Source organism: Paraburkholderia sp. SECH2 (assembly GCF_030464795.1).
In the GTDB taxonomy this organism is placed as follows: Bacteria; Pseudomonadota; Gammaproteobacteria; order Burkholderiales; family Burkholderiaceae; genus Paraburkholderia; species Paraburkholderia aspalathi.
The window spans coordinates 1-57,671 of the sequence record NZ_JALPRH010000031.1; the positions used below are offsets into that span (position 1 = coordinate 1).

General features: G+C 62.7%; 51 protein-coding genes (1 of these 51 running past the window's edge). 23 read left to right on the forward strand and 28 right to left on the reverse strand.

Translation table 11 applies throughout. The features are described from left to right. Positions 1–116: 116 nt before the first annotated feature. The 3 genes from M0D66_RS33020 to M0D66_RS33030 form a co-directional block, all read right to left on the reverse strand. Positions 117–1,517, reverse strand: coding sequence for a sigma-54 dependent transcriptional regulator (locus M0D66_RS33020; RefSeq protein WP_093643829.1), 1,401 nt, complete (start codon positions 1,515–1,517; stop codon positions 117–119). 312 nt (positions 1,518–1,829) lie between these two features. Continuing rightward, positions 1,830–2,111: a hypothetical protein gene (locus M0D66_RS33025; RefSeq protein ID WP_093643831.1), complete on the reverse strand. Its 282-nt coding sequence runs from the start codon at positions 2,109–2,111 to the stop codon at positions 1,830–1,832. Positions 2,112–2,159: 48 nt separating this feature from the next. Next, a complete protein-coding gene (locus tag M0D66_RS33030; RefSeq protein WP_093643834.1) occupies positions 2,160–2,477 on the reverse strand; it encodes a YqjD family protein in 318 nt (105 codons plus the stop codon). 364 nt (positions 2,478–2,841) lie between these two features. Between M0D66_RS33030 and M0D66_RS33035 the strand changes: the two genes are divergently transcribed. The 3 genes from M0D66_RS33035 to M0D66_RS33045 all read left to right on the forward strand — a co-directional run bounded on the left by M0D66_RS33035 (position 2,842) and on the right by M0D66_RS33045 (position 5,512). Beyond that, complete coding sequence (locus M0D66_RS33035) at positions 2,842–3,903, forward strand: sigma-54-dependent Fis family transcriptional regulator (protein WP_093643835.1); 1,062 nt, start codon at positions 2,842–2,844, stop codon at positions 3,901–3,903. Positions 3,904–4,292: 389 nt separating this feature from the next. Then, positions 4,293–4,889 (forward strand): hypothetical protein, encoded by a 597-nt coding sequence (locus M0D66_RS33040; RefSeq protein ID WP_200620195.1) that lies wholly within the window; start codon positions 4,293–4,295, stop codon positions 4,887–4,889. 134 nt (positions 4,890–5,023) lie between these two features. After that, the gene (locus tag M0D66_RS33045) at positions 5,024–5,512 is read left to right on the forward strand and encodes a hypothetical protein (protein ID WP_093643983.1); all 489 of its coding nucleotides are present in this window, start codon (positions 5,024–5,026) and stop codon (positions 5,510–5,512) included. Between the two features lie 62 nt (positions 5,513–5,574). Here the strand turns inward: M0D66_RS33045 and M0D66_RS33050 are convergent, their stop codons facing one another. Together M0D66_RS33050 and M0D66_RS33055 are read right to left on the reverse strand one after the other, a co-directional pair. Further along, positions 5,575–6,921 carry an AAA-associated domain-containing protein gene (locus M0D66_RS33050; RefSeq protein ID WP_093643836.1) on the reverse strand — a complete coding sequence of 449 codons (1,347 nt, stop codon included), beginning with the start codon at positions 6,919–6,921 and terminating at the stop codon, positions 5,575–5,577. Positions 6,922–6,940: 19 nt separating this feature from the next. Continuing rightward, a complete protein-coding gene (locus tag M0D66_RS33055; RefSeq protein WP_093643837.1) occupies positions 6,941–8,692 on the reverse strand; it encodes an ABC transporter permease subunit in 1,752 nt (583 codons plus the stop codon). Between the two features lie 720 nt (positions 8,693–9,412). Here M0D66_RS33055 and M0D66_RS33060 point away from each other — a divergent pair. Then, positions 9,413–11,104 (forward strand): sensor domain-containing diguanylate cyclase, encoded by a 1,692-nt coding sequence (locus M0D66_RS33060; protein ID WP_200650755.1) that lies wholly within the window; start codon positions 9,413–9,415, stop codon positions 11,102–11,104. Between the two features lie 168 nt (positions 11,105–11,272). Continuing rightward, entirely contained in the window at positions 11,273–11,539 is a 267-nt protein-coding gene (locus M0D66_RS33065; protein ID WP_054035057.1) for a hypothetical protein, read from the forward strand. A 96-nt stretch (positions 11,540–11,635) separates the two neighbouring features. Here the strand turns inward: M0D66_RS33065 and M0D66_RS33070 are convergent, their stop codons facing one another. Beyond that, positions 11,636–12,955, reverse strand: coding sequence for an ATP-binding protein (locus M0D66_RS33070; RefSeq protein WP_093643841.1), 1,320 nt, complete (start codon positions 12,953–12,955; stop codon positions 11,636–11,638). Next, the gene (locus tag M0D66_RS33075; protein WP_054035058.1) at positions 12,939–13,664 is read right to left on the reverse strand and encodes a response regulator; all 726 of its coding nucleotides are present in this window, start codon (positions 13,662–13,664) and stop codon (positions 12,939–12,941) included. Before M0D66_RS33075 ends, M0D66_RS33070 begins: the two co-directional genes overlap by 17 nt. Before the next feature lie 219 nt (positions 13,665–13,883). On the opposite strand from M0D66_RS33075, the gene M0D66_RS33080 reads away from it, so the two are divergent. Further along, positions 13,884–14,414: a periplasmic heavy metal sensor gene (locus M0D66_RS33080; RefSeq protein WP_054035059.1), complete on the forward strand. Its 531-nt coding sequence runs from the start codon at positions 13,884–13,886 to the stop codon at positions 14,412–14,414. 200 nt (positions 14,415–14,614) lie between these two features. Here the strand turns inward: M0D66_RS33080 and M0D66_RS33085 are convergent, their stop codons facing one another. Then, positions 14,615–15,325, reverse strand: a complete 711-nt coding sequence (locus tag M0D66_RS33085; RefSeq protein WP_266212578.1) for a pirin family protein — start codon at positions 15,323–15,325, stop codon at positions 14,615–14,617. A gap of 368 nt (positions 15,326–15,693) precedes the next feature. On the opposite strand from M0D66_RS33085, the gene M0D66_RS33090 reads away from it, so the two are divergent. From M0D66_RS33090 to M0D66_RS33110, 5 genes are all read left to right on the forward strand, one after another. Then, positions 15,694–16,470: an ABC transporter substrate-binding protein gene (locus M0D66_RS33090; protein WP_266212579.1), complete on the forward strand. Its 777-nt coding sequence runs from the start codon at positions 15,694–15,696 to the stop codon at positions 16,468–16,470. A 280-nt stretch (positions 16,471–16,750) separates the two neighbouring features. Then, entirely contained in the window at positions 16,751–17,440 is a 690-nt protein-coding gene (locus M0D66_RS33095; RefSeq protein WP_093643848.1) for an ABC transporter permease, read from the forward strand. After that, complete coding sequence (locus M0D66_RS33100; RefSeq protein WP_054035061.1) at positions 17,437–18,150, forward strand: ABC transporter permease; 714 nt, start codon at positions 17,437–17,439, stop codon at positions 18,148–18,150. The genes M0D66_RS33095 and M0D66_RS33100 overlap by 4 nt, the downstream gene beginning before the upstream one ends. A gap of 48 nt (positions 18,151–18,198) precedes the next feature. After that, positions 18,199–18,978 carry an ABC transporter ATP-binding protein gene (locus M0D66_RS33105; RefSeq protein WP_093643850.1) on the forward strand — a complete coding sequence of 260 codons (780 nt, stop codon included), beginning with the start codon at positions 18,199–18,201 and terminating at the stop codon, positions 18,976–18,978. A 592-nt stretch (positions 18,979–19,570) separates the two neighbouring features. Beyond that, positions 19,571–20,692, forward strand: coding sequence for a porin (locus M0D66_RS33110; RefSeq protein ID WP_266212580.1), 1,122 nt, complete (start codon positions 19,571–19,573; stop codon positions 20,690–20,692). 239 nt (positions 20,693–20,931) lie between these two features. On the opposite strand, the gene glnK is transcribed toward M0D66_RS33110, so the two are convergent. After that, positions 20,932–21,270 (reverse strand): P-II family nitrogen regulator, encoded by a 339-nt coding sequence (glnK, locus tag M0D66_RS33115; RefSeq protein ID WP_006048444.1) that lies wholly within the window; start codon positions 21,268–21,270, stop codon positions 20,932–20,934. A 146-nt stretch (positions 21,271–21,416) separates the two neighbouring features. Next, positions 21,417–23,105, reverse strand: a complete 1,689-nt coding sequence (locus M0D66_RS33120; protein WP_266212582.1) for an NAD+ synthase — start codon at positions 23,103–23,105, stop codon at positions 21,417–21,419. Between the two features lie 133 nt (positions 23,106–23,238). Between M0D66_RS33120 and M0D66_RS33125 the strand changes: the two genes are divergently transcribed. Together M0D66_RS33125 and M0D66_RS33130 are read left to right on the forward strand one after the other, a co-directional pair. Further along, positions 23,239–24,408 carry a GNAT family N-acetyltransferase gene (locus M0D66_RS33125; RefSeq protein WP_093643985.1) on the forward strand — a complete coding sequence of 390 codons (1,170 nt, stop codon included), beginning with the start codon at positions 23,239–23,241 and terminating at the stop codon, positions 24,406–24,408. Positions 24,409–24,417: 9 nt separating this feature from the next. Continuing rightward, positions 24,418–24,738 (forward strand): GIY-YIG nuclease family protein, encoded by a 321-nt coding sequence (locus M0D66_RS33130; RefSeq protein ID WP_266212583.1) that lies wholly within the window; start codon positions 24,418–24,420, stop codon positions 24,736–24,738. Here the strand turns inward: M0D66_RS33130 and M0D66_RS33135 are convergent. Further along, complete coding sequence (locus M0D66_RS33135) at positions 24,735–26,840, reverse strand: FUSC family protein (RefSeq protein WP_266212584.1); 2,106 nt, start codon at positions 26,838–26,840, stop codon at positions 24,735–24,737. The two genes, M0D66_RS33130 and M0D66_RS33135, sit on opposite strands and share 4 nt — an antisense overlap. Positions 26,841–27,139: 299 nt before the next feature. After that, positions 27,140–27,667, reverse strand: a complete 528-nt coding sequence (gene ppa, locus M0D66_RS33140; protein WP_093643862.1) for an inorganic diphosphatase — start codon at positions 27,665–27,667, stop codon at positions 27,140–27,142. Between the two features lie 265 nt (positions 27,668–27,932). Here ppa and M0D66_RS33145 point away from each other — a divergent pair, with 265 nt between their 5' ends. From M0D66_RS33145 to M0D66_RS33155, 3 genes are all read left to right on the forward strand, one after another. Continuing rightward, entirely contained in the window at positions 27,933–29,372 is a 1,440-nt protein-coding gene (locus M0D66_RS33145) for an aldehyde dehydrogenase family protein (protein ID WP_200620201.1), read from the forward strand. Between the two features lie 79 nt (positions 29,373–29,451). Further along, complete coding sequence (locus M0D66_RS33150) at positions 29,452–30,210, forward strand: SDR family oxidoreductase (protein WP_266212585.1); 759 nt, start codon at positions 29,452–29,454, stop codon at positions 30,208–30,210. 84 nt (positions 30,211–30,294) lie between these two features. Continuing rightward, the gene (locus M0D66_RS33155; RefSeq protein ID WP_200620202.1) at positions 30,295–31,614 is read left to right on the forward strand and encodes an MFS transporter; all 1,320 of its coding nucleotides are present in this window, start codon (positions 30,295–30,297) and stop codon (positions 31,612–31,614) included. 177 nt (positions 31,615–31,791) lie between these two features. On the opposite strand, the gene M0D66_RS33160 is transcribed toward M0D66_RS33155, so the two are convergent. Genes M0D66_RS33160 through hemC form a run of 3 tightly spaced genes read right to left on the reverse strand, consistent with a single transcriptional unit; the run spans position 31,792 to position 36,010 of the window. After that, entirely contained in the window at positions 31,792–32,982 is a 1,191-nt protein-coding gene (locus tag M0D66_RS33160) for a heme biosynthesis protein HemY (RefSeq protein ID WP_266212586.1), read from the reverse strand. A 2-nt stretch (positions 32,983–32,984) separates the two neighbouring features. After that, positions 32,985–35,006: a fused uroporphyrinogen-III synthase HemD/membrane protein HemX gene (hemDX, locus tag M0D66_RS33165; RefSeq protein ID WP_266212588.1), complete on the reverse strand. Its 2,022-nt coding sequence runs from the start codon at positions 35,004–35,006 to the stop codon at positions 32,985–32,987. Further along, complete coding sequence (hemC, locus tag M0D66_RS33170) at positions 35,006–36,010, reverse strand: hydroxymethylbilane synthase (RefSeq protein WP_266212589.1); 1,005 nt, start codon at positions 36,008–36,010, stop codon at positions 35,006–35,008. Before hemC ends, hemDX begins: the two co-directional genes overlap by 1 nt. Positions 36,011–36,418: 408 nt before the next feature. Between hemC and ppc the strand changes: the two genes are divergently transcribed. Continuing rightward, positions 36,419–39,613 (forward strand): phosphoenolpyruvate carboxylase, encoded by a 3,195-nt coding sequence (ppc, locus tag M0D66_RS33175; protein ID WP_266212590.1) that lies wholly within the window; start codon positions 36,419–36,421, stop codon positions 39,611–39,613. A gap of 71 nt (positions 39,614–39,684) precedes the next feature. On the opposite strand, the gene M0D66_RS33180 is transcribed toward ppc, so the two are convergent. Next, positions 39,685–40,020, reverse strand: a complete 336-nt coding sequence (locus M0D66_RS33180; protein WP_200620207.1) for a hypothetical protein — start codon at positions 40,018–40,020, stop codon at positions 39,685–39,687. A 96-nt stretch (positions 40,021–40,116) separates the two neighbouring features. Then, positions 40,117–40,869, reverse strand: coding sequence for a class I SAM-dependent methyltransferase (locus M0D66_RS33185; protein ID WP_266212591.1), 753 nt, complete (start codon positions 40,867–40,869; stop codon positions 40,117–40,119). A gap of 169 nt (positions 40,870–41,038) precedes the next feature. Between M0D66_RS33185 and M0D66_RS33190 the strand changes: the two genes are divergently transcribed. From M0D66_RS33190 to M0D66_RS33210, 5 genes are all read left to right on the forward strand, one after another. Then, the gene (locus M0D66_RS33190; RefSeq protein WP_093643881.1) at positions 41,039–41,851 is read left to right on the forward strand and encodes a helix-turn-helix transcriptional regulator; all 813 of its coding nucleotides are present in this window, start codon (positions 41,039–41,041) and stop codon (positions 41,849–41,851) included. Positions 41,852–41,973: 122 nt separating this feature from the next. Beyond that, on the forward strand, positions 41,974–43,380 hold the full coding sequence (gene argH / locus M0D66_RS33195) for an argininosuccinate lyase (RefSeq protein ID WP_175052721.1): 1,407 nt from the start codon (positions 41,974–41,976) through the stop codon (positions 43,378–43,380). 382 nt (positions 43,381–43,762) lie between these two features. Continuing rightward, positions 43,763–44,314, forward strand: coding sequence for an energy transducer TonB (locus tag M0D66_RS33200; RefSeq protein WP_266212592.1), 552 nt, complete (start codon positions 43,763–43,765; stop codon positions 44,312–44,314). Positions 44,315–44,559: 245 nt separating this feature from the next. Continuing rightward, positions 44,560–45,867 (forward strand): MFS transporter, encoded by a 1,308-nt coding sequence (locus M0D66_RS33205; protein WP_266212593.1) that lies wholly within the window; start codon positions 44,560–44,562, stop codon positions 45,865–45,867. 98 nt (positions 45,868–45,965) lie between these two features. Next, complete coding sequence (locus M0D66_RS33210; RefSeq protein ID WP_093643889.1) at positions 45,966–46,145, forward strand: hypothetical protein; 180 nt, start codon at positions 45,966–45,968, stop codon at positions 46,143–46,145. 155 nt (positions 46,146–46,300) lie between these two features. Here M0D66_RS33210 and M0D66_RS33215 read toward each other — a convergent pair whose 3' ends face one another. Continuing rightward, the gene (locus M0D66_RS33215; protein ID WP_172737638.1) at positions 46,301–46,438 is read right to left on the reverse strand and encodes a hypothetical protein; all 138 of its coding nucleotides are present in this window, start codon (positions 46,436–46,438) and stop codon (positions 46,301–46,303) included. A gap of 720 nt (positions 46,439–47,158) precedes the next feature. Beyond that, complete coding sequence (waaC, locus tag M0D66_RS33220; protein WP_266212594.1) at positions 47,159–48,175, reverse strand: lipopolysaccharide heptosyltransferase I; 1,017 nt, start codon at positions 48,173–48,175, stop codon at positions 47,159–47,161. 212 nt (positions 48,176–48,387) lie between these two features. Between waaC and M0D66_RS33225 the strand changes: the two genes are divergently transcribed. Continuing rightward, the gene (locus M0D66_RS33225) at positions 48,388–49,803 is read left to right on the forward strand and encodes a chloride channel protein (RefSeq protein ID WP_266212595.1); all 1,416 of its coding nucleotides are present in this window, start codon (positions 48,388–48,390) and stop codon (positions 49,801–49,803) included. 233 nt (positions 49,804–50,036) lie between these two features. Here the strand turns inward: M0D66_RS33225 and M0D66_RS33230 are convergent, their stop codons facing one another. The 9 genes from M0D66_RS33230 to M0D66_RS33270 form a co-directional block, all read right to left on the reverse strand. Beyond that, positions 50,037–50,348, reverse strand: a complete 312-nt coding sequence (locus M0D66_RS33230; RefSeq protein WP_093643897.1) for a YXWGXW repeat-containing protein — start codon at positions 50,346–50,348, stop codon at positions 50,037–50,039. 290 nt (positions 50,349–50,638) lie between these two features. Beyond that, positions 50,639–50,902: a cell division topological specificity factor MinE gene (gene minE, locus M0D66_RS33235; protein ID WP_054035076.1), complete on the reverse strand. Its 264-nt coding sequence runs from the start codon at positions 50,900–50,902 to the stop codon at positions 50,639–50,641. A gap of 14 nt (positions 50,903–50,916) precedes the next feature. Continuing rightward, positions 50,917–51,732 (reverse strand): septum site-determining protein MinD, encoded by an 816-nt coding sequence (minD, locus tag M0D66_RS33240; RefSeq protein ID WP_054035077.1) that lies wholly within the window; start codon positions 51,730–51,732, stop codon positions 50,917–50,919. Between the two features lie 104 nt (positions 51,733–51,836). Continuing rightward, a complete protein-coding gene (minC, locus tag M0D66_RS33245; protein WP_211705785.1) occupies positions 51,837–52,670 on the reverse strand; it encodes a septum site-determining protein MinC in 834 nt (277 codons plus the stop codon). A 208-nt stretch (positions 52,671–52,878) separates the two neighbouring features. After that, positions 52,879–53,412: a GNAT family N-acetyltransferase gene (locus M0D66_RS33250; protein WP_093643901.1), complete on the reverse strand. Its 534-nt coding sequence runs from the start codon at positions 53,410–53,412 to the stop codon at positions 52,879–52,881. A gap of 185 nt (positions 53,413–53,597) precedes the next feature. Next, positions 53,598–54,383, reverse strand: a complete 786-nt coding sequence (map, locus tag M0D66_RS33255) for a type I methionyl aminopeptidase (RefSeq protein ID WP_093643903.1) — start codon at positions 54,381–54,383, stop codon at positions 53,598–53,600. Between the two features lie 111 nt (positions 54,384–54,494). Continuing rightward, positions 54,495–55,706 carry a cyclopropane-fatty-acyl-phospholipid synthase family protein gene (locus M0D66_RS33260; protein WP_266212596.1) on the reverse strand — a complete coding sequence of 404 codons (1,212 nt, stop codon included), beginning with the start codon at positions 55,704–55,706 and terminating at the stop codon, positions 54,495–54,497. 12 nt (positions 55,707–55,718) lie between these two features. Then, positions 55,719–56,570: a DUF1365 domain-containing protein gene (locus M0D66_RS33265; RefSeq protein ID WP_266212597.1), complete on the reverse strand. Its 852-nt coding sequence runs from the start codon at positions 56,568–56,570 to the stop codon at positions 55,719–55,721. Next, positions 56,567–57,671, reverse strand: the 3' portion of a protein-coding gene (locus M0D66_RS33270; RefSeq protein ID WP_266212598.1) for an NAD(P)/FAD-dependent oxidoreductase. Its footprint extends 200 nt past the window's final position; only the last 1,105 of its 1,305 coding nucleotides appear in the window; its start codon lies off the right edge, out of view; its stop codon occupies positions 56,567–56,569. The genes M0D66_RS33265 and M0D66_RS33270 overlap by 4 nt, the downstream gene beginning before the upstream one ends.

Genomic DNA, 57,671 nt, shown 5'->3' on the forward strand with positions numbered 1-57,671 from the left:
GCACAGGGGCAACGCTAATAGACCACTAACAAAACAAGGAAAGGCACCAAAGCCAAAACAAGGAAAGGCCAAAGCCCTAAGAGCACGGACAAAAAAGCGCCGAACAGGCAAAAACCTTAAGCGCCAGCGCCCCCAACAACTCGAGACTCATCGGCAACATCCCCCTCATCCCGAGCATCATTCCCATACTCAACAAGCCGGTTATAAAGCGTCTTCAAGCTAATCCCAAGAATCTCAGCGGCACGCGTCTTAACACCACCGCATTGCTCAAGCGTAGCCAAAATCAACTGCCGATCAGCCTCAGCAAGCGAAGTCCCAAACGGAATCGTAATCGCCGTACCAGCCGCAGGCTTGGACAAAGTAATCTGCAACGGCACGGTAGCCGTACTATCCGAATCGGACCCCGACATAATGTGCGCCCGCTGCACATAGTTCTTCAACTCGCGCACATTGCCCGGCCACGGGTAAGACATCAACATATCCTTCACAGCAGCCGGAAAATGCTTCTTCGTGCTGTGCCGCTCATTGAGCTCATCGAGGAATGCCTGCGCAAGCAAATCAACATCCTTACCGCGATCGCGCAACGGCGGCAGACTGATCGGAAACACGTTCAGACGATGGTACAAATCGAGCCTCAACTTACCTTCCAGCACAGCCTGCTCAGGATCGCGATTAGTAGCCGCAATCAGCCGCACATCCGTTTCGATTTCCTTAGTCGTCCCAACCCGCATGAACATGCCGGTTTCCAGCACGCGCAGCAACTTCACCTGCAACTCGATCGGCATTTCGGTGATTTCATCGAGGAACAGCGTGCCGCCGTTCGCACGTTCGAAATAGCCTTTGTGCTGACGGTCCGCACCGGTGAAAGAGCCGCGCTCGTGACCGAACATTTCCGATTCGATCAGGTTCGGCGAGATCGCACCGCAGTTCACCGCGAGGAACGCATGCTTACGGCGCAAGCTGAGCTGATGCAGCGTCTGGGCGGCGACTTCCTTACCGGTGCCAGACTCTCCCACCAGCATGACCGAGGCCGCCGTCGGCGCAACGCGGCCGATCTGGTCGTAAACCTCCTGCATAGCCGGCGAATTGCCGAGCATCAAACCAAAGCGGCCCATGCGGCGCAACTCGCCGCGCAACGTGCCGATTTCCGCCTTCAGGTCGCCCGCGCGCGGCAAGCGCGACAGGATCGCCTTCACGCGCTGCATGTTGATCGGCTTCACCAGGTAGTCGGTGGCGCCCATCTTCAGCGCGTTGACCGCCGACTCCACCGTGGCGTGACCGGTAATCACGATCACCTCCACACCGGAGCGCGGATCGAGATCTTCAAACAGATCGACTCCGCTGCCGTCGGGCAGCTTCAGGTCGGTAAAGACGACGTCCGGCATCTGCCGGACCAGTTGAATGCGCGCTTCGCGCAAATCGCCCGCAGTGGCGGTAGTCAAACCGTCTTCCCCGATGATGGCGGAAAGCGCCTCGCGGGTACCGGCATCGTCATCGACAATCAGTACGTGTGGCATCGCGTCTCGAAAGCCCGAAAGCGTGAATGGGGGACATGCAAAACCGCATGATAGGAAGCCGGCCGGCAGCTTGCCGCCGCGCCGCGAGTGTGTCCGAATGTGAGCACACGCTAACGTTTCGCAGCAGCGCCTGACCTCTGACTTGGCTCAATATCGCAACAATCAATAGGAAAAACACCTAAGAAAGTGCAGTATTGTTGTCTGTAAACCTATTATACGGCTTTATCGGGACAAGTTTGTAATGTACGCCGGGTGCCGCTTGCGGAAGCTGCACGCTGACGCGCCGCGTCCGCAAGGCCCTGGTTTTGACCGTCAACTGCGCGGAAACGGCCATGCGCCGTCTTTGCCATTCGGATGCGCCGAGCCGTTTGCGCCATGCGCGGTATCTGGCGTGGACGGGCCGGCAATCGCCGCCGTCACGCTGCCGGACGGCGCAACCGAGGGCGTGGCGACTGTGCCGCCCTCGCCTTCCCAGCGGCTCAGTTCACGCGCCGCAGGAACCTGCGCGGCGCGGTTTCGCTGCACGTAGCGCACAGCCAGAAATCCGCCGAGAGCCATCAGCGCGCCGAAAATACCAATTTTGGGTCGTCCCATCGTGAACTCCTTGTTGTCGTCAAGCGGATCGGCGTCGGGCGCTGCGCGTTAGCGCGTGCTGAGGACGCCAAGCAGGAAGCCGGCGCCCGCGGCAATGCCGATCGAGCGCCACGGGTTGCGCCGCACGTAGCGTTCCGCATTGACGGTCGCGACCCGGTAGCGCCGTTGGGCGCTCTCCTGCGCATCGCCGAGCGCCGATTGCAGCGTTTCGACATGCGCGCCTAGCCGCTCGCGCAGTGCATCGACGCCTTCGCCCGGCACGGTGGCAGCGAGCCGCAGCATCTCTTCCGAGTCCGTCAGCAGCACTCTCAGATCATCGACAATCTTCTGCTTGCCGAGTGCAAGCTGTTGCGTGGTGTCAGTCATCATTCACTCCTATGTCTGAATTCGACGTTTACATCTTGTTTCCGGCACGTCGCAGACAATCGGAGAGCCGCATCCGCCGCCGGCGCGCGTCGAACAGAATCGCTCAAAAGCACACGCATATCGGATTCACGGCGCAAACGCCGTGCCCGGTAAATTTGCCGCTGTCATTCGGTACAGACCTGGGCTCAGGCACTTTCGACCGGGCCTGCGCCGGCCTATTTCGCGAACCGTCACACGGATTGCCGGAAGCGGCATCAAAGTGGTTAAATCGAATTTCTGTGAGATAGTGGCCGCACGGGTCCGTCTTGCTACAAGGCCTGCGCGCCGCAACACCGAACCTCAATTTGCACAGGACTTTCCGTTTATGGCGTCAATCGAGCTGGACTCGCCCACTGTCTCCGCCGGCGGCAACGCTTCGGCCCAGGCGAAGCAGCGCGTCGCGGACGGCATCGCGGGACTGAAATCGTACGGGCTGCTATATGGCTCGTCGCCGGTGATGCTCGATCTGTACGAACAGATCGAACGCGTCGCCAGCACCGACGCGACCGCGCTGATCATCGGCGAATCCGGCACGGGCAAGGAACTGATCGCCCGCACGATTCACGATCAAAGCAGCCGCAAGAACGCACCGTTCGTCGCCGTGAACTGCGGCGCGATTCCGGACGAACTCATCGAAGCCGAATTGTTCGGCCACGAAAAAGGCAGCTTCACCGGCGCGGTCCAGGCCCGCGTCGGCTACTTCGAACATGCGAACGGCGGCACGCTGTTTCTCGACGAAATCACTGAAATGGCACCGGTGCGCCAGGTCAAACTCCTGCGCGCGCTCGAGACCGGCACGTTTTTTCGGGTCGGTGGCAACGAACTGATTAGTGGCGACGTACGCGTGATCGCAGCGACGAATCGCGACCCCGCGGTAGCGGTGAAGGAAAACGGCCTGCGTGAAGACCTGATGTACCGGCTCGCGGTTTTCCCGTTGCGCGCGCCGCCCTTGCGCGAGCGTGAAAACGATCGCGAACTGCTCGCGCAACACTTCCTTGCCTTACTCAATCAGCAGGAAAGCGCGAGCAAGAGCTTCAGCAAACGGTCGATCGAAACACTGCGGACCTGGTCGTGGCCGGGCAACGTGCGCGAGTTGAAGAACGCGGTGTATCGTGCGTTCATTCTCGCGGAGAAGACAGTCGAGCTGCCGCATCCGCATCTCGCCTCGCGCGTGAAAAAGCCCGTGACGCAGGGCGATGCGATGAGCGTGTGGATCGGCACACCGCTCGCCGATGCGCAAAAGCAGATCATTCTCGGCACGCTCAAGTATTGCGGTGGCGACAAACGGCGCGCGGCCAAAGCGCTTGGCGTGAGTCTGAAAACGCTCTACAACCGCCTGAGCGCATACGGCGGTGAAGAAGGCTCGGACGAAGAAACCGAGCAATAAGCCGTCCCAGGCGCTCACGCGGTTCGTTCGCGTGAGCCGGTGTTTTCTGCGTGCTTGCTGTCTTCTTTTGCACGCTCCTTGTGTGCTTGCTTTGCATCCCCTCTCTACTGAAACGGTCCTTTTTGCGGGCCTTTCATCTCATAATTAATCCCTTCGCACCGCCAGGTAAATCGGCCTTTTCTCACCAGAAACCGATCTGACTCGCACCATCTTTTGCAATTGCTTGCACTTTCCCACTGCCAATTACAAATGGCATCCTGCAAAATGCGGCAGCGTACGGCGCAACGATAAGGAAGACGTGCCTTTCGCTCACGCACCGTCAACACACGCGAAACACATGTGTGAACAGTGCTTGAGCCAAAGGCACTTGCAGGAGCAGAGACAGGGAAATGCAAAAAAGTATGGTGTGGGTCGAATGGGCGAAACGAACCGCCAGCGCGTCCAACGCAGCTAAGCGCGGACGTCCGAATACAACGGCGCTCGTCGCACTAGCCGTGGCGATCACGTCGGCGTTGAGCGGCTGTAGTTCGGTCTACTCGGAAGGCGCCACCGCCGGCGCCGGTATTGCGGGCGCAGCACTCGCGGCCAAGGTCACCAGCAATGCGGCAGTCGCCACCGGCATCGGTCTCGGCGCAGTGGCCGCGGCCCGAGCCGGCGTGCAGTACTCGGAACGCGTGGTCCACAAGAATACGCAGGACGGCATCGCGAAAATCGCCGGGCCGCTCGACGTCGGCGCAATCGCACCGTGGAGCGTGACCCACTCGGTGCCGATCGAAGACGACGAACACGGCCGCGTCACCGTCAGCCGCACGATCAGCGCCGGCGCGCTCGACTGCAAGGAAATCGTCTTCTCGGTCGATCAGACCGCCACCAAGAATGTACCGGCGAGCAGCGCGTTCTACGTCGCGTCGATCTGCCGCGACGGCGACAACTGGAAATGGGCGTCGGCCGAACCCGCTACTGAACGCTGGGGCGCGCTGCAATGAAGGCGCTGACGCTTCCACGTCCACGGAAAGAACACGCGCTGACTGAGCAGCGGCTCATCAACGGCACGAGCACGAGTACTGCCTTGGTTCCAAGCACGCCTGCGGCGGCGCTCTCCGGCAACCGGCTGCGGCTCATGCTGGCTGGTGCGCTCTGCGTCGGCGCCAGCCTGCTGACGAGCGGCTGCTCGTCGGTCGGCGCGGCGAGCGGCGCCGCTGCCGGCGTCGCGTCAGGCCTCGTCACATCCAACCCGGCAATCGGTATCGGCGTCGGCATCGCCGTACAGGCCGCGACCGATGAAGCCGTCGGCCATTACATGCGCGTCATGCACACCGATCAGCAGAACTTGATCGCCGCGCTGGCGGGCGCCATGCCGGTCGGCGAGACGCGGCCCTGGGCGGTCAAACACACGCTGCCGATCGAGAACGGCCACGGCCAGGTGCGCGTGACCCGCGCGTTCAGCTCGGCGCTCGCGCTGTGCAAGGATTTCGTGTTCTCGGTTCAGGACGGCGACGGCCCGAACGCGCACGAAGACTGGTACACGGCGAGCGCATGCCGGCAGGACAAGGGCTGGAAGTGGGCGTCGGCGGAACCGGCAGTCGAGCGCTGGGGCGCTCTGCAATAGAAAAAGCGGCAGGGGCTCCCTGCCGCTTTTTGCCTGAAGCGTCTTAATCGACTCAACCGGGTTTATGACTCCACGTCTTCCAGACTGAAAATTTCCGTCTGGTCGTTGTACGAGAAGATCTCGCCATAACGACCCCAGTTGATCACTGCGTCAAGCGTCTCTTCCGCGGCGCTGTCCGACAGAAAATCCTCCAGCTCCTGCTCGAAACGCACGCGCGGCGCACGATGCCCCGGCCGTTCGTTCAACACCTTCTTGATCCGCGCGGCGAGCGGCACGTGGCGCAGCAGATGTTCCGCGAACATCATCTTGCGCTCCTGGGTGCCGAACTCAGAGAACACGCGCGCCGGCGGCGTTAGGAAAATATCCCCTTCGCGGATGTCGGCAAAGCCCAGGTGCTGCAGCACTTCGGCGACCGGGAACAGATCGTCCACCTCCAGATGCAGCGAACGGGCGATTTCCGGCATGTCGGCGCGGCCGTGGTACGGCGCGGCGGCCAGCGTTTCGATCAGACCGGCCATCAGGTTGGTCGACACATGCGGCAGCCAGCTGTGCAGCTCGAGGCCCTTCTTGGTCTTTTCATCCGTCTGGCGCGCGGTCATCTTCGCGTAAATGTCGTCGACCAGCCGGCGGAATGCAGGGTCCAGACGGTTACGCGGATGCTTGAACGGCACCTTGATCTCAGCGATCACACGGCCCGGATTCGACGACAGCACCAGAATCCGGTCGCACATGAACACCGCTTCCTCGATGTTGTGCGTGACGATCAGCACAGCCTTGATCGGCATGCGGCCTTGCGTCCACAGGTCGAGCAGGTCGGTACGCAGCGTTTCGGCGGTCAGCACGTCGAGTGCGGAGAACGGCTCGTCCATCAGCAGCAACGTGGGGTCGACCACCAGCGCGCGCGCAAAGCCGACACGCTGGCGCATGCCGCCCGACAACTCGCGCGGATACGCGTTCTCAAACCCGTCGAGACCGATCAGGTCGATCGCCGCCAGCGCGCGCGTACGGCGATCACTCGCGCCGACGCCTTGTGCTTCGAGTCCCGCTTCCACGTTTTGCAGCACGGTCAGCCACGGGAACAGCGCGAAGGTCTGGAACACCATCGCCACGCCCTTGGCCGGACCGTCGAGCGGCTTGCCCATATACGTGACTTCGCCGTCGGTCGGCTCGATCAGACCTGCGATGATGCGCAACAGCGTCGACTTGCCCGAGCCCGAGCGGCCCAGCAACCCGACGATCTCCCCTTCGCGCAACGACAGATTCGCGTCGTCGAGGACGAGCAGCTCGCCCTGCGACTTGTTGAACCCGCGGCACACGTCCTTGACGCGCAAGATCTCCTCACCGAGGCGCGGCGGCATCGGCGGGGTCTGGATCGGCGCGGCGGTCATAGCAGCTTTAGGATTTTGCATCGCGTTTAGCCTTTAATTCTCAATCTAGCCGGAGCTTCGCTTCGGCGTAGGCGAACATCGGACGCCACAGCAGGCGGTTGAACAGGGTCACGAACAGGGACATCACGGCGATGCCCACAATGATCTTCGGATAGTCGCCTGCTGCGGTGGTCTGCGCGATGTAAGCGCCCAAGCCATGCGCGGCAACCTTGGTGTCGCCCCACTGAACGAATTCCGCGACGATACTGGCGTTCCACGCACCGCCCGACGCGGTGATCGCGCCAGTCACGTAATAAGGGAAAATGCCCGGCAGCATCGCCTGACGCCACCATTGCCAGCCGCGAATATGGAAGTTCTTGGCCGCTTCCCGGTAGTCGTTCGGATACGAACTCGCACCGGCAATCACGTTGAACAGGATATACCACTGTGTGCCGAGCACGATCAGCGGCGACAGCCAGATGTCCGGGTTCAGATGAAAGCGCACGATGGCGATAACGAACACCGGGAACAGCAGATTCGCTGGGAACGCGGCGAGGAACTGCGCAATCGGCTGCACCTTCTCGGCCAGCGCCGGCCGCAGGCCGATCAGCACCCCGATCGGCACCCAGATCACCGAAGCAATCGCGATCAGCACCACCACCCGCAGCAACGTGATGAGCCCGAGTACGAGCACGTGCCAGACTTCATCGAGCGACACGCCGGTCCGCACGTAGGCAACGACGCGGTACACGACATAGACCGTGGCAAGCAGCACCAGAGCTGCCCAGACAATGTCGCCGATGCGCGAAGTCTTCTCGCGCTGCGGAATATGGAACCGCGGGCCGCCAAACGCAGGCAATGTGAAGTTGACGCGCGCGGCCTTGGCGAACATCCAGCCGAGCGGCACCAGCAGACGGTGAATCAGATGGGTACGGCGGATCAGGTCGAGCAGCCACGATTCCGGCGCATTGCCTGAGCTGGTGGTTTCCATGCGGAATTTATCGGCCCATGCGACGAGCGGGCGGAACATGAACTGGTCGTACGCAAGAATCACGACCGTCATGGCAAGAATCACCCAGCCGATTGCGTGCAGATTCTTGTCGGAAATCGCCTGCGCGAGATAAGCGCCGATCCCCGGCAACGTGATCGTGTTGTTGCCGACCGTGATGGCTTCGGAAGCAACCACGAAAAACCAGCCGCCCGACATCGACATCATCATGTTCCAGATGAGGCCCGGCATCGAGAACGGCACTTCCAGTTTCCAGAAGCGCTGCCATGAAGTCAGATGAAAGCCGCGCGACACCTCGTCCAGATCGCGCGGCACCGTGCGCAGCGACTGATAGAAGCTGAACGTCATGTTCCACGCCTGGCTCGTGAAGATCGCGAAGATCGCCGCCAGCTCAGCGCCGAGCACGCGGCCCGGGAACAGAGCGAGGAAGAACGTGACCGTAAACGAAATGTAGCCAAGCACCGGCACCGACTGCAGGATGTCGAGAATCGGCACCAGCACCATGCCGGCGCGGCGGCTCTTGGCAGCCAGCGTGCCGTACACCAGCGTGAAGGTTAGCGAGGCGACCATTGCCGCCAGCATGCGCAGTGTGGTGCGCATGGCGTACTCGGGCAGATTCGTCGGGTCGAGCGAGATCGCCTGAGTCTTGAGCGTCGACATCGGCGCCAGGGTCTCGTGAAAGCCGATCGCCGCCATCGCAATGATGCAGATGATCAGCGGAAAGGCGACGAAGTCCCACCGATTAGGCAACACCCGCCATGCAGAAGCATTGGCAGTGCGCTTCAGATTGAAGCTGAAATCCATCAGACGCTCTCCCTATTCATACAGGTATTCAAACGCTCGCAGGGGGCCGCGGCTTCGGCGCGGCAGTCTGTAGATCGGTCCAGACAGAGGAAATCAGGCATGGCAAAACGCATGTGCGCGGTAAATCGTTAGCGTTGGAGACACGCGGGCCGGCCGCGGACGGGTCCGTGGGCACGCCGCCCGGGACCGCAACCGTCAAGCCAGGCCCCTGTCGCCGCAGGCGCCGCCCGAAGGCTGGCGGGCTTTCCTTGTTTTGGACGGCACGACACTACACCATCCTATGTTTCAGGCACAACCTTTCACGGCAAATAGCAATAAATAGCGTCGAACACCCCGGCAACCGCCTCCGGCCGGCGCCGCTAAAGCATGTAGAGCGAAGCATCTACTATCGGCCAACCACTTTCCCGGCAATCGCGATCACTGCGCGGATCGGGTTTCAAACACCTGTAAAACCCGTGCAGCCATTCAGAAAGCTGATGCGCTGCCGTTAAGAACCTGATGGGCAAAGCGGATGTACTTCGCATTCCCGCAATAAGGGTGGCGTCTGGCCCCATGACGGTTAAAATCAAGAGACGGCATGCCTTTTTGCGGTTTTGCCGTCCCACAACGCGGCCCACACCGAGGGCGTATCGCCAGCCGTTTCCACAGGGGCGGCACAGCGCCGGGGCGCTGCCACGAATGAGCTAGTTGCATGTCACAGCCAGACGAATCAGAGGGTCGATGAACAGGACAACCTTGCGCCAGGCAACCGGACCGATCAGCTTCGCGCTGATCGTGCTCGTTTGCTGGTTCGTGGCCGGCATGGTCGCGGACCGGATGGTACAGCAAGAGCTGGACGCGGCTTTGCGCACGCAACGCCAGATGTCCACGTCGATCGTCGACAACATGGCGGAGGTGATCGCCAGCGACCTCGCCATGTCTCGAGCCATCCCCGCAACCATGGCCGAAATGGACGTGGTCCAGCACGCGCTGGTGCAATCGCAGAATTATGCCGCGAACGGCGAAGCGGCGGAACCCGCCCTGCGCGACGCGTTGTTAAAAGACCCGCAGATGCGCACCATCAGCAATTTCCTGCACGACGCGCAAGGCTTCTCCGGGCTCGACCAGGTCTGGCTCGTCAATGCCAACGGCATCTGCGTCGCTTCGAGCAACTCCGTCAATCGACCGCTTGCAGCGGAGCACACCTTCGTCGGCGCGGATATGCGCATGCGCGGCTACCTGACGAATGCCTTGCTCGGTGCATTTTCGGAAGCTTATGGCGTCGGCCGCCAGAGCGGCGAGCCGGGCATCTTCATCGCGGCGCCGGTGTACGCCGACGGTCTGCTGGTGGGGGTTGTCGTAGCCAAGGTGGGGATCGCGCGGCTACGCCACTGGGTCGCGCATGCCGGTACCTTTGTCGCCGATGAAAACGGCGTCATCATCATGGCGCACAACAGCGCACTCGAAGGCCACGCGCTGCCGAACTCGCACGTCACGAAGATGAGCGCCGCCGAGCGCCTGACCATCTATCGCCGCGAAATCCTCCCCGACATCCAGATTCAGGTCGACACGCGGGTGCGCGAACAGGCGCCCTGGGTGCCAGCCGGTGTCGCCGAACAGTTGTTCGGCATGAGCGAGCAGCCGGCGCCATCGCTGTACCAGGCACGCAACGGTCTGAACTCGGGGCTCTCGGCGCATCTGGTCGATCCGCTCGCGGCCTGGCCGGAACTGCTGCGCAATCACAAGCGCGACCATCTGCTGGTGTTTCTGACGCTGGCCGGCACCGTCGCGCTCGCATGGGTCATCACCGTGTCGTACGTGCGCGAGCGGCGCCACCATCGCGCCACGCGCGACCTTGCAGAACAATTGCAATCGGCCAATACGCTGCTCTCGGCTGAGGCGCGCCACGATGCGCTGACCGGCGCGCTGTCGCGGCGCTACTTCCTCGACCTGCTGCGCCACGAGATCGAGCGCGCGCATGCGGGCAATGAGCCGCTGTGCATGGCGATCGCCGACCTCGACCACTTCAAGCAGATCAACGACCGCTTCGGGCACGCCGCCGGCGACCGCGCGCTCGAACATTTCGTCGACACCTGCCGGGCCGAGTTGCGCGGCACCGATGCGATCGGCCGGCTGGGTGGAGAAGAGTTCGGCCTGCTGCTGCCGGCCACGGATCTGGCGGGCGGCCGTGAAGTTGTCGAACGCTTGCGCCTGCGTCTGAAGGCAGTTCCTTCGCCGAAGCTGCCCGCCTCGGTGGGCTTGAGCGTGAGCATCGGCATCACCGAACTCTCATCCGACGATCTGCCCGAGCGCATCATGAGCCGCGCCGACACCGCGCTTTATGCGGCAAAGACGGGCGGCCGCGACCGCACCGAAGCCCTTCCGCCCGACGACACCGCGCCGCCCGCGCGGACGGTGGTCAACGCCTGGTGACGCCTGGCGAAGGCGCACGACCTTCCCTCCATTCCGATGCGCCATCCGCAACCCAATGCGTGCGGCCGCTGATGCAAAGCAAGTCCTGGCCTCGGGCGTTCCGTAGCGAAGCAGGTATCATCAACCCTGACATTGAGGTTGCCGCTACCGCTCTAACGGGAGATTCGCATGAAGGGAAATTTGGTCATCGTCTGTCGCGATCAGGATGCCGACGCATTCGACCATCTGCTGGCCGAATATGGCGCGTTCCAGACGCGCTTGTCGTCGACCGCGTGGTATCTGAAGCTGGAGGTCGCACCGGAACTGATTCAGGAAGAGATACTCACGCGCCTCGGCAAATACACCACGCACTACATCTTCGAAGCCGAAACGGTCACGTGGAATACGGTGGATGGTGACGCGGCCAATGCGTTGAACACGCTGTTTTCAGACTAGCGCAAAGCTTGCCGGACGCTCATTCCGAACCTCGCGCTCGGACATCACGTTGCGGCATATATATAGCGGGGCAGGCGCTTGCCGCCCTTGCCCCGCTCACCCCCAGGCGTTTTCCGAGGCCACCGCGACACGCGGCACCACATCGAACGGAAAGCTCATCAAGACCCGTAAGCCACGGCCGTCGTGGTTGCCGATCTCCCACTCCCCGCCTGCACGCCGCACCAGACGCTCGACGATCGCAAGCCCCAGCCCGCTATGACCATTGCCGCCACGCGCCGGGTCGAGCCGGACGAACGGCCGGCTGGCATTGATCAGATCCTGCGCGGCGATACCGCTGCCGTTGTCGCTCACCGAAAGCGTGAAACCTTGCGCCGTGCGCGCCGTAGCGACGACGATCGGCGGCGCGCCGTAGGCATGTGCGTTGTCCAACAGGTTCGACAGGATCCGGTCGAGCGTTGCCGCCGGCAGCAGAAAACCCGGGCCTGCGTTGAGTTCGGTTCGCACCGTGGGCCCGCCGGCCGCGACCGCACGATAACTACGGACCACGCGCTCGCACTGCCCGTCCACTTCGACCGCTTCGCTGCGATCGGCGCCGTCGTGTGCGAACACCAGAAACTGTTCGACGATATGCGTCATCGAATCGACGTCGCGCACGACGCCGTCACGCATCTTCACTTCTTCCATCATTTCGGCGCGCAGCCGCAAGCGAGCCAGCGGCGTTTTCAGATCGTGCGCGACGCCGGCCAGCATGACGGCCCGATCGTTTTCGGTGCGCGCCACTTCCTGAACCATCTGGTTGAAGCCGTGCGTCAGCTGCCGCAACTCACGCGGACCGCGTTCAGGCACCGGCGGCACCGGCAAGCCGCGGCCAAAGCGCGCCACCGCCTGGGCGAGCGAGCGCAACGGCTGCTGCAGCGCCCACGCGGCAAAGAGCGCTGCCATCACCGCGAACGAAAAGATAATCGCGAGCCATAGCACCGTGCGATCGAGGGAACGCGGCGTGCGCAGTGGCTGCACCGGCACGACGATCCAACTTCGGTCCGCGGTGCCGCGCACCCACAGCGTGGGCGGACGGCCAGGCTGGCCGATCCGCACCAGCGTACCGGTGGGCATGCGATCGCGCACGTCCTCGATGAAACGTTCGAGCGGCGGCGGCAGATCCGTGCTATCCGGCGGCACATCGGCGCTCGCCGGATCGACCAGCCTGACGCGTGACGGCAAGGGCTGGTCCGGCGTACGGGCGACGTGCTGGCGCACCGCGTCGACAAGGAAGGTGGCTTCCTCGACTGCATAGCGCGCTTGCAGCTGGCTGCGCTCGAGCCGCATAAGCGCGTACCACGCGAAATGCGACAGCAGCAGCACCGCAATAACTAGCAGCGCGAGGCGCCCGAACAGCGAATCAATGGGCCGGCGCATGCTGTTCGCCATCCGGCACGAACACGTAGCCGCGTCCGCGCACCGTTTGAATGAAGCGCGGCGTGGACGGGTCGGTTTCGAGAATGCGACGCAAACGCCACACCTGTACGTCGATGCCGCGATCGGTGCCGTCGTATTCCGGGCCATGCAGCAGTTCGAGCAGGCGCTCACGTGTGAGCGTGCGCATGGGGTGATTGACGAAAATCTTCAGCAGCGCGAATTCGCTGCCCGACAGCGTGAGCGGCTTGTCTTCGAGATGCAGCGTGCGCGACTGGAAATCCAGCGTGAAGCGGCCGAAGTTGAACGGCTCGCGCTGCTCCGGCGCTGCCGCCGACGGCAGCGTGCGGCGCCGCCGCAGCACCGCCTGCACACGCGCCAACAGCTCGCGCGGGTTGAACGGCTTGCCGAGATAGTCGTCCGCGCCGAGTTCGAGCCCGACGATGCGGTCCACGTCGTCAGCACGTGCGGTCAGCATGATCACCGGGATGTCGTCGCCCGACGCGCGCAGCTTGCGCAGCGCGGTCAGCCCGTCTACGCCCGGCATCATCAGATCGAGCACGATCAGATCCGGACGCTCGCGTTCGAGCCTGCGCTCGAGCGTGCCCGCGTCATGCAGCACCGAAACTTCGATGCCCTGACGGGCCAGATAGTCGCGCAGAAGATCGCGCAATTCGACGTCGTCGTCGACAACCAGTATTTGAGTAGCCATGGGATGAAGTTTAACGCGCAGCAGGAAGGGTTTTCGATTTCAGACGGCCCGCAAGGGTTACCGGGTGTTACGGTGAAAGCCGTACGTAATGACCCGTAACAGCCGCATCAAGCCACGTAACACAGCGCTCGGCGCAGTTCTCTACGCTGTGACTTACCGAATGCAGGCCGTCCACATTATCGGTTGCATCGTCGGCTATTCCATTACAGGGAGTCTTACATGTCCACCAAAAAAATGTCGCGCGTTCTCGCCGTTGCCGCCACTGCCCTCGCCATCGGCGCGGGCGCTGCCTACGCCGCCCAACCCGCCGATCACGGCGGCCCCGGCGGCTGGCATGGCCACTTCATGAAGGAACTGACGCAACTGCACGACCAGTTGAAGCTGAACGCGGATCAGGAAAAGCAATGGCAGGCCGCGCTCGACACCATGAAACAGAACCATGAGGCCATGCGCGCCAACCATGAACAGATCAAGAACCAGATGAAGGCCGCGCAGCAACAGCCGATTCTGGATCTGAACGCCATGGCTGCCGCGCACCAGCAGGTCGAGCAGAAAGACGCGCAACTGCGTCAGCAAACCTCGGACGCATGGCTTAAGTTCTATAACGGCTTGAACGACCAGCAGAAGACAACCGTCAGCACGGCGCTGAAGCAGCGTTTTGCGAAGATGGAAGCGCGTCACGAAAAGATGCGCGACCGCTGGGAACACCATAATAAGGGTGCAGCGTCGGCGCCGGCTGCGAATCAGTAAGCGGGTCGAAGCAGGTAGAAGACGGCTCGCGCGGCCGTCGTCCGAATGCAAAAACGCCACGGAAAAACTTCCGTGGCGTTTTTGTTTGTGAGCGGCGCACGCTTCAAGGGGCGGGACTCGTTGCGCTTGCAACCAGCCCCCTCAACCAACAGTCATCGGGCGATGAATGAACGTCCGGTGATCGGCGCTTGCCCGCGCACTTACCCGTTGAGCTGACCCAGATCGAACAGCAGCACTTCGGCGTTGTCGCCCTTTTCGAGCGTCACCGTATCGGTCTCGCTGAGCTTGGCGGCGTCGCCAGCCTGCAGCGTCTGGCCATTCACGGTCAGCGCGCCCCGCGCCACGTGCACATACGCCAGCCGGCCTTTCGGCAACGCAAACGTGGCCTGTTCCGCGCCATCGATCAACGCCGCGTAAATCGATGCATCCGCATGAATCGTCACTGAGCCGTCGCGGCCGTCGGGCGAGGCGACCACGCGCAGACGCCCGCGCTTGTCGGCGTCCTCGAAGCGCTTTTCCTCGTAGCCGGGCTGGTCACCCGCACGTTGCGGGATCACCCAGATCTGCAGGAGGTGCGCGGATTCCTCCTGCGATGCATTGAACTCGCTGTGCTGCACGCCCGTGCCGGCGCTCATGCGCTGCACGTCGCCGGGACGGATGGTCGAGCCGTTGCCCATGCTGTCGCGGTGCGCGAGCGCGCCTTCGAGCACATAGGTGACGATTTCCATATCCCGATGGCCGTGCGTGCCGAAGCCCTGGCCGCCGGCGATGCGGTCTTCGTTGATCACCCGCAACGGGCCGAAATGCACGTGCTGCGGGTCGCGGTAGTCGGCAAACGAGAAGCTGTGATACGAGTCGAGCCAGCCGTGATTGGCGTGGCCACGCTCGTCGGAACGGCGAATCTCGATCATGGATATCTCCCGGTGAGTAAATAGCGATGCCCAGAATGTATGGGCGCGAAGCGCACTAAACAATCGGCAACGATGCACTGGATCGTTCCATAAATCCGTGCAATCACGGCCCAGCACCGTCGCGCATGCACAACGTATGCCGCCGCCCACCGGCCGCCGGCGGCGTCCCGCACTGGCGCGCTGCCCCTGATCGGGTAAAATACCGCCCTTTTCAAGACGCGTGGGCGCCAAAGGCGCGCCGGGCGGGCCCGAAGCCACACTCGCACACGGCGCGACAATTTTGACCGCCTAGAATAGCGACGGCCGGCCACGAGCCGGCGGTCGTCGAGATCGGCACACCACGACGATCAGTTTGATCCAGGAGAAACATGAAGAAGGCCGCACTGTGCGTGGCGCTTGCGGTCATGGCCACCGGCGCCATGGCGAAAGAGTGGAAAACCGTGCGCATCGGGGTTGACGCCAGCTACCCGCCATTCGAATCGAAGGCGGCCAGCGGCCAGGTCGTCGGCTTCGACGTCGATTTGACGAAAGCGCTGTGCGCAAGAATGAACGTCAAGTGCGTGTGGGTCGAGCAGGACCTGGATGGGATCATCCCGGCGTTGAAGGGCAAGAAGTTCGACGCGATCGTGTCATCGCTGACCGTCACGGACAAGCGCCGCGCACAGATCGATTTCTCCGACACGCTGTTCGACGCGCCGGCCCGCATGATCGCCAAAGCCGGCTCGCCGCTGCTGCCCACGGCTGAATCGCTGAAGGGCAAGCATGTCGGCGTCGAGCAGGGCTCGACTCAGGAAGCCTACGCCAAGGCCTACTGGGAGCCCAAAGGCGTGACCGTGGTGTCCTACCAGAATCAGGATCAGGTGTACGCCGACATCGCATCGGGGCGTCTTGACGCAGCGTTGCAGGACGAATTGCAAGCCGACGCCGGGTTCCTGAAGACGCCGCGCGGCAAAGGCTTCGCGTGGGCCGGCCCGGAAGTGAAAGACCCAAAGACGATCGGCGAAGGCACGGCCATCGGCCTGCGCAAGGATGACGTCGCGCTGAAAGCGATGTTCAACCAGGCGTTGGCGCACGTGCGCGAGGACGGTACGTTCAAAAAGCTGGAAAAGCAGTACTTCGACGTCGATATCTATCCAGGTCGTTGAGTGGAGCATGAACTCGGGGCTCGCCCGCATGGGCTTTCCCGAGGCTTCGTAATACAGTCGCTGATAGCCTCAAAAAGCAGTTTCAGAAGCAGCTTCAACCCCGATTCACAACAAGAATCGAAAAGCGCGCTGCAAGACCGGCAACGGCCATGCAGTCATGATTTGCACAGCGGTGCGCTGTGCGCCGCAGGAAACGGCGAGCTCAGGCTCGCGGCAAACGCGGTGCAGAGCTGGCCGCGTCTTTCGCGGTGCGCCACAAGCGCATCGTCAAGGACCCCATATGTTCCTTCAAGGCTACGGCCCGCTGCTTCTTAACGGCACCTGGCAAACCGTCAAACTGGCGGTGTTGTCGCTGGCGTTCGCTTTCGTGCTGGGCCTGCTCGGCGCAGCGGCGAAGCTGTCGAAAAACCGCTTCTCCTATGGTGCCGGCACCGTCTACACGACCCTCGTGCGGGGCGTGCCCGACCTGGTGCTGATGCTGCTGCTGTTCTACAGCATCCAGATCTGGCTGAATAACCTGACCGACCTGCTCGGCTGGGACCAGATCGACATCGACCCATTCGTGGCCGGCGTCGCGGTGCTGGGCTTCATCTACGGCGCGTACTTCACCGAGACTTTCCGCGGCGCGTTCCTCGCGGTGCCGCGCGGCCAGCTCGAAGCGGGCTCGGCCTACGGCATGACCGGCTGGCAGGTGTTCACGCGGATCATGTTCCCGCAGATGATGCGCTTCGCGCTGCCCGGCATCGGCAACAACTGGCAGGTGATGGTGAAAGCCACGGCGCTGGTGTCGATCATCGGTCTCGCCGATGTCGTCAAGGCCTCGCAGGATGCGGGCAAGGGCACGCTGCGGTTCTTCTTCTTCACCCTGTTCGCAGGGGCGATCTATCTCGTCATCACCACAGTGTCCAACTTCGTGCTGATGTACCTCGAAAAGCGTTACTCGACCGGCGTGCGAAAGGCGGATCTATGATCGAGATCATTCAGGAATACTGGCGCAACTATCTGTATACCGACGGCTACCGCCTCACCGGCGTCGTGATCACGCTGTGGCTGCTGGTGGTGTCGATCGGACTCGGCTTCTGCCTGTCGATTCCGCTCTCGGTCGCGCGCGTGTCGAAGAAGAAATGGCTCGCCGGTCTGGTCTGGCTGTATACGTATGTCTTCCGCGGCACGCCGCTCTACGTGCAACTGCTGCTCTGCTACACCGGCCTGTACAGCCTCGAAATCATCCGCAACCACGAGCTGACCAACGCGTTCTTCCGCGACGGCATGCATTGCACGCTGCTCGCGTTCACGCTGAACACCTGCGCGTACACCACCGAGATTTTCGCGGGCGCGATCAAGGCCACGCCGTATGGCGAGATCGAAGCGGCGCGCGCGTATGGCATGTCGTCGTTCACACTGTACCGGCGAGTGATTCTGCCGTCGGCGCTGCGCCGCGCGTTGCCGTACTACAGCAATGAAGTGATCCTGATGCTGCACGCCACCACCGTCGCGTTCACCGCGACCGTGCCGGACATTCTCAAGATCGCCCGTGACGTGAACTCGGCCACGTACCAGTCGTTCAACGCGTTCGGTATCGCCGCCCTGCTCTATCTGTTGATTTCTTTTGCGCTCGTGTGGCTGTTCCGCCGCGCCGAGCGCCGCTGGCTCGCTTACCTGCGGCCGCAAGGCAAGTAAACAAGAAGGGCGCACGCCCCCAAGCAAGTAAGCCCGCCAAGGATCCCGATGAACACCAAGAAGCAAAAGCTCTTCGTCGACGAGCTTCACAAACAGTACGGCGACAACGAAGTCCTCAAGGGCGTGTCGCTGAAGGCCAACGCCGGCGACGTGATCAGCGTGATCGGCTCATCCGGTTCGGGCAAGAGCACGATGCTCCGCTGCATCAACTTCCTCGAGCAGCCGAACTCCGGACGCATCTTCGTCGACGGCGAAGAAGTCCGCACGCAGATCGCGAAGAACGGCGCGTTGCGCGTGTCCGATCCGAAGCAGTTGCAGCGCGTGCGCACCAGGCTGTCGATGGTGTTCCAGCACTTCAATCTGTGGGCGCATATGAACGTGCTCGAGAACATCATCGAGGCGCCGGTCAACGTGCTGGGCTTAAAACGCAAGGAAGCCGAAGAGCGTGCGCGTGAGTATCTGGAGAAAGTGGGCCTCGCGCCTCGTCTCGAGAAACAGTACCCGTCGCATCTGTCGGGCGGTCAGCAACAACGCGTCGCGATCGCGCGCGCGCTGGCCATGCACCCTGATGTGATGCTGTTCGACGAACCGACTTCGGCGCTCGATCCCGAGCTGGTCGGCGAAGTGCTCAAGGTCATGCAGACGCTCGCCGAAGAAGGCCGCACGATGATCGTCGTCACGCACGAAATGGCGTTCGCGCGCAACGTGTCGAATCACGTGATGTTCCTGCATCAAGGCCGGGTCGAAGAAGAAGGCCATCCGGACGAAGTCTTCAAGAACACGAAGAGCGAACGGCTCAAGCAGTTCCTCTCCGGCAGCCTCAAATAAGACTGCCGTAAAGCCTCGTATTTGGGCTGTAGTCAAAGTAGCATTACAAGGCGCTTACGAGCGCCTTTTTTACTTCGCTCACCTGTGCATTCTGGCCATTCTGGCCTCGAAACTGTGCACGAACCTGCCTCGAACTGCCCTCTTTCCGCCTTACTCTGCCGCATTTGAAGCGTCAATAGTGGCAATCCTTGACGTGGTCCGTCCCAATCCGTGATTCCCTTATGGCATAAGGGTTTCCCGCCTTTTGGGGGATATCGCAACGATTCCTTGCACACATTCGTATTGCAATTTGGAGACACCGGCCCAAGCCGGTACTAATTTCTTCTCCCACTCCAGGGTATTTTTGATAAATTAGTAACCAAAGTAGCAAAACAAAGTTCATTAAAAGTAGTTTCACTTCAAAGCAACAGAGGAGAACCGGTCGGCGAGGGATCGGCATGGCGCGAAGAATAGCCCGCTGAGGCTATCCGTCACGACAGGAGACCCAATCCACCCGCTAATCTCCCTGGTACCGATTTCTGTTCGGCGCGCTTGCGTCCGAACACCATTCGCAGTACTGGGTTTCACTTTTTGACAGGGTATGGAGGAGAAGATGAAGAAAGCTTTGCTCGCCGCTGCGTTGATGACAGCCGGTGTAGTTGCGCACGCCCAAAGCAGCGTAACGCTGTACGGCCGCCTTGACGCCGGCCTGGAATACATGAGCGGCCTTCCGAACAACAGCTATACCGGTTCCACGTCGCGCTTCCGTGCGGAAAGCGGTGACTGGGGTACGAGCTTGTGGGGCATGAAGGGCGTCGAAGACATCGGCGGCGGCAACAAGGTCCTGTTCCAGTTGGAAGGCTCCTTCAACACCATGACGGGCGCAGGCCCTGGCGGCGGCGGTCTCTTCAATCGCTGGGCAACGGTCGGGATGGCGAACGACGCGTACGGTACGTTGACGTTGGGCCGCATGCTCTTCATCTCAAACGGCGTGTGGGACTTTGACCCGCTCGGTCAGTCGAACTGGTCGTCGGCATCGCTGGTGCGTGGCCGCAACTGGCCGCAATCGAGCAACAACATCGCCTACCAGTCGCCGAAGTTCTACGGCTTTGACGTGTACGGCCAGTACGCACTGTCGAACGCGACGAACTGGAACGGTAACGGCACGACGTCGCAAGGCCGCGAAGCCGGTCTGCAACTCACGTACACCTCGTCGCTGTTCCAGGTGCGCGGCTTGTACGACGAAATCCGCAACAGCGCAAACGGCCAATTCACCGACCCGTTCAATTTCTCACGTGAGTACACGGGCGCAGTCAACGTGTTCCTCGGTCAGTTCAAGATCCAGGGCGCGTTCCAGGCGATCCGTACGTCGTCCGCAGCCAGCGCAGCAGGCGCAGCACCGACCTCGCTCGATCACGAATGGGGTGGCGTGACGTGGCAAGCCACGCCGGCTGCCGCACTGATCGCAGCGGTTTATCACGTGAACGCGAACAAGGGCGCGGGTAACGCAACGATCTACACGATCGGCGGTTCGTACAACCTGTCCAAGCGCACGCTGCTGGACATCCAGGTTGCAACGGTGCGTAACAGCAAGACGGCTAACTTCGGCCTCGATGCCAACACCGCAGGCGTTGGCGGTACGGGCAACTCGGCTACCGGAGGCACGTACGACGAGAACCCGCTGCCGGGTCATAGCCAAACTGGCGTGTACGCAGGTATTCAACACTCGTTCTAATCGAACAGTGTGCCCCGAGGGGATTTCCTTCGGGGTGTAGTCAGAAGTTCTTCAAGAGAATCTTTTTCACGCTGCTGCGAGAGGCGCGTATCGGTGCGATGTCCGAAAGGGTATCGCACCGTTTTTTATTTGCGCGCACGGTTTTGCCACTGCCCCGACGCACCTGATCGGTGCGTGCGTGCCGCGGATGTCAATACCGGCGCTTTAACTCTGCGTTTCAACAGTACGAGTCGAACCGCTCAAACCGCCGCTTCGTTCTCCTCACCCGTGCGAATCCGGATCACCCGCTCCACGTCCGCGACGAAGATCTTGCCGTCGCCAATCTTGCCGGTGCGCGCCGCGCCGATGATCGCGTCGATCACCTGATCGCACTGGTTGTCCGCAACTACCACTTCGATCTTCACTTTCGGCAGAAAGTCGACCACGTACTCTGCACCACGATAGAGCTCGGTGTGGCCTTTTTGCCGACCGAAGCCTTTGACTTCCGTCACGGTCAACCCCGTGAGGCCGACTTCAGCAAGCGCCTCGCGCACTTCGTCGAGTTTGAACGGTTTGATGACTGCAGTGATGCGCTTCATGGCGGACCTCATCTCGTGATTGGAAGGTTGAAAGGGAAATGGATGATTTTTATTCTACGCCGCGCCGGATGCGTTGCGGCAATCCGGCGCGTGCTTCTGGTCTGCTATGGGGTAAGTCAGTAAGTCCGCAGCCTTTCGCCTGAGACTCACTCCACCGGCTCGGTGTAGCGCGACGTAATCGGATAACGCCAGTCGCGGCCGAACGCGCGATGCGTGACGCGAATGCCGATCGGCGCCTGACGCCGTTTGTATTCGTTGATCTTGATGAGGCGCGTAACGCGTTTCACGTCGTCGACCGCGTAACCCGCCGCGATGATTTCGGCGAGCGAGCGATCCTCCTCCATATACATGCGCATGATCGCGTCGAGCACTTCGTACGGCGGCAAGCTGTCCTGATCGGTCTGGTTGTCGCGCAGTTCGGCCGACGGCGCGCGCGTCAGAATCCGCTCGGGAATCACATCCTGCTTGCTGAACGTGGTGGCCTGATTGCGGTAGTGACACAGCTTGTAGACCAGCGTCTTGGCGATGTCCTTGATCACCGCAAAGCCGCCGGCCATGTCGCCGTACAACGTGCAGTAGCCCACCGCCATCTCGCTCTTGTTGCCGGTGGTCAGCACGATCGAGCCGAACTTGTTCGACAGCGCCATCAGCAAGGTGCCGCGAATGCGCGCCTGAATGTTTTCTTCGGTGGCGTCTTCGGCGCGGCCGGCGAACTCCTCGGCGAGCGAGCCGCGGAACGCGTCGAACATCGGCGCGATCGCGATTTCATCGTAACGCACGCCGACGCGGCGCGCCATTTCGGCAGCGTCGGTGGTTGAAATGTCGGCGGTATAGCGCGACGGCATCATCACCGCCCGCACACGGTCCGCGCCCAGCGCGTCGCACGCAACGGCCAGCACCAGCGCCGAATCCACGCCGCCCGACAGTCCAATCAGCGCGCCCGGAAAGCCGTTCTTGTTGATGTAGTCGCGCACGCCCATCACGAGCGCGGCATACACCTGCGCTTCGAGCGAGAGCTCCGGCGCGATCGCCGCGGGCACCGGCTTGCCGCTGTCGAACTCGACAATCGCGTTGCCTTCCTCGAACTGCGCCATCTTCGCGACCAGCTCGCCCTTTTCATCGAGTACGAACGAGCCGCCGTCGAACACCAGTTCGTCCTGCGCGCCGACCATGTTCACGTAGACCATGGGCAAGCCGGTCTCGCGAATCCGCGCGCGCAGAATGTCGAAGCGCACCGCTTCCTTGTTCAGGTGATACGGCGAGCCGTTCGGAATCAGCAGCACTTGTGCGCCCGCCGCCTTCGCCATTTGCGCAGCCGACGCATGCCACGCGTCCTCGCAAATCACCACGCCGTACTTCACGCCGTCCAGTTCGAACACGAACGGCTTCGGGTCTGAAGCGAAGTAGCGCTTCTCGTCGAACACCTCGGTATTGGGCAAATCCTGCTTGCGATAGGTGCCGGCCACTTCCCCGTCGACGATCAGCGAGGCCGCGTTGAAGGTATCAACCGGCGGCACGCCGCGCTCGATCGGCGCGTTTGCATTACCATGGCCGTGCGCCGCGTCGCGCAACGGATGGCCGACGATCACATGCAAGCCGGCGAAGGGCTTCAGTTGCGCGGCCAGATCGGCAAGCGCCGCCGCACTCGCGGTGTAGAACGCAGGACGCAGCAGCAGATCTTCGGGCGGATAGCCGGAGAGCGCGAGTTCAGGCGCAATCAGCAGTTTCGCACCATCGTTGTGCGCGGCGCGCGCGGCAGCGACAATCTTCGCGACATTGCCGGCGAAGTCGCCGACGGTGACATTGATTTGAGCAAGAGCGATTCGGGTCTTCATGGCAGGATCGACAGGCACGCCAGACGGCTTGCGAGTACCGCGGCTGGTTAGCTCGACGGCAACGGACAAATCGGATAAACGAACGACGCACCGCTACATGCTGCGCGTCGCTCATTGGGAACAGTCACACAGATTGAACCAGGAACGCTTTGATTATCGCACGGGCATTCTGGCGTCGCCCTCCGAGGTGGACGCCGCGGAATGGAATGCCCTCCTCGCCCAGCAAGCGCAGCCCACGCCGTTTCTGCGGCACGAGTTCTTGAGCGCACTGCACGCGACCCGTTGCGCGGTCGCCGATACTGGCTGGGCGCCGCAATTCGTCACGCTCACCGACCCGCGCACGGACAAGCTCGCGGCCGCCGCGCCCGTGTATCTGAAGGGGCACTCGTACGGCGAATATGTCTTCGACTGGGCCTGGGCCGACGCGTACAAACGCAACGGTCTGCCGTATTACCCGAAGCTGCTGTGCGCGGTGCCGTTCACCCCGGTGCAGGGCAACCGGCTGTTATCGGCGGATACGCATGCGCTCAGGCATCTGGCCGCGACGCTGATGGCGTTCGCCGAGCAGGCCGACGTGTCGTCGCTGCATGTGCTGTTTCCGACCGAAACAGAAGCAGGCGCGCTGACCGACATGGGCATGATGCAGCGCGAAGGCGTGCAATTCCACTGGCTGAACGACGGCTATCGCGACTTCGACGATTTCCTCTCCACGCTCGAACAGAAGAAGCGCAAGAACATCCGCGCGGAGCGTCGCAAGGTTCAGGAAGCCGGCGTGACGATGCGTCGGATTCGCGGCGAAGATATCCAGGACGCCGACTGGCGGTTCTTCAGCAAGTGTTATCGGCAAACCTACCGCGAGCACTTTTCGAGTCCGTATCTGAACCTCGATTTCTTCCGGATGATCGGCGCGTCGATGCCGGAAAATCTGCTGCTGGTGATCGCCGAATACGAAGGCAAGCCGATCGCCAGCTCGCTCGTGGTCTATCAGCGCGACGGAAAAACCGGCGGCACGCTCTATGGTCGTTACTGGGGCGCGTTGGAACACGTGCCCTGCCTGCACTTCGAAACGGCGTACTACCAGCCGCTCGAATTCTGTATCGAAGAAAAGCTCGGCGCGTTCGAAGGCGGCGCCCAGGGCGAGCATAAAATGGCGCGTGGTTTTTTGCCGACCGTGACGCGTTCGGCGCATTGGCTCGCGCATCCGGCCTTCGCCGATGCGGTCGGCCACTTCCTCGACAACGAAAAGAACAGCATCCACGCGTATGTGGACGAGCTGCGCGAACACAATCCGTTCAAAGGTTGAAGCGTACCCATGGCGTGGTTTCTGTATCTGCTCGAATGCTCGGACGGCAGCGTCTATACCGGCATTGCCACCGATGTGCAGGCGCGCTTCGACAAACATGTGAGCGGTGAAGGCGCGCGCTATACGCGTTCGCGCAAACCGGTGCAAGTGCTGGTGTCGTTTGAGTTGGCCGACCGGTCAAGCGCTTCGCGCGCCGAGTATTGGGTCAAGCGTTTGCCGCCGGCCGAAAAGCGTGCGCTAGGCGCGGGACTGCGCACGCTCGAATCGGTGCTGCCCGTGCCTGAACCAGAGCCAGAGCCGGCTGCCACCGACGAGCTACCCTCCACTTAACCCCTCGCCTCGCGCATCCGCTCAGTCAGCAGCCGATGCATCAGCGCGATTTCACCCACGGCGTCCGCCTCCAGCGACGTCAACCGCTCCCGCGGGGGAAGGTCGTGCCGGATCGGCCGCAACGTCCTGTTCAAAGCCGCCTCGATGTCGGCACTCGTGGTGTCAATCCACGCGCCGAGTTCATCGTGCATGCTGCGCCGGTTCGTACTCAAGCGCAGTTGCGTCGCCGTACCCGCCATCTTTCGCAACACGCTCAGTACCGTCAGCGTCACCGTGTCGACCATCGAGTCCTCGAGTTTTTCGAGGCGAATGCGGCCGATGGCCTCCTCGGCGTTATTGCTGCCCAAACCCGCGGCCCGGCGCAGGCGTTCCATGTCCTTCTCGCTTCGGTCCGGCGACTCCAGTGCTGCCCTCAGATACGCAAGATTGGCCCGCACTGCGTCGCTCAGATAGGCGCGATAGTCGACCTTTTCCCGCGTCGGCCACAGATAGAACGTTGCCAGCAGCGCCAATACACAACCGAGCACGTTGTTGCCGAGCCGCGTGAGCGCGAAGGCGAATTCGCTGGCGCCGGGCGTCGCGAAGTCGGCCACGAGCACGAAGGTCGGGGTCAGGAAAAGTACGAAGAGGCTGTAGCTGACGGGACGCAGCGCCATGGTGGCCACCACCAGCGGAAACACCGCCAGTGAAATGCCGAGAGGCGAATGAATCGCATAGCCGATCACGGCCGCCAACAGGCCGCCGACGATGCTCCCGGCAGCGCGCTCGATACTCCGTGGCCAGGTCGCAGCAATAGACGGTTGCAGAATCAGCAGCGTCGCCATGGTTGCCCAATAGCCGAAGGGCAGCCCGAGCGCCCGGATGACCAGAAAACCCGCCGTGGTCGTGACGCCGACGCGGGCGGCGTGGCGCAAGCCGACCGACTGAACGGAAAAGTTTGCCTTGAGGGTCGACCACGTCCGCGTCAGCAGTCTGGCGGCACTGTCCTGCCACCCGAGCGGATGAGCAGCTGTCGGCGCGAAATCGACCAGTTCGAAGTCGAACTTCAATGTCACAGGTTCCATCAGCGCGGATTCGAGTCGCCGCGCCAGGCGTCGCAAACGGAGTTGCAGGTCGGCGAGACGGTTCCATTGGGCTTCGTTGCTGGCCACGCCGATTCTTCGCAGAACCTCGCCCAGCCCGATCAGCAACCGCGCCGCGCGTCTGGTGCGACGTGCGTCTTGCGGGGTTTTTTCGCAGGCGCCGGTGACCGCAATCAGGTACGCAAAGAGCGCTTCACTCTCGGTCAGGAGCGCGAGCAGATTGTCGTAGTCTTCCCGGCCGGCCGTTCGTGAGCCAGGCACGTTCGCCAGCGCCTTGCGCGAGCGCTCCAGCGCAGCGCGTGCATCGGCGCGAAATTTCGCGGCATGCGTGGCCCACTCGCCAGGCGCTGCACGCGCTTCGAGCAGGCGCGCGCTGTCCAAGGCGATATCAGCCAGACGCAGATACACGGCACGCAGCGAAGCGCGGCTCGTGCCGAACGGATGAATGCGCCAGACGGTCAAGCTCAGCACAACGGCGAACAGGCATCCGGCCAGATAGACGCCGAGAAACGCCACACCTTCGCGAACGTCGTGCATCGGCCGGTCGACCATCACCACGCAGGCGGTCGCCGCTAGAATCGTCACCTGCGACGTCGCGGCGCCCCAGATCCTGCCGAACGCGCCGAGCGTCGTGAATATCAGAATGGCGAGCGCGGCGAACACTGTCCCCTCGCCTGATGCGAAAGCGGTCACGCCGCCGCACACGGTGGACAGCAGCGCGAAGCCCATCATCGAGGCGAAGCGCGCGCGATTCGAGCCGGCCGCATCCGCGAGACAGGTCCAGAAAGCGCCGATCGCAGCCCATGCAAATACCGGGTCGTGCAGCAGATTGCCGAGCACCAGCATGGCGGTGGACGCGCAGGCAGCTCTCAGCCCTTCCGACAGATTGGCCTCGCTCGTCGAGAACGACACCATCCATATCGGCCGTTTGCGGTAGATCGTGGTGACGAGCGCGTACAGGCTCGCATACAGGCGGCTCGGCCAGCGCAACGACGAAGGGTTGGACTTGCGATTCAGCATCCGGACGGTGGGCTTCCAAAAAACGCACGTGGGCGCTACCTCAGCGCATTAATACGCCGATGGCGGAAAACCTGCCGCGGCCGCCGAATGATAAGGGTTAACACTCATATATAAAAATGCATTCGGTTCATTCATTCGATGCGTTGTGTCTATGCGCTGCAACGCCCGGCCAGACAGGCGCGCTAACTGCAAGACCCGCTGCGCATGGCGCGGAATCCCTGAAAACGTCGCCCATGAAAAAACCGCGTGGCCCTTGCAGGCTCACGCGGTTTTTTCATCAAGCACCGGTGTAACGCAGCTTACTTCTTGTAGTTCGCCACGCCTTCGGTGATTTCCTTGTGCGCGGCTTCGATGCCCGCCCAACCCTCGACCTTCACCCACTTGCCCTTCTCCAGCGCCTTGTATTGCTCGAAGAAGTGCTTGATCTGGTCTTTCAGGTACGCCGGAACGTCGTCGATCGACTTGAGATCAGCGGTCATCGGGCAGACCTTGTCGTGCGCGACAGCGACCAGCTTGGCGTCGACGCCCGATTCGTCAGTCATTTGCAGCATGCCGAGTGCGCGGGCGCGGACCACCGAGCCAGCCAGCAGCGGGAACGGCGTGATCACCAGCACGTCGACCGGATCGCCGTCGCCCGACAGCGTTTGCGGAATATAGCCGTAGTTCGCCGGATAGCGCATGCCCGTGCCGATGAAACGGTCGACGTGAAGCAGGCCCGTTTCCTTATCAGCTTCGTACTTCACCGGATCGCTTTGCGCCGGGATTTCGATGATGACGTTGAAATCTTGCGGAAGGTCTTTGCCTGCGGGGACGTTATTGAAGCTCATGAGCGCTCTCTGATCAGATGGAATTCGGAACACGGCGTGCGGCGCGTGATCTCGAGCGGCGCGAAACTCGCCAGCCCAAGGCGCTACGGCCGGACAGTACGGAATACGCCATTATAGCCAATCGGCCGATGGCACCTCTGGTTGGATCGGCGCGATAATCGTCTGGCGTCGCTCGATTGTGCCTCTCGTTTGTGAACACCGCGTATCTGACCTCGGCCTGAATCACGGCTTGAATCATGGCTGGGTGACACCTCAAGGAGCATGCATGGAAGAAGCCCGGCATTTCATCGGCGGCGAATGGTCCGCTGCATCAGGCGGCGAAACGATCGCCGTGCTCGATCCCTCGGACGGCCAGCCGTTCACCCGGCTGGCCCGCGGCACCGCGGCGGATATCGACGCCGCCGTCCATGCCGCCCGCCGCGCCTTCGAAGGCGCATGGGGCGCAGCGAGCGCCGCCGAACGCGGCCGCGTGCTGTACCGGCTGTCGATGCTGGTGGCCGCCCATCAGGAAGAACTCGCCCAACTCGAAGCCCGCGACACCGGCAAGCCGCTCAAACAGGCGCGCGCCGATTCCGCTGCGCTCACGCGCTATTTCGAGTTTTACGCCGGCGCGGCGGACAAGCTGCACGGCGAAACGCTGCCCTATCAGGCCGGCTACACGGTGCTGACGATCCGCGAGCCGCATGGCGTGACCGGCCATATCGTGCCGTGGAACTACCCGATGCAGATCTTCGGCCGCAGCGTCGGCGCGGCGCTCGCCACCGGCAATGCGTGCGTCGTCAAACCGGCGGAAGACGCGTGCCTCTCGGTGTTGCGCGTCGCCGAACTGGCGGCCGAGGCGGGGTTACCGGCGGGCGCGCTGAATATCGTCACCGGTTACGGGCATGAAGCGGGCGCGGCGCTCGCGCGTCATCCCGGCATCGATCACATCTCATTCACCGGCTCGCCCGAAACTGGGAAGCTCGTCACGCAAATGGCCGCGGAGAACCACGTGCCGGTCACGCTGGAACTGGGCGGTAAATCGCCTCAAATCGTGTTCGCCGATGCGGATCTCGACGCGGCGCTGCCCGTGCTCGTATCGGCGATCGTGCAGAACGCCGGGCAAACCTGCTCGGCAGGCAGCCGCGTGCTGATCGACCGGGCGATTTACGAGCCCTTGCTCGACCGGCTGAGCAGCGCGTTCCATGCGCTGCGGGTCGGACCGTCGCACGCCGATCTCGATTGCGGTCCGCTGATCAATGCCAAGCAGCAACAGCGCGTGTGGGACTTCCTCTCCGACGCACAACACGACGGCATCCCGATGGCGGCGCACGGCGAGGTCATCCCCGAAGCGCCCGAAAGCGGCTTCTATCAGGCGCCCACCCTGCTGCGCGACGTGCCCGCAAGCCACCGTCTCGCGCGCGACGAAGTGTTTGGCCCGGTCCTCGCCGCGATGTCGTTCGCCGACGAAGACGAAGCGCTCTCGCTCGCCAATGGCACGCAGTACGGCCTGGTCGCAGGCATCTGGACGCGCGACGGCGCCCGGCAGATGCGCCTCGCGCGGCGTCTGCGCTCCGGCCAGGTGTTCATCAACAACTATGGCGCGGGCGGCGGCGTCGAATTGCCGTTCGGCGGCGTGAAGCATTCGGGCCATGGCCGTGAAAAGGGTTTCGAAGCGCTGTATGGCTTCACGGTGTTAAAAACCATCGCGATTCGTCACGGCTAGGCAGGTTGAGTGAATGCGGTTGAATTCGCAGCGAAGTTAGTCAAAGCAGCACCATCCACAACAAAACAACGGAGACATCATGCGGTTGACAGGTAAAACGGCCATCGTCACGGGTGGCGGCTCGGGTTTCGGCGAAGGCATCGCGAAGACCTACGCGCGCGAAGGCGCGAACGTGGTGGTCAACGATCTGAACGGCGCCGCGGCTGAACGTGTGGCGAGCGAAATCGCCATCACCGGCGGCAAGGCAATCGCGGTGGCCGGCAACGTCACGCAACGGGAAGACTGGCAAAAGCTGCGCGAGGCCGCGCTCGAAGACTTCGGCGGCGTGCAGATCGTCGTCAACAACGCCGGCACCACGCATCGCAACAAACCGGTGCTCGACGTGACCGAAGCCGAGTTCGACCGCGTCTATGCGGTGAACGTCAAAAGCATCTACTGGAGCGTGCAGGAATTCGTGCCGTATTTCCGCCAGCAAGGCGGCGGCGTTTTCATCAATATCGCGTCGACGGCCGGTGTGCGGCCACGGCCGGGCCTCATCTGGTACAACGGCAGCAAGGGCGCGGTGATCATCGCCAGCAAGTCGCTCGCCGTCGAACTGGGCCCGGACCGCATTCGGGTGAACTGCGTGAACCCTGTGATGGGCGAGACGGCGCTGCTGACCGAATTCATGGGCGTCGAAGATACGCCGGAGAATCGCAAGCGCTTTCTCGCCGGCATTCCGCTCGGGCGCTTCTCGACGCCGCAGGATATCGCCAACGCGGCGCTCTATCTCGCTTCGGACGAGGCCGAGTTCATCACTGGCGTGTGCCTCGAAGTGGACGGCGGGCGCTGCGTGTAAACGCCATGTCAGGCAAACCGTCCAGCACGGCTAGAATCGCGATCGAAGGCGGTACTTCATTTCCACAAGAAAAAAGGAGACACCATGGCTAGTCCTGCAAATCCGCTCCACCATCCCGGCGCGGGGGCGCCACCTTCCACGTTCGAGGAGGCGACCTACCGCAAGGTCAGCTGGCGGCTCGCGCCGCTCCTGATGCTCTGCTACGTGGTCGCGTACCTCGACCGCGTCAACGTCGGCTTCGCCAAGCTGCAGATGACCACCGACCTGGGCTTGAGCGACGCGGTCTATGGTTTCGGTGCGGGGATTTTCTTCGTCGGCTATTTCATCTTCGAAATTCCGAGCAACGTGATCCTGCACAAAGTGGGCGCGCGGGTGTGGATCGCGCGGATCATGGTGTCGTGGGGCGTGATCTCGATGCTGACCATGTTCGTCACCACGCCGTCCATGTTCTACGTGATGCGCTTTCTGCTCGGTCTCGCCGAAGCGGGCTTCTTCCCCGGCATCATTCTGTATCTCACTTACTGGTATCCGGCGCACCGCCGTGGCCGCATGACCACCTGGTTCATGACGGCAATCGCGTTGTCCGGCGTGATCGGCGGCCCGGTGTCGGGCTATATCCTGAAGAGCTTCAACGGCATGAACGGCTGGCATGGCTGGCAGTGGCTGTTTCTGCTCGAAGGGATTCCGTCGGTGATCGTCGGGGTCCTGGTGTTCGTGATGCTCGACGACCGCGTCGCGAAGGCGAAGTGGCTCACGGCGGAAGAGAAGGAACTGCTCGAGCGCCAAGTGTCAGCTGAAGAAGCCACCAAGCACGATATGCCGATTCGCCAGGTGCTCTCGAGCGGCCGCGTGCTGATGCTGAGCCTCACGTACTTCTCGTTCGTGATGGGCCTCTATGGCGTGAGCTTCTGGCTGCCGACCATCATCAAGGCCACGGGCGTGACGGATGCGTTCATGATCGGCATCCTGTCGGCGATTCCGTTTGCCGCGGCGGTGGTCGCGATGGTGTTCGTGTCGCGCAGCGCGGACCGCAAACGCGAGCGCCGCTGGCATATCGCCTTGCCGGCCTTCGCCGGGGCGATCGGCCTCGTGCTCTCCGTGGTGTGGGCGCACAACACGGTGCTGGCGATGGCCTCGCTCACGCTCGCGACCATGGGCATCCTCACCACCCTGCCGCTGTTCTGGAGCTTGCCGACGGCAATCCTCGCCGGCACCGGCGCGGCCGCCGGTATCGCGATGATCAATTCGATCGGCAATCTCGCGGGCTTTCTCAGCCCGTACGCGGTCGGCTGGCTGAAGCAGGCGACTGCCGCGAATGACTCCGGCATGTATATGCTGGCGGCGTTCATGATCCTCGGCGGTCTGCTGGCGATCAGTGTGCCGGCGAAGATGGTCAATAAGTAAGCGCGACCGACCGACGATCCCGCGAACGACGTAACGCAGCAACCGCCGCCAACAGTGTTGAGTTACGCGTAACGCGCCACGCTTCAAAGAAAAAGCCCCGGCATCTTCCAATGCCGGGGCTTTTTCATTTGCGTCTACGGCGGTGCGTCTCAACCGCTCGCTGCAGCGCTCAACGCATCAAACGATATTCATCGCCAACGCACTCTCGCGATAATGCTCGCTCGCCTTGGCGGAATCGCCGATCTGTTCATGCAAACGCGCCAACGCGCGATGCGAACGAATTTTCAGCGTCTCGTTGTCGGCCAGTTTCAGCGCGCGCTCAAGGAACGATTGCGCCTTGCCCCACAACTGCTGATGCAGGCACAAGCGGCCCAACGCGAACATCAGGTCCGCATCTTCCGGACGATCCTTCTGCCAGCCTTCGGCCTTCTGGATCAGCGGCAACGCGTCGCCGCCGGCCGTGTCCGGATAACGGCGCAGCAGACGCGCGTCCCAGTTCTGCGCCAGCGCTTCTTCGACGATCTTGCGGGCTTCCTGCGGACGATTCAGCGCCACCAGCAGTTCGGCGGCGAGATCGGCGAGACGCGGCGAATGACGTTCCGTAGCCGACAGTGAATTCCACAACTCCAGCAGCGCATCGGCGTTATGACGCCGGTCGCGCAGCAGGTTTTCCGCCGCGAGCTGGCGCAAACGCACCGCCACCGCAGGATGGATCGCTTCGCGTTTTTCCAGCGTCTTGACGAGCTTGAGTACTTCGCCCCAGTTCTTCAATTGCTGTTGCGCGCGCAACGTGATCTGCTGCGCGTGGATGCGCCGTGCGCCCTGCGACTGCATTTCAGTCAGCGCGGCGAGTGCGCCGTCCGCGTCGCGGCCATCGGCACGCATGTCGGCGGTGGCCATCAGGCGGGCGTCCTGCCAGTCGGCTTCGTCGATCTGGGCGAGCCACTCGTCGCGCCGCGCATATTCATGCATCCGATGCGCCGCGGTGGCCGCGATCAAACCGGCCGCGCCCTTGTTGTCGCCATTCGTGAGCGAATCTTTCGCGGCTTTTTCAGCGCGCGAGAAACGCCCGGCGTACAGATTGCCGATCGCGTCACGCAATGCAGCGTGCGCCTTCGCGACACGCGAGCGAGCGCGATAGGCCGCCACGCGCTGCGGCATGCGCCAGATGTTGCGCACAATGCGCAGCAGCGCATACAGCAGGATGAACAGCACCACCAGCCCGACCACGAACAGATTCAGCGAGATGTCGACGCGGTACGGCGGATAGACCAGCAGCACCTGCCCCATGTCGAAGCGTCCAACCACCGCCAGCACTACCGCGATGGCGAACAGCAGCGCGAGCCATAGAAGTCCCCGGATTGCCATGATTAACCTCGGCTCCGGTATTGATTGACGGCCTGCAGACTGGTGTTCAAGGTCGGCAGTTCAACCGCGGCCGAACCCGCATCCACCTGCTTGACCAGATCGACCACGGTCTGCGTTTTCTTCGACGTATTGTCGAAGTAACGCGTGAGCGCAGCCTGCGCCGCCTGCAGGTCGGACTTCAGCGTGGTCTGGTTGCGCGAGAGCAGCGCGAGCCGCGCCGACAGCAAACGCAGCTTCAGATTCTCGCGCACGAAATAGCCTTGATCGGGCGTGACGAGCATGGCGTCGGCGTTATCGATTCGGCGCACCTGCACGAGGCTGGTGAGCTGCTGGCCGATGCCGGTTGTGACTTCACGCCACCACACTTTCCAGCGCGGCTCGCCGGTGGCCGCGGCCACCTTCGCCGTGTCGGCCCAGGTGGCGGCCTTCGGCGTGGCGTGAGCAATCGGGGCTTCGCCGGAAAGCGGCAGGCTGTCGACCTGGTCGATCGCGTTGTCGAGCTTGATCGCCATACCGGTCAGATCCGTGGACGGCGCGGCCTTCAGCTTGTCGATGTCTTGCGCGATTGCCTTGCGTACGGTCACGGCCTGCGGGCTATCCGACGCGGCGAGACGCGTGTCCGCGCTTTGCAGCGCGAACAACGCAAGCTGCGTATTGCCGGTGAGCTGCAATTGCTGGCTCGCGGCCGACAGCATCTGGCCGACCTCGGCCATCGTCCAGTCGTCGCGATTGCGGGCGAGATCGGAGTATTGCTGTTGCAGCGCCTGCTGCGCGGTCTGCGCATCCGCAAGCTTGCCTTCGAGTTGCGCGACCTGCGAGTCGGACTGATGCACCGTGGCCAGCGCCTGATCGGTCTTGACGCGCAAGTCGTTGGTCTGCGCGTCGTTCGCCTGCTGGCGTTGCACGAGCTGTTGCTCTGTGCGCTCCACCTTGCGATTGAGCGCATAGCCGCCCACCCCCGCCGCACAAGCGATGATCACGACGACAAACCACAGCAGCGGTCCGCTCGCGCTGCGGCGCTTTTCCTGCGCTTCGTAGGGCGTGAAGGGTGGATTCGGCGGCAACGCAGTGGTTGCGGCCGGCTGGGGTGAAGCGTTCGTGGATGCGTTCGTTTCAGTCATGCGTGATTTAGCCGGTGAATGAGCCGGGTTGGACGGTACCGGTTGAACAACGGTCGGGACGGCGGCAAGCAAGGCGCGGGCAATACGCTCATCGCCCGCACCGGACACCGTAATGCTATCAAAACCCAATGCCCGCGCGGTCTGCGCGATACGGGGATGCGGCGTGACCAGATTGGCGTGCTTCAGTTGCGTGATTTCCTCGGCGGTCAGATGCTCCTGCGCGAGTTCGTGCAGGTTGCGCACGCCCTCCGAACTGGTGAGCAGCCAGGCGTGCGGCGCGCCGGCTAGCAGCGCATGCACGCGCGCCCAACCGCCGATCGACGGTTCCGGCACGAGGCGGCGATAGGCCGCGACCGTTTCGACTTCGGCGCCCGCCTCGCGCAAGCGATCGGCGAGCCATTCGCGGCCGCCATCGCCACGCACGATCAGGACGCGCTTGCCTTCGAGGCTCGTCGCGCCGAGCGCGGTATCGATCGCCGCGAACAGGCCTTCGGAATCAAAGCGCGCCGTATCGTCATCGGCTACGGACGGCGGGCTGATGATCGTGTAAGCCGGCGCCGCGACGCCGTGGCGCGCCAGCGCCTGCACGCTGCCTGGTCCGACTACGCCGATCGGCAGCGCGTGCGGCCAGATCGCATCGCTCCTGGCAAATGCGTGATCGACCGCGTTGGGCGAGACGAACACCACCAGTGCATAGCGTTCCAGAGAGGCCAGCGCTGCGCGCAACGGCGCTTCGTCAGTGACAGGCGCGATGTCGATCAGCGGAAAGTCGAGCACGGCAACGCCCGCTGCCGCGAGTTGCGCGATTAATTCGTTCGACTGACCGGCCGGTCGCGTAATCACGACCGTGAACGCCGCCTTGTCGACGGATGAGGATGCGTTGCCCGGGATATCGGCCGCCATCACTCGCCGGTCGCCGCGCTGTCCGCCGACCCGGCGGCGGGGCCGCTGGCCGTGCTCAACGCGCGGACGATTTCCATCGCACCTTGCTGCTCGAGCGCGTCCGCCACTTCCTTGCCGAGCGCCACAGCGCGTTCGACCGTGGGCGCCGGCGCCGATGCCTGCGCGCTCAACACACGCTGGCCATCAGGCGTAGCGACGATGCCGCGCAGATGCAGCGCGCCGTCGTGCCAGTGTGCATAGGCCGCGAGCGGCACTTCGCAGCTGCCGCCCAAGGCGCGCGAGACCATCCGCTCTGCTTCGACGGCCGCTGCCGTATGTTCGTGATGCAACGGTGCGAGCCATGCCGCGAGGTCCGCGCGATCGGCGCGAATCTCGATGCCGAGCGCGCCCTGACCGGCTGCGGGCAAGCTGTCTTCCGGATCCAGATTCGCGCGGATGCGCTCGCCCAGACCCAAACGCTTCAAACCGGCAGCCGCCAGAATGATCGCCGCATAGTCGCCGCGATCGAGTTTCGACAGACGGGTGTCCAGATTGCCGCGCAACGGCCGCACCACCAGGTGCGGATAACGCATGCGCAGCATCGCCTCGCGGCGCAGGCTGGAGGTGCCGATCACCGCACCGGCCGGCAGCGCGGCAAGCGAGTCGTACTCGTTCGACACCAGCGCGTCGCGCGGATCTTCGCGCTCCATGATGGTGGAGAGCGCAAAGCCCGCGGGCAGCTCCATGGGCACGTCTTTGAGCGAGTGCACGGCCAGGTCGGCGCGGCCGTCGGCCAGCGCCGCTTCCAGTTCCTTGACGAAGAGGCCCTTACCACCAACCTTCGACAAAGTGCGGTCGAGAATTTGATCCCCATGTGTCGTCATTCCGAGGATTTTTACGTCACAAGATGGATATAATTTGTGCAGCGCACATCGCACATGCTCCGCCTGCCACATGGCAAGGCGGCTTTCTCGCGACGCAATCACAAGCGTGTGGGGTGGCGTAGAAAACGTCTCGGTGTTCATTAGCTTGCTGATCGAATGACGGGATGTAATAACAATCAATGTTAGCACGCGCCCTTGTGTCTCAAGGCACAGCGGAGCGCCGTGCTAGCGCGGTATCGATGGAGGAGACGGGCCTCGTAGAGCGCACGCCTGCCTCATCCCAGCCTGTTCAAGCACGGTCGTTCGCGCACCGGGGCGCGGCATGCGGGATGATGCAATGCGGCGCAACGTGGCTGTCGTGCATGCTATGCACGTCACACACCTCGTGCGCTCCATGCAAATGGGCACGCGGCTCCCCTCTCCGGCGTATTGCCATCGCCGCATACCGGTTTGTCCAGGTTTCGCGCAGTTCACGTTGCAACTCTTAGTGCAGTTCCGCAGTAGCAGTTCATCACTCAACAGACCCTGGCTTCCCTGAGGAAACCCATCGTGACGTCTTCCGGATCGGCGCGCCCTGCCCGCCGCAACACTGCATCGCCCAACGCTCAAGCGGCTGACGCCGCAACGGCTGCCCAGTCCACACCGGCCCAACGCGCCGGCAAATCTGCTAAGGCAAGCCAGGCCGCTAACGTCGCCAAAGCCTCCAAATCCGCCAAAGCCTCTACGCCCGCCAAGGCGGACAAGACGGTGAAGGCCGTCAGGACAGGTAAGGCGACGCAAGCCGCGAACGCCGCCCAGACGCTGAAACCGGCCAAGGCGAAGTCCCCGAAGACCAAGGCCGTCGCGAGCGTTGCCGCGCCAGAAGCCACTCAGGCGCCCAAGCTGCAAGCCGTTTCGCCGGATACGGTCGTACCCGCCTCGAAAAGCAGCGGCCGCACGCGTGAGGACAAGGACCATCCGCTGTTCCAGGACATCCGCTATCTCGGGCGCCTGCTCGGCGACGTGCTGCGCGAACAGGAAGGCGACGAGGTGTTCGACGTCGTGGAGACGATCCGCCAGACCGCCGTGCGTTTTCGCCGCGAAGACGATAGTGCCGCCGCACAAACGCTCGATAAGAAACTGCGTTCGCTGAGCCCGGAGCAAACGGTCAGCGTGGTGCGCGCGTTCAGCTACTTTTCGCATCTTGCGAATATCGCGGAAGATCGCCACCGCAATCGCCGTCATCGGATTCACGCGCTGGCCGGCTCGACCTCGCAGCCGGGCACCATGGCGCACGCGCTCGAACGGCTCGTCGAGGCAGGCGCCGCCGCGACGCCGGTCCTGCAGCAGTTCTTCAACGATGCGTTGATCGTGCCGGTCCTGACCGCGCACCCTACCGAGGTGCAGCGCAAGAGCATTCTCGACGCGCAGCACGACGTCGCGCGTCTTCTCGCCGAACGCGATCAACAGTTGACCAACCGCGAACGCGCGCATAACGAAGCGATGCTGCGTGCGAGCGTCACGTCGCTCTGGCAAACGCGGATGCTGCGCGATTCGCGCCTGACGGTCGCCGATGAAATCGAAAACGCGCTGTCGTATTACCGCGCGACCTTCCTCGAAGAAATTCCGGCGCTCTACGCCGACATCGAGGAGGCGCTCGCCGAGCACGGCCTCGAAGCACGCCTGCCGCCGTTCTTCCAGATGGGTAGCTGGATCGGCGGCGATCGTGACGGCAATCCGAACGTCACGGCCGAAACGCTCGAGCACGCGATCACCCGTCAGGCCGCGGTGATCTTCGAACACTATATGGAACAGGTGCACAAGTTGGGCGCCGAGTTGTCGGTGTCGAACCTGCTGGCCGGTGCAAGCGACGCGTTGAAAGAACTCGCGGCCATCTCGCCCGACCAGTCGCCGCACCGCACCGACGAACCGTATCGCCGTGCGTTGATCGGCATGTACACACGACTCGCGGCGAGCGCGCGCGTGCGTCTCGGTGAAGGCAGCGTGCCGGTGCGCAGCGCGGGCCGCGGCGCGGCGCCGATCCGCGCCAAGCCGTACGACGACTCCGCCGAATTCGTGCGCGATCTGCACGTGCTGATCGATTCGCTCGCCGAGCATCATGGCGCGCCGCTCGCGGCGCCCCGCCTGTCGCCGCTCGCGCGCGCCGCCGAAGTGTTCGGCTTCCATCTGGCGAGCATCGACTTGCGTCAAAGCTCCGACATCCATGAAGCGGTGATCGCCGAGTTGATGAAGCGTGCGGGCGTCGAGGACGACTACGCGTCGCTCTCCGAAGAAGACAAGCTCAAGGTGCTGCTCGCCGAACTGTCGCAGCCGCGAGCGTTGCGCCTGCCCTACGCCGAGTACTCCGACCTCGTGAAGAGCGAACTCGGCGTACTCGAAGAGGCCCGCGTCACGCGTGAGAAGTTTGGCGCGCGCGCGGTGCGCAACTACATCATTTCGCACACGGAAACCGTCAGCGATCTGGTCGAAGTGATGTTGCTGCAGAAGGAAACCGGCCTGCTGCACGGCCGCCTCGGCGACGCGCACGATCCGGCGCGCGCGGGGCTGATGGTGATCCCATTGTTCGAAACGATCCCCGACTTGCGCAACGCACCGCACATCATGCGCGATCTGATCGCGCTGCCGGGCGTCGACGCACTGATCGAACATCAGGGCAACGAGCAGGAAGTGATGCTCGGCTATTCGGACAGCAATAAGGACGGCGGCTTCCTGACGTCGAACTGGGAGCTGTACCGCGCCGAACTGGCGCTCGTGTCGCTCTTCAATGAGCGCGGCGTGACCCTGCGCCTGTTCCATGGACGCGGAGGCACGGTAGGCCGTGGCGGTGGTCCGACGTATCAGGCGATTCTGTCGCAGCCGCCGGGCACCGTCGACGGTCAGATCCGCTTGACCGAGCAAGGCGAAGTGATCGCCAGCAAGTTCGGCAATCCGGAAATCGGCCGACGCAATCTGGAGACGGTGGTGGCCGCAACGCTCGAAGCCTCGTTGTTGCCGCACGGCATTGCGCCCGCGCAATTGCCCGCCTTCGAAGAGACGATGCAGCAATTGTCCGACGCGGCGATGGCCTCGTATCGCGCGCTGGTCTACGAAACGCCGGGCTTCAAGGAGTATTTCTTCGAGTCGACGCCGATCTCCGAGATCGCCGAGTTGAACATCGGCAGCCGTCCGGCTTCGCGCAAATTGCAGGACCCGAAGCAACGGAAGATCGAAGACCTGCGCGCGATTCCGTGGGGCTTCTCATGGGGCCAATGCCGTTTGCTGCTGACCGGCTGGTACGGTTTCGGCAGCGCAGTGGCCGCGCATCTGGACAGCGCGCCGAGCGATGCCGAGCGCACCCGCCGTCTTGCGCTGCTCAAGAAAATGCACAAGACGTGGCCGTTCTTCGCGAACCTGCTCTCCAACATGGACATGGTGCTGGCGAAGACCGACCTCGCGGTGGCCTCGCGCTACGCACAGCTCGTGTCGGACAAGAAGCTGCGCAAGCATGTGTTCGAGCGGATCGTCGCGGAATGGGAGCGGACGTCGAAGGTGTTGTCGGAGATCACCGGCAAGAGCGAACGGCTTGCGGAGAATCCGCTGCTCGCGCGTTCGATCAAGAACCGCTTCCCGTATCTCGATCCGTTGAATCACTTGCAGGTCGAGTTGCTCAAGCGTCACCGCGCGGGCGATACCAACGCACGTGTGCGGCGCGGGATTCATTTGAGCATCAACGGGATTGCGGCGGGGCTGCGCAATACGGGCTGATCGAGCACGGTTTGGATGGCGGCTGATTCAGCCGCTGAATCGGCCGCCGCTCCGCCAAAGCCGAACACGGATTATTTCGCCGTGTTCGGCTTTGGCATTTCTGAGACCGGAATGTTGAATTTGAGCGGAGGCTCGCGCCACGCCTGTGCCCGTTTTTCGCGCTCGTCGATCTCAGACTGGACACGCGCGTCGTGATCGCGCCGCGCCTCACGCGGCATGTTTGCCGCAGAACCGAGCGCTGTGCCGCCCATCATCGTCTCCGTTGAATAGGGAGAACCCATTGGATCGGACGACATTGTGCGGGGCAACGTGGTGCCACGATTACGGTAATAGTCCTGATAGTCAGCGGCGAACGCACTGAATGACAACAGAACGCCAGTCAATATAAAGAGAATAAAGCGCATCATAACTACGCTCCGGATTCCATAGCAATCCGAAGCGTAACATGCAGAAACCATCTCATTTTGTTGGGTTCAGTCAATGCGACGCGAGACGGCACAACCCTACTGCGCCGCGATCATCAGCGCGTCGAGCTTGAACGAGCCGTCTTCCTTTACGTCGAAATACTGACGCACCTCATCGGGCGAATTGCTCCACAGCGAGCGAATCGCCACCACGCGCGGCTCCGGCGTGCGCATGCGCGCCACCCACGAGCTGAACTCAATCTCAATGCGCCAACGCTCGCGAATCGATGCCGTGAAACCGGCCGCTTCGAACAATGCAATCCATTCGTCGGCGCGGTAATCGCGGATATGTGAGCCGTCGCGCAGCAACTCCACCGCCTGAATATGCGTGTCGAGCAGCGGATGATCGGCGCCGGCGATGTCGATGAACAGCACCTTGCCGCCCGGCTTCAGCACGCGACGCACTTCGGCCAAGGCAAGCGGCACGTCGTGCCAGTGATGCGCGCTCATCCGGCTGATGATCCAGTCGAACGAATGATCGTCGAACGGCAGCGTTTCGGCCGCACCCTGTTGCGTGCGGATGTTGGTCAGGCCGCGATCTTTGGCCGCGCCGTCGACGGTCGCCAGCATCTGCGGCGCGATGTCGTACGCGACCACTTCTTTCGCATGCGGCGCGACCGCGAAACTCGCGTGGCCTGCGCCGCAGCCCATATCGAGCACCTTCGCGTCCGGCGTCGCGGCGATCGATTCCGCCAGCGTCTGCAGATCGGCGCCGGTGGCATGCGTCTGACTCGTCAAATACGCGGCGGCGGTCGAGCCGAAGGCGTCGGCGACCTGATCGTGATGCTTCATGGGAGGCTCCGGTTATGTACGTGGGGGTTGCGCCGGGCTTGAGCCCGGGTCTCTCTGGACGGCGCTGCGTCGTTCCAGTCGTTACAATAGAGCCCGTCGTGTACCAGTACAAGTTAAGCAATTATTCTGGTATCAATAACACCACCCCGCCAAGCGCCGCCCGATCAGAATGACCACGCCGTCCTCCGCCGACAATCCGCCGCCGCTCGAAGCCACGCCCGCGCGTGCACTTGGCGACTTCATCCGTGCGCATCGCGAACGGCTCTCGCCGCAAGCGCTCGGTCTGCCGCCGGGCCCGCGCCGCCGCACACCCGGCTTGCGCCGCGAGGAAGTCGCACAGCTGTGCGGCGTCAGCCCGACCTGGTACACGTGGATCGAACAGGGCCGCCCCGTCTCCGCTTCCGCCGATGCGCTGGCGCGGATCGCCGTCGCGCTACAACTGTCGCGCGCCGAGCGGGCGTATCTGTTCGAACTGGCCGCGCAGCGCGACCCGGCCGAGCCTGATCCGGCCGCCGCCGACGCGCCCGCCACCCTGCTCGAAACCGTACAACTCGTGAACGCACCGGCCTACGTGCTCGACCGGCAGTGGAATGCGCTCGCCTGGAACGAACGCGCCGCCGATCTGTTCGTAGGCTGGCTGGACGGCACGCACGACCGCAATCTGCTGCGCTACACCTTCACCGAACCGGCCGCGCGCGAGTTGATCGTCGACTGGGAAACGCGCGCACGGCGCCTCGCCGCCGAATTCCGCGCCGACTCGATCCGCCATCTGAACGACGCCCCCACCCGCGGGCTGATCGACTCGCTCACCGCCGCCAGCGACGCGTTCGCCCGTTTCTGGGCGTCGCAGGACGTCGGCGGCCGCGAAGGCGGCAGGCGCGAATTCAACCATCCGCGCGACGGCCGCCTCGTCTACGACCAGATCACGTTCAAGCCCGCTCATCGCGAGGATCTGAAGCTGGTGGTGCTGGTGCGGGAATAGCCCAGTGTTAAAATCCCTGTCTTTCGCTCGTTTCGATGGCGCCTGCACCGTCCGCAAACGCCGTCAGCCTTCTTCACCGCTCGCTCAACTGCCGCTCAACTGCCGCTTAACTGCCCAACACCATGACGTCCCAACTGCACAAAAAAGGCGAAGCCTGGTCGGCTCGCTTCTCGGAGCCGATGTCGGAGCTCGTCAAACGCTACACGTCGTCGGTTTTCTTCGACAAGCGTCTGGCGCTCGTCGATATCGAAGGGTCGCTCGCGCACGCCTCGATGCTGGCCGCGCAGAAGATCATCGCCGCCGACGACCTCGCCGCGATCCAACGCGGCATGGCGCAGATCAAGGGCGAGATTGAGCGAGGCGAGTTCGAGTGGCAACTCGATCTGGAAGACGTCCACCTGAACATCGAAGCGCGCCTGACCGCGCTGATCGGCGACGCCGGCAAGCGCCTGCACACGGGCCGCTCGCGTAACGACCAGGTGGCGACGGATATCCGCCTGTGGCTGCGCGGCGAAATCGACCGCATCGGCGGCCTGCTGACGGAATTGCGCACGGCCCTGCTCGACATGGCGGAGAAGAACGCGTCGACCATCATGCCGGGCTTCACGCACCTGCAAGTCGCGCAGCCGGTCACGTTCGGCCATCACCTGCTCGCCTACGTCGAAATGTTTTCGCGCGACGCCGAACGCATGGTCGATTGCCGCAAGCGCGTGAATCGCCTGCCGCTCGGCGCAGCTGCTCTCGCCGGCACCAGCTATCCGATCGACCGTCATGCCGTGGCGAAAACGCTCGGCTTCGACGGCATCTGCGCGAACTCGCTGGACGCGGTGTCCGATCGTGACTTCGCGATCGAGTTCACGGCAGCGTCGGCATTGATCATGACGCACGTGTCGCGCTTCTCGGAAGAACTCGTGCTGTGGATGAGCCCGCGCGTCGGCTTCATCGATCTGGCCGACCGTTTCTGCACCGGTTCGTCGATCATGCCGCAGAAGAAGAACCCGGACGTGCCTGAACTCGCGCGCGGCAAGACGGGCCGCGTGAACGGCCATCTGATCGCGCTACTCACGTTGATGAAGGGCCAGCCGCTCGCGTACAACAAGGACAATCAGGAAGACAAGGAACCGCTGTTCGACACCGTTGATACGGTCGCGGACACGCTGCGCATCTTCGCAGAAATGGTCGCCGGCATCTCGGTGAAGCCGCAAGCCATGCGCGACGCCGCATTGCAAGGTTTCTCCACGGCAACCGATCTCGCCGACTACCTCGTCAAGCGCGGCCTGCCGTTCCGCGACGCGCACGAAGCGGTGGCGCTGGCAGTTCGCGTGTGTGCCGATCGCGGCTGCGATCTGGCCGACCTGACGCTGGAAGAAATGCGTAAGGAACTACCGAACGTCGCGCATCTGATCGGCGAAGACGTGTTCTCGTATCTGACGCTCGAAGGTTCGGTGGCGAGCCGCAACCATCCGGGCGGTACCGCGCCTGAGCAAGTGCTCGCGGCGGTCAAGGCTGCGCGGGAAGCGTTGAAGTAAGGTAAGGCCCGGCGCGCACGTGCGCGTCGAGCCAATGCGTGCATGACGGCTTGCATTGGCATCACCGCAAGCACGAAGCAGCATGAAAACAAAAGGCGAACTCACCAACGAGTTCGCCTTTTTATTTTCGCGGCTGGATTGATTGCGCGAAGCGTCGCGCAAAAAAGAAAGCCCGCGCGAAGCGGGCTAAATGAAAGACTTCCACCGATGCCTCTCGAAAGAGGCCATCGAAGTGTAGGCGTGTTTTGGCCGAAGAGAAATCCGGCCATATTTCAGCCTATTACAAGCGGTCGAATCGTAAAGGAGCGGGTCAACGACAATTGCATCCTGGCGTTTTTTGACTACCATCAAGTTAGATCCTGTCACAGTGCTTACCTCGACGATGTCCACCTGCACACGTCACCTTCCCCGCTTGACTGGACGCTTCGCTTCACGCGTGAGCGCATCCTTTTCGCCTGCGCATCGCGCGGCTTCCGCGTTGACAACGGCTTCGCTTTTGGCGCTCGCAGCACTCGCGGGCTGCACGATCACGCCACCTGATCGCCCGCTTGTCATCACGCCGCCGGCGGCCGTCAACAGTGCGACGCTCGACCAGTACCGCAGCGCGGTCGCGCAACGCATCGTCGAACGCAGCCCTTCCTATGTGTTGCGCGGCACGCCGCAAGCGATGCTGCGCTCGCTGGTGGTGGTGTCGTTCACGGTGGATCGCGATGGCCGGGTGCTGCAGTCGTCGGTGTATCGCACCAATGGCGACGACGAAGCCGAAAGCACCGCGCTCGCCTCCTTGCGGCGCGCCTCGCCGCTGCCGCAACCGCCCGGCAAATTGCTCAACGGCCATGGCCAGCTCGAACTGTTCGAAGACTGGCTGTTCAACGACAACGGCAAATTCCAGCTGCGCGAATTCGCCTCGCCGCAAGCGCAGACCATCGACTGAACGCAACGCCTCCCCCCTCACCTGCCTGTTCCCCCGGCATGGCCGCTTTCGCGCGCGAGCGTTGACGGCTGACGGCTGGCGTCCGCCGTTGTAAGCTGTCGCTTCATCGTCCGTGCCGAAGAAGGCTTCAACCGCCAGCAAGACGCGCGATGCGCACGAACTTAAACAAAGATGCCGCCTGACCACGCGCCGCCCGCCCATCGAAGTACGGCGCCCGACGGCATCACGACATAAGGAGACCCTGCATGTCCACTTCGCCGATTTCCGCGGCCCAGCCCAATGCGGCCGGGCAGACCAGCAGCGCGCGGATCATCTTCGCGAGCTTTATCGGCACCGCGATCGAGTTCTACGATTTCTATGTCTATGCGACCGCTGCGGCGCTCGTCATCGGACCGGTGTTTTTCCCGCATGGCTCGGCGACCGCCCAGGCGTTGTCGGCTTTCGTTACCTTCGGTATCGCCTTCGTCGCGCGGCCGATCGGCTCGTTCCTGTTCGGCCACTTCGGCGACCGGATCGGCCGTAAATCGACGCTGGTGGCTTCGCTGCTGGTGATGGGTGTGTCGACCACGCTGATCGGTTTCGTGCCCGGCTACGACTCGATCGGCAGCCTCGCGCCGATCCTGCTGTGCGTGCTGCGCTTCGGCCAGGGTATCGGCCTTGGCGGCGAATGGGGCGGCGCGGCGCTGCTCGCCACCGAGAACGCGCCGGCCGGCAAACGCGGCTGGTTCGGGATGTTCCCGCAACTGGGACCGTCGATCGGTTTTCTGGCATCCAACGGTCTGTTCTTCGCGTTGGCCTTGTCTTTGAGCGACGAGCAATTCCGCAGCTGGGGCTGGCGCGTGCCGTTCCTCGTCAGCGCGGTGCTGGTCGCGCTCGGCTTGTATGTGCGCTTGAAGATCGCCGAAACGCCGGCCTTCCAGGCGGCCATCGAACGCAAGGAACGCGTGAAGGTGCCAATCGCCACGCTGTTTTCGCAGCACGGGCTGCCGACCCTGCTCGGCGCGCTGGCAATGGTGGTCTGCTACACGCTGTTCTACAACGCCACGACGTTTTCGCTGTCGTACGGCGTGTCGGTCCTGCATATTCCGCGGCCGACGTTCCTCGGCATGCTGTGCATCGCGGTCGTGTTCATGGCGCTCGCCACGCCGCTGTCGGCCTGGGCGAGCGATCGTTATGGCCGCAAGCCGGTGCTGATCGTCGGCATCATCGCTGCGATCCTCTCCGGCTTCACGATGGCGCCGTTGCTCGGCAGTGGTCAGACGCCGCTGGTGCTGCTGTTCCTCGTGATCGAACTGTTCCTGATGGGCGTGACCTTCGCACCGATGGGCGCGCTGCTGCCGGAGCTGTTTCCGACCAACGTGCGTTATACCGGCGCAGGCGTGTCGTATAACCTCGGCGGGATTCTCGGTGCGTCAGTCGCACCGTATATCGCGCAGGTGCTGGCCGCGCACGGCGGGCTGCCATGGGTAGGTGCTTACGTTTCGATTGCGGCGGCCGTCAGCATGATCGGTGTGCTGTGCATGCGCGAAACCCGCGATTCGCAGCTGGTGTAATCAGGGTAAAGACGCGCTGGTAAATCCCCTGCCTTGCGCGTCTTTTTGACTTGCCTATACTCGATTCCAATAACCCTAAGGCAAGCAGGGAGGCTCTGATGAGTATTCATCTTCACAACGCGGACATCGTGATGATCATCGCGCTGGCATTGCTATGCTCGCTGCTGCTGGCTTTGCGCTTTCGTCCCGCGACGTGGAAAGGCATTGTCGTGGAAGCATTGGCCGCGAACGCGGCTGCCATCACTGCGGTGATCGCTTTCGAAATGCTGCTCGCCTGAGCGGGCGAAAGCCGCGATACCCGGTTGGGCGCGGCTGACGAAAGCGGTCTGACCTGATCCGAAGAAGCGGTTGAGCGGCTGCCCGTGCCTATGCAGGCAAGCGGCAGCCGTCAGCGCCTCGCGCTGCGTTCAAGCCGAACGCGCGCCGCTAGCCATTACCGGTAGTAGTACCCGCCGTGATGGTAATAGCCTCCGCCACCGTAGTAATACCCAGGCGCCGGTGCAACGATGCAGCCGCCGAGCGCCGTTGCGAGTAGTGTGCCGGCGATCAGGGTCAGGACTAAGCGTTTCATATTGTTCTCCTTCGAGTCAGATTCATTCGAGCCGAAACCCCGAATGACTCGATTGAACACGACCCTGCCTCGCGCGAACGTTGCGATTTGTAAGGGAAAATCACTGAGGTGTTACACCTTCGGACCCCGAAACCCACGGCACCCGAAGCGCGACGACGACAGACACACATCAGACAAAAACACCGCCTATACTGCTTTGAACATGTACAAACCGCGCAAGTCCTGCCCGTGGCGGGTGCGCGAGTCGGGGCGCCGATCATAGGCATTGGGTACGCGTTTCCATGCGCCATGGCTGAGCCAATAGCCACGCAAAAGCGCGCACGTGTAGCCAATTAGGCACTCAACGAAAAGCGACAGATTTAACAGGTATGTAATGCGCGGCGCTTATTCAAACGCTGCGAGCGGCCGCGAGTAGCCACCGGCGAGACGCCAATGAGCGGCACACGAATCTGCCGGCGCACGCACGGCATGTCTTGATGAATGCGCCATTGAACTCGACCGCCGGCCGGCGGTCTCTGTAGAACTGAGTCGGCTACTCGACGTCGCCGCTCAGCGCTTGAGTCAGTTTGTTCATTGCAGTGATTCCTCTCCGCCCGTAGTTCCCCGACGCGGGCGTTTTTCGGAGGCGTTCCGTGGCAGCGCTCGTTTGATTGGGCGACTGCGCGTCGCGCCTCTTTTCTTTTAGCCAAACGATTGCGCGAAAGCGCTGCAAAGCTGCGCTCAGGCTGCGGCCGATCCGTGCTGCATGGCTGCGACGCGTGGCTCGCTGTGTACGTCGCCATGCACGTAATCGATCGCCTCCAGTGCCTCGGCGATCGACGGCACTGAGTGGCCGTCGCCGATCGAAATCGAGCGGAACGGCGCCTGGATGCCGAAATGCGATGGCGAAGTCGCCACAAAAATCATGACCGTGCGCTTCTGCAAGCCATGCGCCACGTGAACGAAACCCGTATCGGTACCGACTACCAGCGCGCACGCGTCGATCATCTGCGCGATTTCGGTCACGTTCAGCTTCGGCAGGACGGTCGAGCCCGGCACCTGCGACGCAATCTGCTCCGCCTCCGTGCGCTCGCGTTCCGAGCCCCACGGCAGCACCACGTGAAAACCGCGCTGCGCCAACTCGCGGCCGACTGCGACCCAATGGGGCACCGGCCACTTCTTGTCGTCTTTGGAGGTGGCGTGAAACAGCGCCGCGACCGGCCTGCCGTCAGCCGCGAACAGTGCGGTGGCCGGCTCGGGCAGACGCAGATTGTAGACAGGCGGGCCTTCAACCTCATAGCCCAGCGCCTCGCTCGCGCTGATGCGCATGCCATGCCACGCATCGCACTGCGGACGCGGGCCGAAACGCCCCGTATAAGCAAATGCGGCGCCCCGTTCGCCCAGATCCTTGGACTGGTAGCCAATACGCTTCGACGAACGCGCCAGAAACGCGATGATCGCGCTCTTGTACACGCCGTGAATGTCGATGATGAAGTCGTAGCGGTAGGCGCGCAATTCGGCGATCGACGCCCAGATTGCCTTGAAATCGCCCCAGCTACGCGCCTTCTTGAAGCGTCGCAACGGTGCGCAAAGCACGCGGTCCACACTCTGGCTCCAATGCACCACTTCGGCGAATGCTTCGTCGGCCGCCCAGTCGACTTCTACGCCGGGATACGCGCGTTTGATATCGGCGACGACTGGCAACGCCTCCACAATATCGCCGAGCGAAGTGACCTTGACGATAAGGACTCGCTTCATTGAGGACCTATTAATTGTTCGAACATCAAAACATTTTAGCTGACGATTGGAATAACCATCGCCGAACGCTCCAGTGCGCCGTCCCGGCATTAATACAGGGCGTTACACTGCGCACCTTACGAACAGCCCTTTTACTACATTTCAAAAAACTTTCATACGGTTGAAGCGATAGGGCGCGCTTTATAATTCACCCTTTGCGCCAGCACATCCTCATGTCCCGGGCATTTCCTCCCCTCTCTTCCGGCATCGTGCGTCGCGCGAGACGCCTGTGGCGTCAATACGGCATCTTCTGGCTCGGCGCGATCGCGGTCGGCCTCGTGGCGGTGCTGTACGCCAGGCTGATCGATTGGGGCTACGGCGAATTCCGCACCATGCAGCAGCACCACGTGTGGGCGCCGCTGATCGTCACGCCCGCGGTCGCGGCGCTCGCGGTCTGGCTCACGCGCACGTTCTTCCGCGGCGCCGAAGGCAGCGGCATTCCACAAGTCATCGCCACCCTGCATGCCAAGCCCGGCGAATACGGCACACGGCTGTTGTCGTTCCGGATCCTGGTCGGCAAGATCGCGGTGTCGTTTCTGGCGATTCTCGGCGGCTTTACGATCGGGCGCGAAGGGCCGACCGTGCAGGTCGGCGCAGCGCTGATGTTCAATCTGCGACGGCTGTATCCACGCTCGAACGCGCAGATCGAACGGCAGTTGGTGCTGGCGGGCGCGGCGGCGGGTTTGTCCGCGGCGTTCAATACGCCGCTGGCGGGGATCGTGTTCGCGATCGAGGAACTCACGCGCAGCTTCGAGGCCCGCGCGAGCGGCGTGCTGATTACGGCAATCATCATCGCCGGGGTGATCGCGCTGGGGCTGAACGGCAACTACACCTATTTCGGCACCATCCAGATCGGCGCGCACTTCCCCGATCTGCTGGCGGTGGCCGTCGTGCTCACGGCAATCGTCACCGGTATTGCGGGCGGCGTGTTCGGCTGGCTGCTGCTGAACACCGCGCGCTGGATTCCGGCGCCGCTGCGTCAGTTGCACGGCGAGCGGCCGGTCGCGTTCGCCGCGTTGTGCGGTTTCGTGATCGCGGTAGTCGGCCTCATCTCCGGCGGCACGACCTTCGGCAGCGGCTATGCGGAAGCGCGTGGCCTGCTCGACGGGCACGAGCACTTGTCCCTGTTCTATCCGTTTCTGAAGATGATCTCGATGGTCGGCTCGTACCTGCCGGGCATTCCGGGCGGCATCTTCGCACCGTCGCTGTCGATCGGCGCGGGCTTCGGCAATCTGCTGCACATGGTGTTCGGCTCGATGCAATTGCCGATGCTGATCGCCCTCGCGATGGTCGGCTATCTGGCCGCCGTCACGCAATCACCGATTACGTCGTTCGTGATCGTGATGGAGATGATCGATGGTCATGCGCTGGTGATTTCGCTGATGGCCACCGCGTTGATCGCAAGCCGCGTGGCGCGTCTCTTCGCTCCACCGCTGTATGAATCGCTGGCTCAGCGCTATATGGCGCCGCTACCGCAGCCGGCACCCGCGCCGGTGCCGGAAGTCCCCGAAGTCGACGTGCCCGAACCAGCGGCCGTCGATGAGATCACGGGTGAGGCGCCTGCTGAAGACGGCGCCCCGCGTCAGTAAACAACAACCGCCGGCGCGCGCATATAAACCGGCCGTGCCGGCACTACGACGCAACCGGCCAGCATGACCGCCAGAACGGCGATCAGAAACAGATTCTTTTTCATCACGTGTTCCTCAGAAACACGGGCATGCGCTACGCCGGACGCACGAGCGGCGCCTGTGTCGTCAAACTGGAGGGAGCGGCACGAGCGGTGTCGATTCCGCTGTGCCGCACGCGGTTGTTGCCGGTGGACTTACGCCCAGTGGCCTTGGACCCAGCGATAGTTCGGACCGTGTTCGACCCAGTGGCCCGGCACCCAGTGGTAGCCGACGCGCTCGGCCTGCCAGTGGCCCGCGTCCCACACATAGCGGCCGTGATCCCAACGCCAATGACCGTGATCCCACACGTAGCCGACACGCGGTGCCGGCACGGCTTCATAACGCACGGCCGGCGGTGCGGACGGCGCGATCACGACGACTTCCTCGGCCGAAGCGGAGGCCACAGCAGATGCACCAGCAGCGATCAGAACAGCGTTAGCGATCAGCAAGCGAAAGGTCTTGTTCATGTTTTCCCTCTTTGGATGGACACCGAATGCGGCGTTATCCGTTTAATGCGCGAGGGGACGAAAGCGCTGACTGTGGGCGTGTAACGGCACACTCCGAAGTGCAACGGATTATTTCGCCGCGCGGAAAGCACGTGTGAGAAGACCTGTGCGAGCGCACATGAACACAGAATTAGCGGGGACGACGGCGAGAAAAACGGCGGAGGAGAAACGGCGGGAGGAGACAACAACACCGCTTACGCGCCCCACCTCGTCACGTCACATCGACGGAACGAAACAGAGCGCGCAACACGTTACGCGGAACCCACCTGCGGTATTTCGATCTTGACCTCGAGCACTTCGAGATCGTCCTGACGTTCCAGGCTCACACGAATATCGTCATCGGAGATTTTCACGTACTTTGAAATCACGGCCACCAGTTCGCGTTGCAACGCAGGCAGATAATCGGCAGGCGCATGGCCGCCGGCGCGCTCATGCGCGATGATCAACTGCAGGCGTTCCTTCGCTACCGACGCGGATTTCTTCTTCTCGCCCAGCAAAAACGAAAGAATCGACATTACGTGCGCTCCCCTTACTTGGTGCCGAAGAGGCGCTGCAGCAGCCCTGGCTTCTGGTAATCGGTAAAGCGAAGCGATTTCTGCTCGCCGAGGAAACGCGACACGACATCTTTATAGGCTTCAGCGACGTCGGTACCGTCGAGGTGCACAGCCGGCAGCCCCTGGTTCGACGCATGCAGCACCGCTTCCGATTCCGGAATCACGCCGATCAGATCGATGCGCAGAATTTCCTGGATGTCGGTCAGCGACAGCATTTCGCCTTCGCTCACGCGCTTCGGGTTGTAGCGGGTGATCAGCAGGTGTTCCTTGATCGGCTCCTTGCTTTCGATTGCGCGCTTGGTCTTCGACGACAGAATGCCGAGGATACGGTCCGAGTCACGGACCGAGGAGACTTCGGGATTGGTCACGATCAGCGCTTCGTCGGCGAAGTGCATGGCGAGCAGCGCGCCCGATTCGATACCCGCCGGCGAATCGCAGACGATGTATTCGAAGTCCATCGCGATCAGGTCGTTGATGATCTTCTCGACGCCTTCCAGCGTCAGCGCGTCCTTGTCACGCGTCTGCGAGGCCGGCAGGATGAACAGGTTCTCGCACTTCTTGTCCTTGATCAGCGCCTGGTTCAGGTTGGCTTCGCCCTGGATCACGTTGATCAGGTCGTACACCACACGGCGCTCGCAGCCCATGATGAGGTCGAGGTTACGCAGGCCGACGTCGAAGTCGATCACGGCGGTTTTGCTGCCACGCAATGCGAGGGCCGATGCAAAACTCGCGCTCGTGGTCGTCTTGCCCACGCCACCCTTGCCCGAAGTCACCACAATGATTTTTGCCATTACCCTTACCTTGTGTTCGTCAAATTCATCAATTATGTGCGGCCATATTTGCCGTAAAGCGCCGCGTGCCGTGTACGTTCAGGGCAGCGCGCGCCTCACGCCGATCAGGTGAGCCGCAACGGTTCGATCATCAGTTTTTCTTCTTCGAGCCAGATCTGCACCGGCTTGCCGAGCACGTCGGCCGGCAGCGGGTTCTCGGTCGTACGATAGATGCCCGCGATCGAGATGAGTTCCGGCTCGAGACACGTGCAGAAAATGCGCGCGTCGTGATTGCCCTGCACGCCGGCCAACGCCCGGCCGCGCAGCGGCGCGTAAATATGGATGTTGCCTTCCGCGATCACTTCCGCGCCGTAGCTCACCAGACCGAGTACGACCAGATCGCCCTTTGCGTAGATGCGCTGGCCCGAGCGCAACGGCTTGTCGACCACCATGGTTTGCGACGAGGTGGCAAGGCGCACGGGTTCGGCGGCCGGCGCGGGGTCGACCGCGGCGGCCGTAGCCGGCGTGCCCTCTACCGCCGAAAACAGATCGGCCGGCGGCGTGGCCGTTGCTGCGGTGGCAGCCGGTGCCGTAGCGGGCACATTGGCGACTTCTTCGTCAGCGGATTTAGCGGACGCGCCGCGACGGTCGCGCGCTTCGAGCAAGGGCAGCGCGGATTCCGCCGCCCACGCCTGCTGCGCATTGGCCACCACGCCGACCGGGCGCATGCGCACGCTGTCGAGCAGTTGCGCGATGTCGGCGAGCGGCACGCGTTCGGTCTCGGCGAGCCGGCGCACGTCGATCGCGACGACGTCGTTAGCGAAAAATTCGGGGGTCGCCTCGAAGCGCCGGGTCAGTTCGGCACGCATCGCGTCGAGGTCGGTTGTCTTGACCACGAACAGGAGCGTGTCGACAGAGCCGCTGCGGAGTTCGAAAAAGGGCGATTTCTTGGGCGACATAGCGTTCGGCAAAAAATTTTGCGTATTTTACAGGCGTCCAGGCGGGGAGCGAGTTTTTTTGCCGACAGAACGCAGCACGGCGGCCTGAATACCCATGACGTAGCCACGTCTCGGCCATACAGGCCGCGTCCAGGCCGGTCATTTGGCCATGAACGCTGTAGCGACGCGGATGGGATGTGAGCGGCAGGCTGACGCGCCGCTCGCGAGATCACTGCTGAAATACCTGCGATGTGGTCGGCACGTGCCGCACCAGCAGGCTTTCTGCCTGCTCGGGCGCACGCGCGACGCGGCGATGCTCGCCGGTGGGACCGAAGCCGAGCGCCTCGTAAAAGCGCATCGCATTGCGGTTGGCGTCGGCGACCCACGCGTAGATTTCCATGGCGCCTTCGCCGGCGAGCCAGGCGCTGGCGGTGTCGACCAGCAACTCGCCGCCTCGCAGATGACGCACGGCCGGCGCCACCCACAACTCGCAGACGAACGCGCGGCGCGCCTCGGAGTCGTCGAAATAGGCTTCGATGAGTCCTGCCGGATGGCCCTCGGTATAGAGGATGAAACTGGTGAAGATAAACGAAACAGCGTGTTCAGCAGCGGTGGCGTCGAAGGTGGCGGCATCCGCCGACAACGCGTCCTCTAGCGTCTCGCCGAAGGCATAGGGTGCCTCCCGCAGCGACGCAGTACGGAGTTCGCGGAAAACAGCGCCCTGATCAGCGGCGATACGGCGAACGGTCAATGACGGACTCATGCAGACGAAAACCCCTTGAAACCCTAAGGCATAGCTTTAACCGAACCGGCGCGCGAGTCAAATCCTTATTTGCCGGATCGAACTGCAGCGGCGGTTCCTGGTGCAGGCGCCGCGCGCCCGCTGCGCAGCAATTCGCACGCCCACCGTCCGGATAGCCGGTTCGTCAGGCGCGCTGGTCACTGCGTTCAAGGCGCTTCGTAATTGCCGGTGCCGTCCGGCCATGGCGTCAGCAGCTCGTAGCCCTCTTCGGTCACGGCGATCATATGCTCCCATTGCGCCGACAGCGAACGGTCTTTGGTGACCACGGTCCAGCCGTCACGCTGCACCGCGGTGCTGGCGCGGCCCGCGTTGATCATCGGTTCGATCGTGAAGACCATACCCGGCTTCAGACGCACGCCCTGCCCCGGCTGACCGTAGTGCAGCACTTGCGGGTCTTCGTGATAAACCTTGCCGATGCCATGCCCACAATAGTCGCGCACGATCGAGAAACCGTCGCGCTGCGCGATCTTCTGGATCGCGTAGCCGACGTCGCCGAGCGTGGCGCCTGGCTTGACCTCGCGAATGCCGGCCAGCATCGCTTCATAGGTCGTGTCGATCAGTTGGCGCGCCACCGTGCTCGGCTGGCCGACGCAATACATGCGGCTCGTGTCGCCGAAATAGCCGTCTTTGATGATCGCGACGTCGATATTGATGATGTCGCCGTCTTTCAGGATTTCGCTGCGGTTGGGAATGCCGTGGCACACCACCTGGTTGACGGACGTGCAAACCGTCTTCGGAAAACCCAAATAGCCAACATTTGCCGGAATCGACTTTTGTGTGTTGACAATGTAGTCGTTGCACAGTGCGTCGAGCTCGTCGGTGGAGACACCGGCCTTGACGTGCTCGCCGATCATCGCCAGCACGTCGGCCGCGAGGCGGCCGGAAATGCGCAGCTTGGCGATGTCGTCAGGAGTCTTGTAGGTAATGGCCATGAATTCGGTGGGGCTGAAACGATGTTGACGATCGGCCAATTGTACAGAGGATCGCCGGAGGGCCTCCGCGAGCCGGGTCCGCTCACCGAATTCGCCGCGAGCGCACGCATATCAATCCGCCGAGGTGAGCACGAATTGCATCACGTCCGTGCGCGCTTCATCGAAGCCGGCTTCGCAGTAGGCCAGATACAGCCGCCACGTCCGCACGAAAATCTCATCGAAGCCTTGCGTGTGGATCGTATCGAGTTGCGCTTCGAACGCGCTGCGCCAGCGGCGCAGGGTCTCGGCGTAGTCGTGTCCGAATGCCAACGACGTACGTGCCGTGAGCTTGCCACGCCGCGCCGCTTCGATGAAACGCTGCGGACTCGGCAACATGCCGCCCGGAAAAATGAATTCGCGGATGAAGTCGCTGGTCGCGCGATAGGCGGCGAAGTGTGAATCGTCGATCGTGATGGTTTGCACAAGCGCGCGTGCGCCGGGCAGGAGACGCTCGCGCAAGATGCGGAAATACGTCGGCCAAAATTTTTCGCCGACGGCTTCGAACATTTCGATCGATACGATGCTGTCATACTGGCCCGTCAGCGTGCGGTAGTCGCGTAGTTCAAGATGCACCTGATCACTCAGGCCTGCTTCGCTCACACGCTTTTGGGCGAATTCAAGCTGCGCCTGCGAGATCGTGATGCCGTACACGTGGATTCCCTGGCGCGCCGCGTGCATCGCAAAACCGCCCCACCCGCAGCCGATTTCCAGAATGCGCATGCCTTCGCGCAAACCGAGCGTATCGATGATGCGTTGATACTTCGCATGTTGTGCGGCTTCGAGCGATTGGTAGAAATTGCCATCGAACATAGCGCTCGAATAGGTGAACGTCGGATCCAGCCACTGCGCGTAGAACGCATTGCCGATATCGTAGTGCGCGTGAATATTGCGCTGGCTGCCCGCACGCGTATTGGGCCTGAGCTTATGACGCAGCCCGTACCAGAGTTGCGCGAGCCAGCCGCCGTAGACCGTGCGTTGCAGCGCGCGCTCGTTGCGAATCGCGACGCGCAGCAAGGCGGCCAGATCAGGCGTGTCCACCCAGAACGTGCGCCATGCGTCGGCGAAACCGATGTCGCCTTTGCGCAGAATCGCGCCGCACGCACGCCAGTCGCGCAGCTCCAGACGCGCGCCCGGTGCCGCATGCGGATCGCCGAACACGCGCTGCTGACCGTCGGGCGTGATCAGCACCAGATGCCCAACCTGAATCCGTTCGAGCAGAGAGAGAAATAGACGGCCTGACGCGGGGATGGTTCGGTGCTCGCTTAGGGTTCTTGAAAGCGCCATGGCTGAGTCTCCTCAATCGGACGAAATGGGGCGCGCAGCGACGGATGGTTGGCCGGCTGCGGCGTGGTCGGTGGGTGCGTCAGCGGTGCGGCTCGGCGCAGGATGTTTGCCGTAGAACGGCGCTTTCTTGATGACGAGGCGCAACGCCTGCCAATGAATTCGTACGACGACGCCGACGGTCAGCAACGGCTGACTGAGCAGCGCGGCAAGCGCTGTCGAGCGCGTCAAGGGTTTTAATCGGCCACCCAGCGCGGTGCGGATCAGCAAACCGTCAGCGTCGTGGTAGTCGATCGAGACCGACGCGCTGCTTGGCGTCTCTCTCACACGAAATTCGTAGGTCCCCTCGACGCGACAAAACGGCGACACGTGTAGCACTTTTCGCCATTTCAGTTCCGTTTCAGCTGTGATCGGCGCGTTGCCCACAGCGCTCAGCAGATAGCTGTGACGATCACCAAAGGTGTTGCGCACCTCAGCCAGCAGCGCGCGCAGATGACCATCGATATCGTGGCAAAACCAGAAACTGACCGGATTGAACGCATAACCGAACACACGCGGAAACGCTTGCAGCCAGATCTTGCCGTCCGCTGCTTCAATACCCGCCGCCGATAGTTGCGCGCGCATCCATGTGGCGAGATCGCTACCGTCGCGTGGACCGTGATCGCGTTGGTGCAAGCTGAGCGGCCGCCAGCGATCGACGCCAAACCACCTGCTATCGAGCGACGCAAGACGATCCAGATCGCAGCGCACGCAAAACACCGGGTACGTGAAGCGATGATGCTTCGGCCGCAGACGCTCGTGCATCACCTGCCCCGTCAAAAGCCAGGCAGCCGGATCAACGTTGGCTTCGACGCGAGCGGGATTCATAGCTTGGCCCACGCCGGCGACGCGCCGAAATCGGCGGCCACGCGCAGTGCCGACTTCAGACCGTCCTCGTGAAAACCATAGCCCGTCCATGCGCCCGCGAACCAGGTACGGCGCTTGCCTTGCACCGACTGCAGACGGTGTTGCGCATCGATAGCGGCCAGATCGAACAACGGATGGTCGTAGACGAAGCGGCGCAACTCGGTGCCCGGCGCCGGCTGCGTCACCGGATTGAGCGTGACGACGAGCGGCGTTCTGAACGGCAGCGGCTGCAGTTGATTGACCAGATAACTGACGCACACCGGATGCGTGCCGTCGACCGCGCGGTTCCCCAGATAATTCCACGCCGACCACACACGCTGACGACGCGGCAGCAGGTTCGTATCTGTATGCAGCACCGCGACGTTCGACTGGTAACGCACGGCGCTTAGCACGCTGCGCTCGTCCTGATCGGCGTCGTTTGCCAGCAGACGCAGCGAGGTCGGCGCGTGGGTGGTGAGCACCAGCGCGTCGAAGCGTTCCGTGCCCCTATCCGTGAAGACATCGACGCCGTCTGCATCGCGTCGCACACCTTTGACTGCGGTACCGATGCGCACGTCGTCGAGCGTGTCGACGATACGCCGTACATATTCGCGCCCTCCTCCGACCACCGTTTTCCACTGCGGCCGGCGGTTCACCTGAAGCAACGCATGGTTCAGACAAAAGCGCAGGAACGTGGTGGCCGGGAACGCGAGAATGTCTGCAGTCGCGCTCGACCAGATCGCCGCGGCCATCGGCAGCAGGTAGTGACGCTGGAACGCGCCGCCATAACCTCCGGCCGTCAGCAGTTCACCCATGGATGCGCGCGTTTCCATCGCGAGATCGAGATTGCTTTGCGCACTGCTGTTGAAACGCATGATGTCGCGCAGCATGCCGATGAAGGTCGGCGAGAACAGGTTGCGACGTTGCGCGAACACGGTGTTCAGGCTGGTGCCGGCCCATTCAAGGCGGCCTTCGTCGAGCGAGACCGAGAAGGTCATTTCACTCGGGTGCGACTCGACGCCCAGTTCGGCGAACAGCGCGATCAGGTTCGGATAGGTGCGGTCGTTGAAAACCAGGAAGCCC

Bases quoted from the DNA above. Each gene is read 5' to 3' on its own strand.
- M0D66_RS33020 (WP_093643829.1), bottom strand. From the start codon at position 1,517: ATGCCACACGTACTGATTGTCGATGACGATGCCGGTACCCGCGAGGCG.
- M0D66_RS33025 (WP_093643831.1), bottom strand. From the start codon at position 2,111: ATGGGACGACCCAAAATTGGTATTTTCGGCGCGCTGATGGCTCTCGGC.
- M0D66_RS33030 (WP_093643834.1), bottom strand. From the start codon at position 2,477: ATGACTGACACCACGCAACAGCTTGCACTCGGCAAGCAGAAGATTGTC.
- M0D66_RS33035 (WP_093643835.1), top strand. From the start codon at position 2,842: ATGGCGTCAATCGAGCTGGACTCGCCCACTGTCTCCGCCGGCGGCAAC.
- M0D66_RS33040 (WP_200620195.1), top strand. From the start codon at position 4,293: ATGCAAAAAAGTATGGTGTGGGTCGAATGGGCGAAACGAACCGCCAGC.
- M0D66_RS33045 (WP_093643983.1), top strand. From the start codon at position 5,024: ATGCTGGCTGGTGCGCTCTGCGTCGGCGCCAGCCTGCTGACGAGCGGC.
- M0D66_RS33050 (WP_093643836.1), bottom strand. From the start codon at position 6,921: ATGCAAAATCCTAAAGCTGCTATGACCGCCGCGCCGATCCAGACCCCG.
- M0D66_RS33055 (WP_093643837.1), bottom strand. From the start codon at position 8,692: ATGGATTTCAGCTTCAATCTGAAGCGCACTGCCAATGCTTCTGCATGG.
- M0D66_RS33060 (WP_200650755.1), top strand. From the start codon at position 9,413: ATGAACAGGACAACCTTGCGCCAGGCAACCGGACCGATCAGCTTCGCG.
- M0D66_RS33065 (WP_054035057.1), top strand. From the start codon at position 11,273: ATGAAGGGAAATTTGGTCATCGTCTGTCGCGATCAGGATGCCGACGCA.
- M0D66_RS33070 (WP_093643841.1), bottom strand. From the start codon at position 12,955: ATGCGCCGGCCCATTGATTCGCTGTTCGGGCGCCTCGCGCTGCTAGTT.
- M0D66_RS33075 (WP_054035058.1), bottom strand. From the start codon at position 13,664: ATGGCTACTCAAATACTGGTTGTCGACGACGACGTCGAATTGCGCGAT.
- M0D66_RS33080 (WP_054035059.1), top strand. From the start codon at position 13,884: ATGTCCACCAAAAAAATGTCGCGCGTTCTCGCCGTTGCCGCCACTGCC.
- M0D66_RS33085 (WP_266212578.1), bottom strand. From the start codon at position 15,325: ATGATCGAGATTCGCCGTTCCGACGAGCGTGGCCACGCCAATCACGGC.
- M0D66_RS33090 (WP_266212579.1), top strand. From the start codon at position 15,694: ATGAAGAAGGCCGCACTGTGCGTGGCGCTTGCGGTCATGGCCACCGGC.
- M0D66_RS33095 (WP_093643848.1), top strand. From the start codon at position 16,751: ATGTTCCTTCAAGGCTACGGCCCGCTGCTTCTTAACGGCACCTGGCAA.
- M0D66_RS33100 (WP_054035061.1), top strand. From the start codon at position 17,437: ATGATCGAGATCATTCAGGAATACTGGCGCAACTATCTGTATACCGAC.
- M0D66_RS33105 (WP_093643850.1), top strand. From the start codon at position 18,199: ATGAACACCAAGAAGCAAAAGCTCTTCGTCGACGAGCTTCACAAACAG.
- M0D66_RS33110 (WP_266212580.1), top strand. From the start codon at position 19,571: ATGAAGAAAGCTTTGCTCGCCGCTGCGTTGATGACAGCCGGTGTAGTT.
- glnK (WP_006048444.1), bottom strand. From the start codon at position 21,270: ATGAAGCGCATCACTGCAGTCATCAAACCGTTCAAACTCGACGAAGTG.
- M0D66_RS33120 (WP_266212582.1), bottom strand. From the start codon at position 23,105: ATGAAGACCCGAATCGCTCTTGCTCAAATCAATGTCACCGTCGGCGAC.
- M0D66_RS33130 (WP_266212583.1), top strand. From the start codon at position 24,418: ATGGCGTGGTTTCTGTATCTGCTCGAATGCTCGGACGGCAGCGTCTAT.
- M0D66_RS33135 (WP_266212584.1), bottom strand. From the start codon at position 26,840: ATGCTGAATCGCAAGTCCAACCCTTCGTCGTTGCGCTGGCCGAGCCGC.
- ppa (WP_093643862.1), bottom strand. From the start codon at position 27,667: ATGAGCTTCAATAACGTCCCCGCAGGCAAAGACCTTCCGCAAGATTTC.
- M0D66_RS33145 (WP_200620201.1), top strand. From the start codon at position 27,933: ATGGAAGAAGCCCGGCATTTCATCGGCGGCGAATGGTCCGCTGCATCA.
- M0D66_RS33150 (WP_266212585.1), top strand. From the start codon at position 29,452: ATGCGGTTGACAGGTAAAACGGCCATCGTCACGGGTGGCGGCTCGGGT.
- M0D66_RS33155 (WP_200620202.1), top strand. From the start codon at position 30,295: ATGGCTAGTCCTGCAAATCCGCTCCACCATCCCGGCGCGGGGGCGCCA.
- M0D66_RS33160 (WP_266212586.1), bottom strand. From the start codon at position 32,982: ATGGCAATCCGGGGACTTCTATGGCTCGCGCTGCTGTTCGCCATCGCG.
- hemDX (WP_266212588.1), bottom strand. From the start codon at position 35,006: ATGGCGGCCGATATCCCGGGCAACGCATCCTCATCCGTCGACAAGGCG.
- hemC (WP_266212589.1), bottom strand. From the start codon at position 36,010: ATGAACACCGAGACGTTTTCTACGCCACCCCACACGCTTGTGATTGCG.
- M0D66_RS33180 (WP_200620207.1), bottom strand. From the start codon at position 40,020: ATGATGCGCTTTATTCTCTTTATATTGACTGGCGTTCTGTTGTCATTC.
- M0D66_RS33185 (WP_266212591.1), bottom strand. From the start codon at position 40,869: ATGAAGCATCACGATCAGGTCGCCGACGCCTTCGGCTCGACCGCCGCC.
- M0D66_RS33190 (WP_093643881.1), top strand. From the start codon at position 41,039: ATGACCACGCCGTCCTCCGCCGACAATCCGCCGCCGCTCGAAGCCACG.
- argH (WP_175052721.1), top strand. From the start codon at position 41,974: ATGACGTCCCAACTGCACAAAAAAGGCGAAGCCTGGTCGGCTCGCTTC.
- M0D66_RS33200 (WP_266212592.1), top strand. From the start codon at position 43,763: ATGTCCACCTGCACACGTCACCTTCCCCGCTTGACTGGACGCTTCGCT.
- M0D66_RS33205 (WP_266212593.1), top strand. From the start codon at position 44,560: ATGTCCACTTCGCCGATTTCCGCGGCCCAGCCCAATGCGGCCGGGCAG.
- M0D66_RS33210 (WP_093643889.1), top strand. From the start codon at position 45,966: ATGAGTATTCATCTTCACAACGCGGACATCGTGATGATCATCGCGCTG.
- M0D66_RS33215 (WP_172737638.1), bottom strand. From the start codon at position 46,438: ATGAAACGCTTAGTCCTGACCCTGATCGCCGGCACACTACTCGCAACG.
- waaC (WP_266212594.1), bottom strand. From the start codon at position 48,175: ATGAAGCGAGTCCTTATCGTCAAGGTCACTTCGCTCGGCGATATTGTG.
- M0D66_RS33225 (WP_266212595.1), top strand. From the start codon at position 48,388: ATGTCCCGGGCATTTCCTCCCCTCTCTTCCGGCATCGTGCGTCGCGCG.
- M0D66_RS33230 (WP_093643897.1), bottom strand. From the start codon at position 50,348: ATGAACAAGACCTTTCGCTTGCTGATCGCTAACGCTGTTCTGATCGCT.
- minE (WP_054035076.1), bottom strand. From the start codon at position 50,902: ATGTCGATTCTTTCGTTTTTGCTGGGCGAGAAGAAGAAATCCGCGTCG.
- minD (WP_054035077.1), bottom strand. From the start codon at position 51,732: ATGGCAAAAATCATTGTGGTGACTTCGGGCAAGGGTGGCGTGGGCAAG.
- minC (WP_211705785.1), bottom strand. From the start codon at position 52,670: ATGTCGCCCAAGAAATCGCCCTTTTTCGAACTCCGCAGCGGCTCTGTC.
- M0D66_RS33250 (WP_093643901.1), bottom strand. From the start codon at position 53,412: ATGAGTCCGTCATTGACCGTTCGCCGTATCGCCGCTGATCAGGGCGCT.
- map (WP_093643903.1), bottom strand. From the start codon at position 54,383: ATGGCCATTACCTACAAGACTCCTGACGACATCGCCAAGCTGCGCATT.
- M0D66_RS33260 (WP_266212596.1), bottom strand. From the start codon at position 55,706: ATGGCGCTTTCAAGAACCCTAAGCGAGCACCGAACCATCCCCGCGTCA.
- M0D66_RS33265 (WP_266212597.1), bottom strand. From the start codon at position 56,570: ATGAATCCCGCTCGCGTCGAAGCCAACGTTGATCCGGCTGCCTGGCTT.